Source organism: Arthrobacter sp. MYb23 (assembly GCF_002979775.1).
Classification (GTDB): Bacteria; Actinomycetota; Actinomycetes; order Actinomycetales; family Micrococcaceae; genus Arthrobacter.
Window position 1 is genome coordinate 1 of record NZ_PCPR01000033.1, and the last position, 42,461, is coordinate 42,461.

Consider the following 42,461-nt stretch of genomic DNA (forward strand, 5'->3'; position numbering starts at 1 on the left):
GGGCTAGCGGGTACGCGTAGGATCGTCCCATGGGGACCAAGGGCACGACCAAATCATTCGCTGTTCTAGCAGGGTTGTTGGTGGCAGCGTTTTCGCTTTTTGCCGCACTATGGGTGAACGGAAACATCCCTTGGCCAGCGGCCACGGCCACTTCATTTATTCTCGGTGTGGCAACGTTTATGGCAACCAACAAAGGCACCGCTAGGAAATCCAACTAGCAGGGATGTAACGCTCGGCCCGATCCACGCCGTGCCAGCACCAGAGACGTAGGCCTACCCTCGAGCCCAAGAACCAGAGCCGCCACTCGAATGAATCGCGCGTCCTGATTCAGGACGTGATCCCTTGCGAGGTGGCCGAAATCCTTGAAAATCTGCAAGGACCGGGGAAGAAGGTATGGAGCGAGTTGATGCTTCCCGTTCGAGTCCGGGATTTGTGGGAAAACAAGTTCCCGCAGCTGGCACAGCATTCCTAATATCAGGCCGCCAATACCAACGTCATGCCAGGCGCCTCGCGTTGGATGGTTTGGCCGCTCTCCCCAAAACCTGCGGAAAGTGCTCTCATGGAGAAACCGGGGACATGGACTTCGCGTAGGGGAGCAGCTGTGAGCAGTCATCATGAAGCACTGACACCAAGGCGGAGTTCGATGCGCTCCAATCTGCTGATACTCGCAGTGTTCACAGCAGCACTGAGCTGGTTCATCGCACTCCTCGGAATCGTGAACAGCCCTGCAGGTGCAATCTTCTTGACCATCCCAGCGCTGGCAGCCACCGGGATCGTTGTCGCCGCGGCGAAGCGACGCCGACGCGCGCACGCCCGGCACCTCGGCACGCCCACTCCTAATGGCATGAACGCCCTGAGGGCGCAGAGCAACTCCGTACTGATCTTGCTGAGCTTAACCGCGGCGCTCTGCTGGTGGATCGCAATTGTGGGTCTCAGTACAGGGGCTGGTGCGTTCTTCCTGTGGCTTCCGGTCCTGGTGACGGCCGGGACGGTGGTTATGTTTGCCTACATCAAGCCTTGGAAGGTCACCCCGATCTGAGTCATGCCGCCTGCAGATGTCCTGGTGCGACGACAAACGCGAGAGACCAGACTTGAAGCTGTCAGCGGTCTATGAAAGCGGAAGCGGTAAGACGTAGTACTCCTTGGCTTTCCTGTTGGTGAGGAACGTGTTGCACCGGGCTTGAGCTTCCTCCTCGGAGGTGAACCGCAACGCCTGGTTCTCCCTGGGGCTCCATTCGTCTCCTGGCCGGCTGGAGTGCAGGTAGTAATAGAGCGTCTCGCCCGTATCGAGGCGCACAACAATGCCCCATGCCTTTGGCCTGCTCTTCCCCATCACAGTCCTTTCATCTGGCCTCAATCTTCGCACTCAGTATCGAGCCCGCGGGATTGGCAGGGCGCATGCAGCAGCGGCTCTTAGTATTGACACATATCCTTACCTAGGTATGGTTTAGTGTATGCAGAACACGAACGGGATGACCGTCGCGGAGGTGGGCGTGAGGCTCGGTATCACCCGTGCGTCCGTTCATGACCTGCTCAAGTCTGGACAGTTGACGGCCAGTGGCAGGGCTGGCCGCATGTTGCTCATCGATCGTTCGTCGGTGGAGCGCCTGGCTCTGGCCGGCACCCGTCGTGGCCGCGCCTGGACGGCCAGGACTGCTTGGGCTGCATTGGCGCTGCTCTCTGGCCAGAACCCCACCTGGATCAGCGCTTCGGAGAAGTCCCGGTTGAAGAGGCGACTGCGTGAGCTGGACGCCGACGCCGTTCGTGTTCTTGCCCGGAACAAGGACATAACCCATCGATACAGGGCGACTTCGGACGGGCTGGCGGCACTAAACGACCACCTGATCCCAAGTGGCGCCTCGGCCATGCGCGAGGAGTCCATTGCAGGGATCTTCGGGATGGCCGGCGGGAGCGGGACTGCAGAGGGCTATGTCATGATCGGCGACGTATCCGCCCTCGCGGACGCTTTCGGCCTGGTTGAAGATCCCGACGGCAACGCCATCATCCATGAAGTCGATTTGGATGAACCCTTTGCCGACGGCCGGGTGCCGGTGGCAGCGATCGCCGTGGACCTCATGGACTCACTGGCAACCCGCGAACGCAGCGCCGGGCAACGCGTCATCAACGAACTGCTCCATGTCTGAACCTGAACTGGACGCAGTCGCCGAAGCGGAAGATGACCGCGAGACCTGGGACGTGCCCGTGCCTCCTGGAGGCTGGGGAACACCATGGCCACAGTGCGTGGAACTGGCCCGTGCCCTGCCGTCCACCCAATGGACGTTGGTCGGTGGGCTCATGGTGCAACTGCACGCTGCGGCCGCAGGCCTCCCCGTCTCCAGGCCAACGGCGGATGTCGACATTGTGCTGCACATCGAGACCGGTGCGGCGACGACGGCTACAGTCAGTGCTGTCCTGAACGGGCTCGGGTACACCCTGGAGAAATCCATCTCTCATCAAACCATTCCAGGTATCCGGCGGCACGCAGGCGCTGCAGCGGACGGTGAACTGCCGGATGACCGTCGACGACGACGAACCGGTACTCATCAGCATCCCGAATGCCCTCGGGGCATTGGTCTTGAAAGGCGCGGCCTACCGCGAGGACTCCCGGGACAGGGACCGGCACCTCGATGATGCCGTCGTCCTCTGCGCGACCATCAGAACACCCCTGGTCACGGCGGCCCAGATGAAGGGCAGCGATAGGTCACGAGTTCTTTCCCTGCACAAAGAACTGGCCGATCCGGGGCACCGATCGTGGCAGCTGCTGGACCCGGTCGACCGGACACCGGCGATGGACGCGCTGCGCATACTTGCCGCCAATCACAGCCTGCCCCCAGCCAACCGCCTCAGATCCGGCTGACAACGTCGAGGAACGGCTGTCTAATAACCATGGTCAGGAAATTCCGGCCATGGTTATTTGACACGACGGCCACCAATCGCTGAGTGCGCCTACGCTCGCTCAAGGGGTGAAGGGCGCTGGATGTGGCAGCATGCTGGCGGGGCGTTTACCTCGCCCGCTCGGAAAGGGACCCGTAGTGCCACCGCGTCAGACTCCGGCCCGGATGTTCCCGATGCGACCGCTGTCAGGAGCGGGAGATCCGTACGCCGTGCGCGGGAGCCTCGCTCATGATTCAAGCCTTGCTTGCCGTTCCCGAGGCAGTTGTGAGTTCAAGATGAACGAATGGATTGGCGTGGCCACCCCTACCTTGGTGGCCCGGGCAACAATCACTCCATTCTGATCTGCCAATTCCGAGGGCAACCCCGACGCCAGGTCGCGCTGCATCGACGACGTCGTCGAAGGGTCGAAGAGGTCAGTGTAGACAGAGAACACTTCCTCCACGTCCTCGTTCGTAAACGTGACGCCGTAGGCATGGGCTACCGAGGCGACCTCAACGATGCCATCACGGACCATTGACCGGGTCTCGGGATGCGTGCGGGTCACCCCGACTGGTACTCCTGAAACCGCGCCTACCCCGCCATAGGAAGCGATCAGGGCGATCTTCTTCCAGAGCGCGCGTTGGACATCCTGGGCAAGGGTCGCCGTGACGGAGCTTTCATTGATGGCATCGACCACCCTCTTGGCGATGCCGGTGTCTGCGCCGACCTCATCGAAGAGTCCGGCGCTGAGGGTGGCTTCGCCGCCGATGAGCTCAACAGCCAGCGGGGCCGTGCGCTTGACGATGACAACGCAGGTTGTGGCGATGACCGGGGAGGCGGGGAAGATGCGCCGGGCGACTTCGGGGGCCTCTATGCCGTTTTGCAGTGTGACCAGCGGGGTCGCGTTATTGATTTTGCCCTGCAGCTCGCGGAGGGCGTCCTCGACCTGCCAGGCTTTGGTGGCAATCAGGACAACGTCGACGTCCACCGGGTCAATCTCAGACACGACCCTTACCCGGGAAATGGTCTCTGTTCGACCTGCTGTGAACAGGCGCAGCTTGGCGTCCTGGGTGGATGACCGGGCCTTCAGCGCTACGCTGTGGCCGGCCTGGGCCAAGCGTGCGGAGAAGTACAAACCCATGCCTCCGGCGCCGTATACGAGGACGTTCACGGCCTCAACCTCCCCTGCTGGCCGGAGCGGACTTCAGTAGCTCCAAGCATCGCTTCCGCCGCCTTCCTCACGCATGGTTCATCTGAGATGGCCTTGAGCGGGAAGTCATTGTGTTGGGGTTGATGCGTGTTCGGAAACTGGAGCATGGGTCACCTATCGCTCGAAGGAGAAAAGGAGTGGCTTCGATGAAGACCGGCTATTTCGGAGCCCACGCCGATGCTTGCATGGCCACAGCTCCGATTCAAGCCGGACGGCCGGTTTTAGTTCTGCCATGGGCTTCCCGCGATTATTTTCGGTCACAATCGGTTGGCAGCGATAGGTGGGTAAGCCATGGAGAGGCTCTCATCAGATGTCAGGGCTGGATCGCGGACCAAACTGCGAAATCCAGTGAAGACCGTTGGTACAACTCCGAGGCCATCTGGGAGACAGCAAAAGTGCCGCCCGGAACCTTCGGCATCTCAGAATCAACCGCGTCTTGGTACCGAACGCATGTGGGCGCTGTGCAGGGGACAGGTAGGCAGGGCAGGATCCGGCGTTCGAACTCGATTGCGCAAGTAGGGTTGCCGGCGGACTACCACTGACCGGTGGTGTGCTCGGCCCAGTGCGTGGCCCTGCGGACGGCTTCGGTCCCGAGTAGCCAGCACAGAACGGTGGCGGCCAGGCAGATCACGACGACAACAGACCCGGTGACACCCCGGAGGACGCTACGGGGCCGGGCGAACACCGAGTAACCGGAGATCAGGGCTGCCAGCGCCGGGACGGTGACCGACACAACCAGGACCGTTTGTCGGAACGGGATCTGGTTCCTGTAGTACGCGGCCGAGTGCCGGTCGGGCCAAAGATCGAACCCTGCCCACCAAGCCCAGGAGGTCGTAAAAACCGTCAGAACCAGCAACCCGAAGCCGATTCCCAGCCATCCTCCGCCGGTGACCCGGCGCCGACGCGGGCTGACCTCAACGGCAGTCACAATGACACCCGTTCAGGGTCATCATGCTCTGAAGCCAGACGGGGCGACTGCGGGAATTGGTAGAAGAGCTCGGGGTCTCCTTCATCCAATCCGAAGACCATGCCCGAGGAGTGCCAGCCGCGGCGTGCAAGCAGGCGTTGCATGACCTGATTCGACAGATTGGTTGACGTGAACAGCTTCGTATCCCGCTCCCTGGCCTCGACGTCGCCCATCAGCAACTGACCAATGCCCGCATTTCGATGCTCCGCGCCGACCACGATGAGCACCAGGAAGTCATTGCCGAAGAAGGAGGGCTCAACCACTGTGTAACCGATGGGGGAACCGCCGCTCGTGGCGACTCTGATCGAACCGGATGCAAGCCATTTCCGGAGTTCTTCTCTCCGTGCAGGGTCGTGCTGCGCGATCTGGTCGACCGCTACTAAGGCGTCGAAATGTTCGGCGGTCCCGTCCCCAATGATTGCCATGCTCCTCATCCAACCACCTTTCGCTTACCCGGTCCGGATAGGGATGACTAGGCCCAGCCCGATGGCAACAATGCCGAACAGCAGGATGGTCGCTCCCAGAAGTACTACGAGCGATTTGCCGGGGATTCGAATGTCCGGGTGACGTTGTTGAGCTTTGACGTAGCGGTCGTGCACCAGCCGTTGGGCACCACGCCTGAAGATGAGAATGAGGGATCCTACGAGGACGAGAGGAGCCCCCATCAGCACTGCCGGGCAGAAATTGTCCAAGGGTGCCTTCCCTGGGTTCTAACGCCGAGTCAAGGCCAGGAAAATCATCGCAGCACCAATCAGGACGGATACGGTACCAACCAAGGCCGTCATTCCCGAGCTGGACTGTGCTGCGACTTTGTCTCCAACTTTGCCGAAGGTTGCTCGCTGGGCATCGGCCATGAACCTGCTCAAGGATGAGCGGTTGATGATCATCAAGACCCCCATAAGCACTGCGACGCCTCCGACTACAACAATGAGAATCTTCTCCACAGTCTTCATCCCCCAGTAAGTCGTTGCTTGGGTGCTTCCGGACCGCCCCAAAACATCATGAACCTCCGAGCCTACGCAAAGATTGAGGCTCTCTGCCCGGAATCCAATCCTCTTGGGTCACTTCGCTGGAACCGGGAACGCCAGCCGGTCGACGGCAAGCGGCCCCGTCGCAAAGATCGGGGCCGCGCGCGACGTGAACGAGCAGAGCGCCTCCGGGCGGGCGTTCTATGCCGCACGTGGATTTGTCGAAGTGGGCCGCTCCGAAGTTGACGACGAAGGCCGCCCGTTCCCGGTCCTGCGACTGCAGTTCGTGGCTCCGAAATCCCCTGCTCGCCCGGCCTGAAAAGTTCTTTCCTTTTTCGCGTCACGATACGGCCGGAGCCTCCACTGTTCCGTAAGGGGAGGTTCATCCTCGTCTGAGTGTGTCGTACGCTCCGATGGTGAAGTCGAGAATCGTTGACCGCGGTACGTGAACCGTGTTGACCGGGAACCGTCCTACCGGGTTGATTTCTGGTCGGCCGTCGGCGCCTCTGAAGAGTGGCAACTGACCGAAGTCGCAGATGTCACTGAGGTGCTGGCATGGGCTGAGGAGCGGGCCGACGGCAGGACGTTCGTGGTGTATGCGGAGTTCGTCCACGAGGGTGGCCACGGCATGATCCGGCTCTTGGGTGCCGAGCCTCCAGGTGTCTAACCCGGGGCGCCTACGGATTGACGGCGGGGTCGCATTCGAACACTGCAGGGTTGCGCTGCAGGCCGTCCAGCGAGCAACGGCTTCGCTGACCTTCGAAGAGAACGTCGACGTGGCCCCTCGAAGACCCGGAAGCAGCGCGGTACCCGTTGCCCCACCTGAGATCGAGGACCTGGCCACCTTTGGATTCGACCTTGGCGACGATCTCGGCCCTTTGCCTCGAATGGTCTAGCTGCAGGTTGATTCCGTAGGCGATGAACCCCAGCAGAATCACAGCCGAGAGTACGATCGGTAGCCGTCGCTCTAGAGTCTTCCTTCGCTGGGACCGGCGTTTCCTCGAGGGCTTCTGTGCCGCCTGTTCGTGTGGGTTCATCAACTTCCTTCGGCTCCTGCCGAAGCCCCGGTGGGGCAATACTTTGATGCGGACGATTTTGGAGTGCGAGGGCGCTGAGGGTTCAGCCAGTACCCGTAGAGTGGCTGATCTATCGTATTCCACACCTCATGTGCCTTCGGAGCGACGTGGCACTGTTTCGAGGTCAGGTGGCCACTAATGTCCGAGCCTGCGCCTTGCCTCATGCTGTACGGTTCGGCCTCTTCGGAACTCAGCTCCAGCCCCAGGCTGAACGGCTGGCCAGTGGCGTCCAACCTGTCAATCATCGAGGCTAGATGCGGCCAAACACCGGTCTGCTCTATCGGTGGCAACGTGTTCTGCAGAATGTCCTTCTCCCATGGGCTGAGCTGCGCGTCGCTCACGTTGTACACCTCGACGCTGACGGTCTGGTTGACTCTGCCTTGAGGGTCCCATGGCTTCGAGGTCACGGTGACATAGGTACCGTCCGGAGTGTCACCCTGCCAGGTCTTACTGGCCGCAACTCCCAGCGCAATCAATCCCTGATCCGGCACCTGGCCGTAGGTATCCAGGAGTAGTCGACCAGGACTGAAGTCATTCGCCTTCTCGGACACGGTCCCTCTAGTTGGCGTGGTGATCCTCCAGTGGGTGGTTTTTGAGTTCAGCTCCGTCGGAATGATGCTGGTAATTTTCTCCAGGTTCTCTGGAGTCATGTTGAGAGATACCGCCATCTGAAGCTCATACTCCCGGGTGTCCTCGCTGTATTCCCTTCGGGAGTCCAGCTGGCTCATTGGATCTAACTCATGGAGCGTCACCCAGCTTGAGGCAAGGTGTTGAATCTGCTCACGGGAGAGGCTGCCTTCTCCGCTAAGCCTGCCGATCTCCAGATCATCGGAGAAGGCACTGTACCGAGCTTCCTCAGTCTGAGCCACAAACAGGGTCCAGTCCTCCAGATAGGCTCCGGTGTCTCCCACTCCCTCACGCATGGTCCACAAGATGTTTTCCACCTCAGATGCGGTGCACCCCGGTGAGACGCCGATCCGGTATTTCACGAGAGGTCCACGCACTGCGATCTTCCCGCCACGGGGATCACTGTCTATCCAGGTGACGCAGGGTATTGAGGTGAGTTTGCGGTCCAGGCCGAATACATTCGGAGTCGCGAGTGGGGCGGCAACTCGGTACACACAGGATGCCAGTAGCACGATCACCACCAGTAGTATCCCGAAGCCTACGATCCGGCCAGCGGGTACGGGTCGCTTGTTGGGTCCAGTGGCTGCTGAAATTTGGTCCATCAGGCGATCTCTGCAGAGAGTAGGTGTCCAGCCGAGAGCGTCAGAGGCCGGGCAGCCATGCCGTCCAAAGCGATTCCCATGCCTGTCTCCTCGAAGCCGAACAATAAATCCAACGACTAGCATAACTCCTGTCTGCGTCCAGGGAGGGGCGAGGCAGGCGGAGACTTCGGCACAATGGGACGGTCCCAGAGAGACCAGGAGGCAGTTGCGACGGGGATCAGTTCGAGCGTCATTGGCCCGTACACCGGCTTGTAAACGAGGGAGTGGCATGGCTAAGCGTTAGGCCGGGCGGCGGTGGTGGAGGAAATTTCGTGCTGTATCTGATTCCACCTTCGCGGTCACATGGTTCATCGTTAGCTCATGCGCGAAGTCTGGCACATGTTCTAAAGCTCCCGCACCGAGGATTGCCCTGTGGTCAGGGACGCAATAAGCCTTTGAGGGTCGGCGGATTCCGGGCGCCGCCGAGAACTGACTGAAGTCCTGTGCCGAGCGCCAGCAGTTGATCGGCATCAAGATCAAGGCGCAGGTTCAACTCAGCCGAACCGAGTCCGAGTTCTTGAACAGGGTCTTTATGGAAGTCCAAGCGCAGGTTTCCGTCCCAGATCAGGACCGTCGCGAGACAGGCATATAGGCAGCCACCACTGGGTAGGGTCACGCAGTAAGAGTCCATCCCCAGCGCCTCATCCTGCTCATGCGGCTCCAGCGCGCGCTGGAATGCTAGGTGCCATGTCGGGGCGACGTCCTGATCAGCGAGTACGACAGTTTCGAAGCCCATTTCTTCGTCGCGAACGTAGCTAACGGCCTGGGCCACAGTCATGGTCGAGTCTCGCTCTCAGCTGTCCTGACTGAGATCGCCCTGTAGGCGTACCCGTCCTGCTCAACGGCTTCCCATTCCAACTCCACTTCTTCCCCGGGGGTGAGTGAGCGGTAGCCGGCGACTTCAACGACGCTGAAATGGGCCCAGCAGCCGCCGGAAGTCAGTGGTGAGTCGATGACGCCCTACCCATGTTCGTCGTTCCAGAAACGAACGACACCTTGAGATTTCATCGCACCAGTCTAGGTCCGCTAACTATAGGAGCCATGGCATGAAATCCACGTGACTCTGCCATCGTCAAGCACGGGGCCTTCTCGGGAAACGACGAGCCACCGCAGCGTCTCCACGTACGGTGGCAAACGCCGAACGGGCGGCTCTAGTTTGTAACCGAACCGATCTTGGTTGCGACAGCATCAGCCTGAAGGTACATCCGCATTAGAAGCACGACCAGGACTGCAGTGACGCCAAGGCCAGTGAAGAAGATCAACGGCACGCTGGCGTCATCCTTGGGCAGGGCGGCGAAGAGAACCCACAGGGCTGCCGTGCACACGAGCAAGAAGACGACTGTCCCTCTCAGAATCCTCAAAGAAGCCTCATGCGCAGCTATCCAGGCCTCATCGGAGGCCATGGTTGCCTTGGACCGTATGCCGAAAGTGGGATTCGGTTTGGACTGCCCCGCCTCGATCTGTGAAGCCAACATCTTCAGGAGCCCGGCAACGACCAGGAAAGCGATGCTGAACATGGCCGTGCTGAAAGCTGCCCCCAAAAAGCTACCCTTCCGTTGTGGCGTCACTTATCCGATGGCCAACGGTAACCCAGACGGTATGCAGTGGCACAAGTCAATGACCGGAGCCTCGACCCTGGCCCGGCCGTTTGTCAGTGGCGGAGCGCCAAGCAGAGTGGTGTCGCCGGTGGCGTCTCATGCACCCTGTCTCGCCAAGCGCTGGAAGGCGGTCTTCCTCCATAAACGGCATCCCCCAGAAAAACGTGCCACAACGGAATCGAGATTAGCGCCAGCGTACCGGGACGACTGGACGGACTTCATTCAACCGTCTGCACGGGCAACGCTGGCCTTCTGTCGTAGCTGCATCAGCCCGGCGACGGTCAGGCCGGCAGTGACCGCGAGGGCCCCTACCCAGAGTGTGAGGCCGGCAAGGTCGTGGATGGCCATCTGGGGGAGTCGCCTGTCAGGCACGGCCACGACGCCGATGAATGCTCCGACGAGGCCGAAGTAGCTGCCGGTCATGAACCGCTGATGGGCACGGATGTTGCCGCGGCGGACGGACCACAGGCCCATGGTCAGGGTGCAGAACGTCAGGACTGATAGCGCGTGGAGCCAGTTGAATCCTCCGTCGATGGTCCGGATCCCGAATGAGGTGAGGACGACGATGTACATGGCTACCGCCCAGATGCGGCCCAGGATCTTGTGCGCTGCGCTGCCTTTGTTGCGGCGAAGCAGGTTCACTGCGCCGAAGATCAGGGCGTAGCCCGCTGCGATGGCGTGCAGGGCGATCAGGAAAGTCCACGGCGAAGGCATGTGGCCAGCCTAGCGAGTCGGATGAGGCTTACCGGATCGTGTTGGCGGGGGCGGCTGAGGTCTTGCCGGGAACTGGTAGAAGAGCTCAGGGTCGTCTTCATCCAATCACGCGGCGCAGATCCGAATGATCCCGTCCCGGCGAGGTACTGAACAGGCCCACCGGGCCGAGTGCCGCCGTCGTGAATTCCTCGCCTCAGCGCACTGGGCAGATCTCCCCATGGCACTACTGCGGTCCCACGCCTACGATGACAGGGGACCGCTCGGTCCGCTCAGTCACTTTCTTGGGGAAAAGGACCTTACCCATGCCGTTGCCTCGACCTGCCACTCACCATCCGCTTCGAAGGACACGGCAAGGAGTGTGGGCCGCCCTGGTGACCGCCGTCCTGGTGGCTGCCGGCCTTTTCGCCGGCGCGGCACCCGCCTCGGCCGCAACTTACACCTTCAAGGGTGTGGTCAAAGGAAAACTGACAGCAACCGCAACGGCCACTGCGCTTGGCGACGTGTGGGTGGGGGCGTACACCAATGACGACCGCGCCTCCTTGGTAGCCGGCGCGTGGTCTTCAGCCGATGGCTCCTACAGCTTTAGCGTGCCGGCTGCTGGCAGCTACAAATTGTGGACCACGTGCAGTAGCGGACCCTGCTCCGCCACCTACGCCGGTGAGTGGAATGTGAACCAGTCAAGTTCCTACGGTTCGACGCCGGTTGCCGTCACCGATGCTGCCCCCACCACCACGTACAACCCCCAGCTGGAAGCGTTCGGCAGCATGAGCGGCAGGGTCACCAACAAGGCCGGCCAGCCGGTGACGGCAGTATCCGTCTCAGCTTCACCCAACAACGGCGGACAGGTGAGCAGCACCACGCCCGACGCCAACGGCTACTTCACCCTCACCAAGATTCCGCCCAACCAGGCATACATCAGCGTCCGGGACGAGTCGGGCCAGCGTCTCTACCTGGAACAGTATTGGAACGGCACCGGCACTGTGGATACCTACAGCACGGCTACCGTCCCGCCCGGTGTGCAGTGGACCAACGTGAACTTCGTCCTCAAGGATGAAACCATCATGGAAGCAACTGTCGTCGATCCGGCAGGCGCGCCGATTGCCGACGTCGGGTATGTCCCGTGGGTTTACAATGACGCAACGGGAGCCTGGGACGGACCCCAGATGGGTCCGCTGACCTCGGATGCGCAGGGCAAGATTTATTGGCGCATGGCAGTGGGCAAGAAATACAAGCTTTGCGTCTCGGACACTGTCTATGAGGGCGCGCCCCGCGAAAAGCGCTACAAGGCTGAGTGCTACGACAACACGGCCACCAGGGACACGGCCACAGTTCTGACGGCAACCGCTGCCGGTCAGCGTGTAAAGCTGACCATGCAGCTGGATGTTGAAGGGTTGTCGCTGGCACCTGGCAGGCCGTTCGTCTACGGTTCTGCCCAGGCAGGACAAAAACTGACCGTTGATCCCGGCGTCTGGGGACCGGCTCCGGTGACCGTTGCTTACCAGTGGCAGCGTTCCAAAGACGGCACAGTCCTCCAGGACATTGCCGGCGCCACCACCACCGCTTACGTGCCCACCGCCGCTGATGCCGGGTACGACATCTGGGCGAAAGTCACGGGGACCAAGGCAGGTTACGCCACATACACCACCTCGGTGCACGGCGGTAAATCCGGTGCCGAGGCTGTCACGGCTTCCAAGGCCTTCACTCTCCTGGGCACGCCCAGCGCCGGGAACACCCTGACCGTTGACCACGGCACCCTGAATCCCGCCCCCGATTTTGGCCCTTACTACGACTGGTTCGTCGACGGCGTGCAGGACTACAGGTCAAACGGGCCGACGTTCCTCCTCCAAGCCTCAGACGCCGGCAAGAAAGTCACTGCCCGGCTGAGTGTCCACGACTGGCCCCTGCAGCCCTATTACGGCCAAGCCACCGTCACCGTCTCTGCCGGGACCTTGACGGCTCCGGTGCCCACGATTTCCGGGACGGTGAAGGTCGGTTCGGTGTTGACGGCTGCTCCGGGGGTTTGGGGTCCTGCTCCTGTGACGTTGGCTTATCAGTGGTTCCGGAGTGGTGTTGCGGTGACGGGTGCAACGTCAGCTACTTATTCGTTGGTTGCGGCTGATCTTGGTAAGACCATGACGGTCCAGGTCACGGGTTCGAAGACCGGGTTTACGACGGCGGTGAAGACTTCCGCGGCCACTGCGGCTGTGGCGGTGGGAACCTTGAGCGCGCCGGTACCCACCGTATCCGGGACAGCCAAGGTCGGCGCGGTGCTGACTGCCGTTCCGGGGGCATGGGGTCCTGCTCCTGTGACGTTGGCGTATCAGTGGTTCCGGAGTGGTGTTGCGGTGACGGGTGCTACTTCTGCTACGTATTCGTTGGTTGCGGCTGATTTGGGTAAGGCGATGACGGTCCAGGTCACGGGTTCGAAGGCCGGGTTTACGACGGCGGCGAAGACTTCCGCTGCCACTGCTGCCGTGGCGGTGGGAACCTTGAGCGCGCCGGTACCCACCATATCCGGGACAGCCAAGGTCGGCTCGGTGTTGACGGCTGTTCCGGGGGCGTGGGGTCCTGCTCCTGTGACGTTGGCGTATCAGTGGTTCCGCTCAGGTGTTGCGGTGACGGGTGCTACTTCTGCTACGTATTCGTTGGTTGCGGCTGATCTGGGTAAGGCGATGACGGTCCAGGTCACGGGTTCGAAGACCGGGTTTACGACGGCGGCGAAGACTTCCGCTGCCACTGCGGCTGTGGCGGTGGGGACGTTGACTGCGCCGGTACCCACCATCTCGGGTACCCAGACGGTTGGTAGCACGCTCACCGCGACGCCCGGTACGTGGGGTCCTGCCACTGTGGCGCTGACCTACCAGTGGTTCCGGGGAAGCACTGCCATTTCGGGCGCCACCGCCCAGACGTACAAACTGGTCGCCGCGGACAAGGGAACTGCCATCAAAGTACGCGTAACAGGTACTAAGACTGCGTACGCCACGCTGGCCCGATACTCTGCGGCTACCGCCCTGATCAGCTGATCTGCCAACGCGGGATGACCGCCGTGCAGCCTTGAATGGAAACGCCGATCCCCCTGTCTGGAGTTCAGATGGGGGGATCGGCGTTTCCGGTGAACAGAAGTGTTGCCCCGCTCAACTGCGGTCGGCGGCGCGGATGATCCGCCGCCGTGCCGCAGCTATGAGAGGGCGTGCTGCCAGAGCGCCTGCCTTCAAAGAGCCAAGAACCTTGTTGACGCTGGCGTAGAAGCGGCCGCTGCTACGCCAGCCTTGCGTCAGTTCCCACGTTATTCGGATGGAATGGACGGCAAGGACGACGATGAAGAGTGAGATCACCAGACCAGCAATGGAGGCGGCCACGATCATCACACCTGTGAAGTGCACCAAGAGGACTGCAGAGATCACAACTGTGTGGGCGTCAAGAAGTTCCATATTCATTTCTCGTTGTGCGGGATGGTGAGTTGGTTGCGCCAGGGTGCGGGAGGCGGAAGCCCGCTGCCAGGTACGTGGGTTGCACCTGCAGTTTCGTCTTTATCCTAGCGATGAGCACCTAAAGGTTCGTTGGCAACGCGTCACGAACTTGTCAGAATTGCCAGAAGGGCAGGGTGTCCGTCAATGCTTTGCCCCAATAAGCGGCAGCGTCGACTTCGGCTCAGGGACAAGGACGAGAACATGGCAGAACCACAACCACTGGACATCACCTTTGTTGCCCTGCTCGGGAGAGTTCGACCAGGAGATACATGGACTTGTGTCCAGTTACCCGAGTCAGCGAGGATCTTTGGAACCCGTGGGCTGGTCAAAGTGACCGGCACCGTAGACGGGCACCCGTTCACGGGGGCCTTCATGGCGTTGGGAGACGGTACGCACAAATTGCCGGTGGCCGCTCCTGTCCGCAAAGCCATCGGTAAGGGCGACGGTGACGCCGTCGAAGTTCACCTCACTCAGCGCCTGAGCTGACGAGAGCCATCCCGCCATCCCGCTTCGGGGCCCGTTCAGGCCGAAGTCCGGCACCCTATTTGCTCGGCAAACGCGAGCATCGCCTCGCGGGCCATGTCGACGGTAACGAGCCTGTTTCCGGCCACAATGTGCAAGCTGTATGCGTCCTCGAGGGCCACCATATTCATGGTGGCCTGATCGAGATCCGCGGAAATAGCGAAGGCGCCGGACGCATTGCCTTCCTCGAAAATAGCGCGGTAAGTGGCGGTCTGGCGCAAGTACATCTGTTGGACCAGGGTGTCGTGAAGCTCCGACTGTCCGGCCATGAAATCGAACTCGTAAAGCAGTCGCATGAGGGCGTCGTCGGGTCCGCTGGGCAGCCCCGCGGCAATGGCTGCACGCAGCTTCTCAGCCGGTGATTCAAGTTCAGCCACCACGCTGTCCCGGTGGTCGCAGAAACGCTCCGTACCGGCGCGGTGGGCTTCCACCAGGAGAGCATCCAGATCGTCGAAGTAGTAGAGCAATGCCCCTCTGGTCAGCCCCGCCCTTTTGGCGACGTCGGTCAGGGACAGGGAGCGCAGCCCCTGTGTGGAGGCTTCCTTGAGTGCCGCCTCGACGAGCTCGGAGCGGCGTCGTTCCTGCGTGTTGGGTCTTGCCATGCCCTTGACACTATCCGATGTGAACTGCCACACTCCAATAGTTATTTGACGCTGACGTCAAAAAACTAAATCGACCTGAATGGACTCCCATGGAACAGCCCATCACCTCCGTTCCCGCGCAGCCTCCCAAACCTGTAAGCGGGACAGCAGGAAACTATGACGCCTCCTTGTCCCGCAGTCTGGGGCTTGGCGGCAATATCCTCATCACTTTGTCGTCGATTTCGCCTGCTTCCAGCGTCTTCATCCTCGGCGGCGCCGCCTTGACGGCTTTCGGCACCGGGGTGGTGTGGGGATTTCTCATAGCCGGCGTCGTCAGCATCCTTGTGGCCTTTTGCTATGCGGAACTCGCGTCCGCCTATCCCGTAGCGGGCGGCGACTATTCGCTGGTGTCCCGGGCGTTGGGACCGGCTTTTGGTGTCGCCACCTTTTTCATCAGTCTGGTGTCCCTGCCCCTGATTGTGGCGGTCTTCGCCCTGGGTGTGGCCGACTACCTCGGAGTGGCCATTGCAGGGCTGTCACCGCAGCAGACGGCACTGGTGGTGGTGGTTCTCACCACCGTCACCGCCTGCTTCAACATTCGGACCAACGCGTGGCTGACGGGCGTCTTCCTGTTCATCGAAATGGCCGCACTTGTCCTTCTGGCGGTCCTGGGCCTCGTCCACATTGAGCGCCCAGTGGAGTCTCTCTTCACTGCCCAGGCTCTGGACCCGGCCACGGGCTCCTTGGCCCCGCTCGCCATCTCCGGACTCATGATTGCCGTGACACAGGGCATCTTCTCCTTCAACGGTTACGGGGGAGCGGTCTACTTTGCCGAGGAAACCAAAAACCCCACAAAGACGTTGGCCCGGGCGGTGATCTGGAGTGCGGCCGTGACTATCGCCGCAGAAATAATCCCGCTGGGTGCGATCCTCCTCGGGGCTTCATCCCAAGAGGAATTGTTCGGCTCGGCGCTCCCCGTCGAGGCCTTCCTGAGCGAGCGTGCAGGGGAAGCCGTGACCATGTTGGTCCTCTTGTCCGTCGCGTTTGCCATAGTTAACGCCATCATTGCCATCACCCTCCAGGCAGGCCGCCTACTCTATGCGGCCGCACGTGATCAGGCGCTGCCGGCAGGTCTTTCCCGCGGCCTGCGGCAAGTGAGCAGCAAGGGCCAGGTGCCCGTCGTCGCCACAGCCGTCATGGGTGTGTTCGCCTTCGTGGCGTGCTTTGTCCCGATCGACGTTCTCCTGACCGCCACAGGGTCCACCCTCACTTTCAGCTATCTCTTCATCGCACTGGCCGCCATCAACCACCGCCGGACAAACCGGAATCGGACAGGCTACCGGATGCCGTGGTGGCCGTTGCCTCCCGCCCTGTGCATTGCGGCACTGGGCTTGGTATTCATCGTGGCCATCCTTGATCCAGCGCAATGGCTGAGCCTGGGCATTTCTTTGGTGTTCGTCTCTGCCGGCTTCATTTACCACTTCCTGTATCTCCGGCCGCGGAGCGGGACCCACCTGCTGTTACTTGACGCTGTTATTGACGAGGAGAACCACAATGCTTGACCTGTTGCTTCACAACGGAGCTGTCCGCACGTTTGCTGAGGCCGGGTGGGCGCAGGCTGTCGGTATTACCGGCGGCTTCATCACCTATGTGGGAACGGACAGTGACGCTCCAGCGGCCCGACGGCGGATCGACCTGAGTGGGCGGCTGCTGACACCCGGCGTCATCGACAGCCACAACCACTTGCTCCTCGGATTCGATCCCGACGCCGTCAGCCTGGAGGGTGCCCACTCTTTGGCGGAGGTCCGCCAGCGGATCGCCGATCACGCCAGCGAACGTCCGGACCTGGACTGGGTTTGCGCGGAGAATGCCGTGTATTCGGTAGTGGAAGGTCGGCGGCCCAATTCCGGCGACCTCCGGGGCCTGACTGACCGTCCGGTGTTCATCACCACCTACGACCAGCACTCAGTGTGGCTCAACGACGCCGCCTTGCACGTGCTCGGAATTGATCGCGGCACTTCCATCCCATGGGGTCGTCCGGAAGTCGATGCAGATGGCAGGCCGACCGGCTGGGTCACGGACTTCTACACCAGTGCGATGACCAGCGCGGGCTTGCGGGGACTCCAACGCGACATCCCCATGTATTCTCCTGACCGCCGCTATCGTCGGATCACCTCAAGTTTGGCGATGGCGGCAGCCAGTGGCATCACCACGGTGGTGGAACCCCAAGTTCCGCTCGCGGAGCTTGACCTGATGTACCGGGCGCGTCGGGAGGGGAAAATGCACTCCCGGGTGATCACCGCGCTCTTCCATCCTGTCGGTTCCGATGCGGAGTTCCGGAGAGATCTGCGCGAGGCAGTGGACAGTGCACCCGTGGACGACATGCTTCGGCTTGGGCCGGTCAAGCTCTACGCCGATGATGTGATCGAACCGCACACTGCGGCCATGCTTGCCGACTATGCCAACAGGCCGGGCCACCGAGGCGCCCCGAGCATGCCGCCCAACGAGTTCACGGCAATGCTTGGCGAGTTGGACCGCATGGGTTTCCAGACGCACACGCACGCAACTGGAGATCTGGGCGTACGAATGGCACTTGATGCGATCGAGCAAGCCCAGCATCACAACCGCACCATCGACCGCCGGCACGGGATTGTCCATGTGGAGTGTTTGGACGACGCCGACTTGCCCAGGTTCGCCCAATTGGGTGTTGTTCCGGCCATGCAGCCGCGGCACTGTTCCCCTGACCTGGTGGCCGGTACGTGGATGGACAACGTAGGCGAGGAGCGCTGGGACCGTGCCTGGCGGTTCAAATCCCTTGCCGAGTCGGGGGCCCGCCTGGCTTTCTCCAGCGATTGGCAAGTGGGAGAGATGGACCCGATCGTGGGCTTTTACTCGGCACTGACAAGGGCTGGACTCGATGGTGCCTCGTCCTGGACCCCCGGTGAGCGGCTTGACCTGGACACAACCATCCGCGCTTATACGCAAGGCGGCGCTTGGGCTTGGCACGCAGAAGATGAACTGGGCGTCATTCGCGTAGGCGCGAGGGCCGACGTCGTGGTCTGGTCGTCGAATCTCTACGCGCTTGGAGCGGACGAACTCCTGGGTGAGCGGGCCGACCTCACGATCGTTAATGGCGCAGTGGTCCACGATGCCCGGAAGGAATACGCCGAGGAGCCACCTGTGGAGGCCTCAGCGGCGTATGCGACCAAGGGCGTCCCGTCCTCCGCGCACTCAACGTGCTCACACTAAAGACGGCCGGCCAGTAGGCCTGGATGCTGTGTATGGGGAAGGTGAAGTAGGCCGCCCAAGAAAGTTTGTCAGGCTAGGTTGACAGCGAACGGATGTCAGCCTAGCCTGACAGATATGGAAGCTGATGATCTCTCCGAGCAGATCCATTCGACAAACCCCGCGGTGGGCCTACGCGCGGTGGGAGCTCTTCACCGCCTGGCCGAGCAGGTTGAAGCGGTGCACGTAAGGGCGGCCCGCGAGCAGGGGTGGACGTGGGAGCAGATCGGTGATGCCTTGGGCGTCTCCCGACAATCAGTACACGCAAAATACCGGGAATGAGTTGAGCCATGTTTGAACAATTTGCCCGCGATACCCGCAGGATTGTGGGGTATGCCATGGAAGAAGCCCGGGGCAGGGGCGATAAGCGGCTGGGAACGGAGCACCTGCTTTTGGGGGCGCTTCATGAAGCGGAACCCGCCGCGGTCCTCGGTATCACTCTGGACGATGCTCATGACGCGGCGTCCCGTTTGGATGCCGCTGCGCTGAAGGCTATCGGGCTCGAAACCAGGAATCTCAAGGGGACCACGATGCCAACAAAGGGGAGGAAACCGCCGTTCAGTTCGGGCGCCAAGGAAGTGATGGCAAACATGGTGAAACAGGCAATGGATCAGAAGTCCCGGCAGATCACTACATCAAACCTTCTTGTGGCGCTTCTGGACCGCGAAGAGCACGATCCTGTGTCAGCGCTGTTGGAAGAACTGAAGGTGGACAAGGCGACGGTCCGGGCGCGACTCCGGTGAAGGGGCTCAGCTACTGAGCGCTTTCCTTGCGTTTCTTGACCCTCCGGATGATGAGCCACACGACGAACGCGGCAAGCCCTGCATACACGGCGTAATTGAGGAAGCGCGAGTACTGGTCAACCAAGTGATATTGCTGGCCGAGAAGTGCTCCCGCACCAATGAGCAGGGCATTCCATACGCCCGTCCCCGCAACAGTAAAGATGCTGAACGTCACCAGGTTCATGCGTTCGGCACCTGCAGGGAGGGAAATGAGACTGCGCACGCCGGGAAGCAGCCGACCAAAGAAGATGGCGGACTTGCCATGGCGTTCGAACCACTCGGCGGCTTTCTCGAAATCTTCCCGATCAACCAGGGGCAATTTCGACAACAGCTTGATGGACCTTTCCAGCCCCACCTTGTAGCCCAGCCAGTAGAGAAGCATTGCTCCGGCATAGGCGCCCAGTGTGCTGGTGACAAACACCAGGATCAGGTTAATGCCGCCCTGCTGGGTGAGGAATCCGGCCAGTGGGAGGATCACCTCACTGGGTATGGGCGGAAAAACGGTCTCCAGAAGCGTTAGCAAGCCGACGCCCCATTCACCCAGGGCCTCGATGACCTGCGCAGCGATTCCCACAATCCCGGTTAACTCATCGGCTGCAGCAGTCGCCTTGAGCAAGCTGATCAGGTCGATCTCCGTTCATAAACGACGCTCCCGTAAACGACTGAAGCGCAGCAAAGCTGACGTATCCGTGGGGAAGCCCAGTGATGGGGGACCACTGGGCTTCCACCTCAACGCTATGCCCATCCACGTCCGCGAGCAACAAGCAATGCCAACAGGTTTTCAGGCTGGTGAGTGCACTGCCACAGAGGCGCGCTCAACTGCAGGGCAGGCAATCTTCACTGCAGAATCGAGAGGCGCCGCATCCAGGCCAAGCAGCATTCGAACACCCGCAGCTCCGAGCTCGTAATGGGGTAGTGACACCGTTGAAAGTGGAGGACGCAGGTGGGCTGCGATGACTTCCTGGTTGTCGAAACCCACCACGGCTATGTCATCTGGAATGGAGAGGCCGTTCTCCCTCAAGCCATCGTAAAGGCCCATCGCCATCCGGTCGTTGTAGCAATAAACGGCACTGACCTTGAGCTTGAGCAAGTCATCGGTGGCGCCGTAGCCACCTTCCTGATCCGGGTAGGCTTCGATCACCAAATTGGGGTCAAAAGGTATTCCAGCGCCCTCGAGTGCGGACTTGTAGCCTTGGAGGCGGCCGTCCTTGGCAGGTGCGGGGGTGGTGGTGTTGATGAAGGCAATTCGCCGGTGGCCTTCGCGAAGCAGGATTTCCGTGGCTGACTGTCCTCCCTGTGCCTCATCAGGTACTACGGCGCGGGCGGCACCGGCCTCGGGGGAGAAACAGTTGACCAGGACAAAGTCTGCCTCGCGAAGGGTCTCCGGGACATCAGTGGGGCGGTGGAACCACGTTGAGTACAGGATGCCGCGTACTTTGTATTCCAGCATCATGGCGATTGCGTCTTTTTCGAGGTCTTTGTTGCCTTCGGTGTTGGCGATCAGCAAGGCGTACCCATGTTTCCATGCTTCGTCCTGAGCCCCATGGATGATCTGGCCGGCGAAGGGCGTGGTGGCAACACCGTCGGCTACCAAACCGATGAATTTCGAGGTTCCGCTGACCAACGTTTTGGCCATGGCATTTGGGCGGTAGCCCAGCTTGGCTATGGCCTCCGTGACCCGTTGACGCGTCTCATCAGCGATGCGCGCGTTCTTCTTTTTGTTGATGACCAACGAGACTGTGGCAGTGGAAACACCAGCCAATTCAGCGACTTCGCGGAGGGTCACCGGATGAGCGCGGTCTGCTCTGGCATGAATGACCGGGCCGGCCCCGTTGCCTGAATTTTTCTCCTGCGAAATCATCTGTCCTCCGTCTGGAGTATATCCGTCCGCCGTGGTGGTCATCCCTTATTCGCCCCGCTTTCCAAGCCTTGAATCATGGCTTTGTTCAGGACGAGGAAGACCAGGAGCAAGGGAGTGATGGTCACGCACACTGCAGCAAACGTGGCGGTCCAATCCACCTTTCCCATGGCACCAATGTAATTTTGCAAGCCCAGTGGAATGGTCTTCAGGTCCTCGGACAGGACAAAGGTGTTGGCGAAGATGAAGTCGTTCCAAATGAAGATGCTGTTCACCAGGACAACAGTGACCACGGTGTTGAGTGACAGCGGCAGGGTGATCAGCCCAAAAATCCGGTAGGGTCCGGCGCCATCCAAGGACGCGGCCTCGTACGTTTCACGCGGAATGTATTCGAAGAAGGATGAGAACAGATAGATGGACATGGGCAGGGCGAAACCGGCCAGGGGGATGATCATGGACTGATAGGTGTCCAGCAGGTTCACGGCGGAGTAGTCGATGAACAGGGGGACCAACGCGATCTGAACCGGAACAATGATCCCGACCAGGAACAAGGCACGGACGAAGCGGCTCAGCCGGAATCCCAGGACCTGAATGGCGTAGGCGGCCATCATGCCGAACAACACAATGAGGATGTTGGCGCCCATGGTGACAATGAAACTGTTCAGGATGTTCCGGCCCAAGTCGCCCGTTTCGAAGGCCCTCGCGTAGTTTTCCCACGTCAACGAACTGGGTAGTGCAAACGGATCGCCGGTTGCAAAGTCATGTTCTGTCCGCAGGCTGGTAAGGAACAGCCAGGCGAGCGGGTAGACCTGAACGATCACGATGAGCATGATCAGCACCCGCGAGAGTGTCCGGTACAGGCTGGGTTTGCGCCGGCGTCGTTGAGGAACCGGCGAGGATGGAGCTGACGCGCGCGGGGTAGACGGGGCTGTCTGGGTGATCATGAATCTGCTTTCCGCTTGAGCATGAACAAGATGAGGCCGACGGCGACGAGGCACTCGATCACGATGAACACGGAGATGGTACTTGCGTAGCCGAAGTCCGTACTGGTGAAGGCTGTCTTGTACATGTAGGTGGTGAGCAGCTCGGAGGACTGCCCGGGGCCACCGTTGGTCATGAGGTACGGGATATCGAAACCGCGCAGGCCGTAGGTGGTGGCCATGATGGTGGTGGTGATCCACACGGGACGTATATAGGGGAACCGGATCTTGGTGAAGAGTGTCCACTTCGAGGCGCCGTCCAGCACTGCCGCCTCTTCCAGCTCCTTGGGCACGGCGATCAGTGCAGCGTAGATGATGAGCATGTAAAGCCCTGTGAACCGCCAGCCTTCAGGGGCGGACACGGCTGCCAGCACGGTGTTCACATCCGAGAGCCACGCCCGCTCAAGGGACCCCAAACCCACCCAATGCAGCAGCTGGTTCAACAGGCCAACCGGATCAATGGAATAGATGCGGACAAAGAGGAACGCGATTGCGACGGTAGAGATCACCGCTGGCAGCAGATACAGGGTTTTGATGAGTTCCCGGCCTCGGCGCAAGGATGTGAGCAAACTGGCTACAAGCAGTGCTCCGCCAAGTTGCAGCACCAGGCAGATGGCCAGGTAGAGGAGTGCGTTGAAGAAGGACCTCCAGAAAATATCGTCCGCTGTGAGCATCCGGACGTAGTTTTCGAGCCCAACGAACTCCATCTCGCTGATGCCGTTCCAAGAGAAGAAGCTCAGGAACAGCGATTGAAGAATCGGGAACAGTACTGCTGCGCAGTAGAGCAGCAGGGGTGGAAGCAGGAAGACCAGGACTGAGGTCCTTGACCTGTTGGGAAGCATGGTGGGCCTTTCGTGCGGGGGCCTTGGGAGCCCCCGCCGCTTCGGTTTACTTGAAGAACTTGGGGGCGTTCTGCTTGATGGCGTCGTCCATGGTCTTGGTGAACTGTTCGGGCGTGATGTTGCCCTGGACCAGGAGAACGAGTTCCTGCTGCAGCCGGCCGTTGGTGGTGGGGTCAAGCTGGGTATCCCACGGCATGGCTTGCTTGTCCCCAAGGGTGTTGGCCGTTTCGAGCGCCTTCTTGTACAGCGGAGTCGCGTTGGCCGGGATGGCTGTTTGCACGTTGGTGGTGGGGGAGAGGGCGCCGGTGGCGGCATACTCGGCCGGGTACTTCTCCAAGGCGAACTTCAGGAAGTCGCTCACCAGCGGATCGTAGGTCTTGGAGTTCACTGCCATGCCAATGCCGGAGGGGGAGACGAACTCGTTGGCGGAGGTCACCGAACCTTCGGTGGTGGGCAACGTGAAGAAATCGATGTCGTTCCGGACCTCGGAGTTGAGCTTGTCGGTGGCGAGGCTCGGGAGTTCCCAGGTGCCGATGTTGTACATGGCGGCTTGCCCCGAGGTGAATTGGTTCTGCGCATCCGAGTAACCCTGTGCGGAGAAGCCCTCCTGGAAGCATTGCGCCTTGCCGAGGTCGGCCATCCAGTTCACGGTCTTCTGACCGGCGTCGTCGGCAAACGATGCCTCGCCTTTCTTCAGCTTCTGGACGAAGTCCGGTCCCGCTTCACGGAACGGCTGGTACGCAACGTAGCGTTCCAGCGGCCACTGGTCCTGCCCGTCGATGGCGATCGGTGTGATCCCTGCATTCCGCAGGGCAGTGCACATGGCGGGAACGTCATCGAGGGACTTCGGCACGGAAACGCCGGCCTTTTCAAACAATGCCTTGTTGTACCAGATGAATTCGAGCTCGAACTGGAACGGAATCATGTACAGGGAGCCGTCGTCGAAACGCTGGTAGTCCAGTGCGCCGGGGCGGTAGTCGTCATAGACGTCCAGTGATTTCAGGAGCTTGTCCGCCTCCACCATTTTTCCTTGCTTGGCAAGTTCCTGAGCGAAGGGGGTGGCATCGGTGTCGAACAATTCCGGCAGCTTGTTGGCTGCGGCCAGGGTTTCGAGTTTTTGAATGTAGGAGGGCCGGTCCGGGGTGGTGATGAGGTTCAGTGCAAAGCCCGGATGGTCTTTGGCGTAGTCGTCCGCGAGCTTTTTCATGATGTTGATGACAGCTCCGTCGGCGGGCCTGGAGAGCAGCCATGATATTTCGCGGGGTTTGATCTCCCCGGTGGGGCTGACGTTGGAGGGGTCAGTGGCAGCACCTCCGCCGCCACAAGCTGTCAAAGCCAAAGCGGCGGCGGCTGCGACGGCGGCAGCACGGAGTAGTTTCTTCATTGCGGCAATCTCCCTTGATTGGAACAGAGGTTGGGGTGAGGAGTATTCAGTTGTCGGTTCGCTGGCGTATCTCGAGTTCGGTGAGGGTCACGGTTCCTTCTCCGGCGAAGACGCCGATCCGGCCGGTAGTGAGGTCGTAAATCCTGGCGCTAAGCGCCACTTGACGGTCGACGACGGCGACGCAAGTGTCGCCGTCGACGATGACCTCAAGGGTGTGCTCGCCAGGGGCGAGTTTGCAGGGTCGCTCAAGTTCGACGTCGAACGGGACGTCCCCGGAGACGTGCCACTGAGCATCGCCGGTGATGGCGCGGGGCCAGCGGTCCAAGACGAGCCGGCCACGCTTGGGTTCCAGGCGCAGGACGTAGGAATGGTCCCCGTCATGGCTCGAGCGGAGCAGCAAACCGCACTCGGTGGTGTTGGGAGTGATATCCAGTACTGCCTTGGCGTAAAACTGTTGCGGCATTTCCTCGTCGGACACCATGGCCGTGTACCCGTCCGGCACCTCGAGCCGCGCCGGCAACGCGCCGGTCAGGGAAACCGGGACGTCTTCCCAGAAGCTCTCCACGAGTTCATCTGCGAACGAAAATCCCAGGGTCCCGTCAGGGTTTTGGAGGGCTTCCAGCACGGACATGGTTCCTGCCCACTGCCATGGACCGTGATCGGTGTTGCCTTCCTTGCTGGCAATCCATCCGAAGAAGAAGCGCCTCCCGTCGCGTTCCGCCGTCTTTGACGCGTAGAAGGCACGGCCGTCAATGCTGTCCAAAGCAGGCACCATCCACGGGCCGTCGGGGCTCTTGGCCATGCGGTAGCGGGTGGTGAACGATTCCGAGAACTCGGAGTAGACCATGTACCACCAGTCACCCCAGGCGAAGACGTCCGGGCATTCGTGCGTGATGTAGCGGCGCGGATCCCAGAACGGTTCGGTGTGTTGCCACGTCATCAGGTCTGGGGATACGCACTGTGCGATGACGCCGCGGCGGCGTTCGGGCCCGGTTGAGTGCCTTGCCGCGAGAAGCATCCTCCACAGGTTCTTGTTGTCGTCCCAAAACACGAAGGGATCGCGCCAATCACCGGATTCGTAGCCGGCTGGGGCGCCGAAGGTGTGCTCGGGGTGCTTGTGCCAGGTCCGCATGCCATCAGTACTCGTGGCATGCATGACCATCTGCAGGGGCGCCCCATCGGGACCGAGGTTGCGGGGGTTCTGGCCGGTGTAGAACAGGTGATGGACGCCGGACTTGTCCGTGACGATGCTGCCTGTGTAGGCGTTGAAGTCCAGGTCTGTTTCGCTGCCGTGGTGCAGCGATACGCCGTGGTCCTCAAACTGGGTGAGGTCTTTGGTGGTGACCAGGTTCCATGAGGTACCGGGTTTTGGGTCTGAGCGGTCTTCGTGAAGGTAGAAGAGCCAGAACTCCCCGTCCTTTTCGAAGGGGATGAGGTCTCCAACCCAGCCGTCGGCTGGTTGGAAGAAGACTGAGCGTTTCATCTGCGCTGATGTCCATTCTGCTAAAGCGTTTGATCACTCGTAAGTTAGCGCGGATTTCCAGACTGTTCAAGCGTTTTAGCAAAATTCTTTTTCCCTTGCTAAAACGCTTGACCAGCCTCACTTGCTGCCGCTAATGTCCTGCATAGCTTCGGCTTCCCCCACCCCGCTGGATGACGTTTGGCGCACTGTTGCCCCAAACGCCGAGAGGAACGAATCAATGACGAATCACATTTCTCGACGCACGGCCCTGCAGGGCGCCGGAGTTGGCGCCATGGCGCTGTTCCTGAGCAATGCTGTACCTGCAGCCGCGCACGCCCAAGCATCGCTAAGGGCCATTTACCACATGACTCCGCCCTCGGGCTGGCTATGTGATCCGCAGCGTCCGGTCCACACCAATGGCGCCTACCAGCTCTACTATCTCCATTCCGGTCAGAACAATGGTCCGGGCGGCTGGGACCACGCAACCACAAGCGACGGCGTCTCCTTCACCCACAACGGTGTGGCTATTCCCCTGCAGACCGACTTCCCGGTGTGGTCGGGATCGGCCGTGGTGGACTCGGCGAACACGGCTGGTTTCGGTGCCGGAGCGGTAGTTGCGCTGGCAACTCAGCCGACCGGCGGGGTTCGAAAGTTCCAGGAGCAATATCTCTATTGGTCTACCGACGGCGGCTACACGTTCTCCGCACTTCCTGATCCGGTGATCGTTAATACTGACGGGCGAACTGCAACCACCCAATCTGAGATTGACAACGCAGAGTGGTTCCGCGACCCGAAGATCCACTGGGACGTTGTACGCAATGAGTGGGTGTGCGTGATCGGACGTGCGCGGTATGCGGCGTTTTACACCTCAACGAACCTGCGGGATTGGAGTTGGAAATCGAACTTCGACTACCCGAACCATGCCCTGGGCGGAATCGAGTGCCCTGATCTGTTCGAAATGACGGCCGGCGATGGCACCCGGCATTGGGTGTTCGGTGCGAGCATGGACGCTTACAGCATTGATCTGCCAATGACCTTTGCCTATTGGACGGGTGCCTGGAACGGCACGGCCTTCATTGCTGATGACCTCACGCCGCAGTGGCTCGACTGGGGATGGGACTGGTATGCCGCCGTGACGTGGCCGTCTGTTGAAGCACCCGAAACCAAACGCCTGGCCACCGCCTGGATGAACAACTGGAAGTATGCTGCCCGCGACGTACCCACTGATGCTTCTGATGGCTACAACGGTCAGAACTCCATCACGCGTGAACTACGGTTGGAGCGCCAATCGGGAGGCTGGTACAGCTTGATCAGCTCCCCGGTTGAGGCGCTGCAGGGTTACGTCACCGCCACCACCACCCTGCCTGACCGCACGGTTAACGGCAGCGTCGTGCTCCCATGGAGCGGCCGCGCCTACGAGCTTGAGCTCGATATTTCATGGAACGTGGCCACGAACGTCGGGGTATCTGTTGGCCGCTCCCCGGACGGCTCCCGCCATACCAATATTGGCAAGTACGGTGACGAGTTATACGTGGACCGAGCGCCGTCAGACCAAGGAGGGTACGCGCTGGTGCCCTACACGCGGGCCGCTGCGCCTATAGATGCCAACGCGCAGTCAGTCCATCTGCGCATCTTCGTGGACAAGCAGAGCGTGGAGGTGTTTGTGAACTCCGGGCACACTGTGATTTCGCAGCAGGTTCACTTCGTCGACGGCGACACCGGGGTCTCACTCTATGCGGACGGGGGCGCCGCGAACTTCACCGGAATCACCATCCGCGAGTTTGGCAGTCCTCTTTAGCCGGCCGGGCCCGCGCTAGGCGCCGTGTGGCCGAATGCGGGCGTGGTGCCCAGAGCGGACTTTCAGGGTGGATGGCCGGAACCGGTGGACGGCACGTGGCTCCCCCTTTGGGTGGCGGGGGAAGTGCGCCTTGGGCCTGTGCTCCTCTTCTGCGCGCGAGGAGGGGAGCAGGGCCAGCGGCAGGATGGTGCCTGCGAGCCAGACAACCACGCCGATAAGCACTAGAAGGATGGCTGAAGTGGGCTCCATGAGATCAGCATAGACACATTGAACGCCGTTGATAAGTAGCCTGATTACCACTTTTTCCGGGCGGTGTCCTTGACAAGCCCGGCGGTGCCACCACACTGATTTCATGTACCGGAACAGCCGCGTGTCAGCCCAGTTTTCCATGTCACTTGACGGATACATCGCTCGGGATGATGACGGAATCGGCCCGCTCTTCGACTGGTATGAGGCCGGATCAGTTGAAACCTGGATGCCAGGTCACCCTGTGCCGTTTCATCTCAGCGAAGCCGATGCCGCCTACTGGAAGTCACTCCCACGGGAGGGGGCGTTCATCTGCGGCAGGCGGATCTTCGATATGACAAAGGGGTGGGGCGGTCATCCGCCCAACGAGTCACCAACGGTTGTCCTGACGCACCGCGCACCCCCGTCGGATTGGCCACCGGTCCGGCGGGATGCTCAGCCGGTCCCGTTCGAATTCGTAGGGGATCTGGATTCGGCCCTGGAGCGTGCCGTCCAGCTCGCGGCCGGTAGGGAGATCGGCGTTGCCGGCGCGGACGTGGCACAGCAGTGCATGCGCCTGGGGGTGGTGGACGAGCTCCGGGTTGATTTGGTGCCTGTATTGTTCGGACGCGGTATTCGCTGGTTCGCGGACCTTGAGACGGACATCATGCTCGACGATCCCGTGATCGTTCCAGGAACCCGCGTCACCCATCTCATCTATCAGGTGCGCCGCCTGGACCCGCGCTAACGTCACCCATCCGGGGTTATCCACAACCGCGCAAACAGCGTACGACGGCGGGGACCCGCCCGCGCTAGGCTGGTCACCTCGGCTGAAGCAAGTGGCCGCAGGAACCACAACGCGGAGCCACATCTTAATGTCCGATGACCTTGCCTTGACCGCTTTGGCGGCCACTTCCTTTTCCCTGCCTAAGCTGCGCGAAGGCCAACTCGCCGGCATGGCTGCCCTCGTCCAGGGGCGTGATGTCCTCGCTGTCATGCCCACCGGGTACGGAAAATCCGCTACCTATCAGGTCGCAGCGCTGCACCTACACAACACGACGGGGCGGCCCGCCGTCGTCGTTTCTCCCCTCATTGCCTTGCAAGAAGACCAAATGGACGGGCTGACTGAGGACTTGGGTGAGGGCACGGCCGTCGTCATCAATTCTTCCCGCAGCGATTCAGAGGTGGAGGCCGCCTGGCTGGCAGTCGAATCCGGAAAAGCGATCTTCCTGTTCCTCGCTCCTGAGCAATTGGCCAAAAAGGAAACAGTGGAGCGGATCGACAAGCTGAACATCACCATGTTCGTGGTGGACGAGGCACATTGCGTCTCCTCCTGGGGCCACGACTTCCGCCCGGACTACCTCGAATTAGGCAGCGTCCGCGAGCGCCTGGGCAACCCGCCCGCTATAGCCCTCACCGCAACTGCGTCCCCACCCGTGCGTGAGGAAATCGTCAAGTCGTTGGGCATGACGGAACCGCTGGTCCTGGTCCGTGGCTTCGATCGCCCCAACATCAGCCACGACGTTGTCCGGCACCAAGACGCTAAAGGCAAGCGGAGAGCCGTTGTGGAGCAGGTTGTCGCGCTTGCCAAAGCGGAGGGCCTGGGGCTGCTTTATGCCGCTACCCGCAAAGACACCGAGAAGTACGCGGCCGCGCTGACGGAGCAAGGTCTGCGTTCCGAGGCTTATCACGCTGGCCGGGCGGACGCGGACCGGGAAAGCATCCATGAGCGGTTCCTGGATGACCAACTGGATGTAGTCGTCGCCACAACAGCTTTTGGCATGGGGATCGACAAACCCAATGTCCGGTTCGTGGTGCACGCAGATATTCCGGAGTCCTTGGACGCTTACTACCAGGAAATTGGCCGTGCGGGTCGCGACGGTAAACCGGCAGCGGCCATACTGCATTACCGTGCCGAGGACCTTGGGTTGCGTAAGTTCTTCGCCACCCATGCCCCGGATGCGGAGGAGCTCATGGCCGTGCTGAAAGTCATCAAGAACGCCGGCGCACCTGCTCCTCTGACCGCCTTGGCAGAGCTCGCCGGCTTCCCTGCCCGCCGCGTCACAGCGCTGGTGAACCAGTTGGAAGAAGCGGGTGCCGTGAGTACCGGAAAGCGCGGCGCTCGGCTCAGTTCCAAAGCCAAACTGAGCGCACTGGTGGACCGGGCTGTTCAGTTGGCTGAGGCGCGTCAACGCGTTGAACAGTCACGGCTCACCATGATGCGTGGCTACGCGGAGACGGACGGCTGCCGTCGCCAGTTCCTTTTGGGCTACTTCGGGGAGGATCTGCCGCGGCCCTGCGGCAACTGCGATGCGTGCGCCGAAATGCCCGACGCCGCCGGGCCGGGTGACGCCGGCCAGTGCGCCTCAGCCGCCGGGAAGGTGTTCCCCTTGCAGTCCACCGTGATCCACAAAGAGTGGGGGCCGGGGTTGGTGATGCGGCACGAGGACGACGTCATGACAGTTCTGTTCGAAAAGGAAGGCTACAAGACCCTGTCCCGAACCGCCGTCGTCGAGCATGACTTGCTGAAGCCGGCTTAGGTGCGGGCCGTGCGCATCCCGGGCTTTCCACGAAAGATCATCACCATCAGCGTGCCGATCAGTGCCGCCGCGCTGACCAGGCCCAGCAGACCACCCCATGGAGTGTAGTCACCACCGGATATGAAGAAGGCGTCTGCCAAGGCCATGCCGACGGAGAAAGATGCAAAGAAATACATGGGTGCGCCGAGCACCAGGATCAAGAGTTGGAGAATCACCACCGTCCTTAGCCGTGAGATAACCCGGGTTGCCGTCAGCAGGACCACAACCAGAGCTAAAAGCGTTCCGATGCTTGTCCACGTCAAAACTGCCACCCAGGAGATTGACTCGTTGCGTCGGGCCAATCCGTCGTGGATTTCGTCCAGCGTGGCGCCCGGAACAGCGGCGAGCGGATTCCACACGAGGATCTGCAACGCTGCGGTGAGCCCGTAGGCCGCTATTGCGATCAGCCCAACGATGCTGACGATGACGCGCGATGTTTGTGTGCTGCTTCCCTTGGTCCCCATGCAGGCAGCCTAGGGGAATCAGGTGTTGAGCTCCAGCATGAGGGCGGGCAGTTCGTCGGCGAGCTCGCGGGCCAGGAAACCCAGGGGCCCGAGCTTGCTGGCCAGACGGTCGGCGGCGGCCGCGTGAAGATGGGTGCCCCAACAGGCGGCTTGAGCATCGCTGGTGCCCCGCGCGCGGAGCCCGGCGATTGCCCCTGCCAAAACATCGCCACTGCCTGAGGTGCCCAGGCCGCCGTAGCCGGTAGTGATCTTCCACAGAGTGGAGTCTTCGTTTGCTGCAGCAGCCTCGCCGGGCGGTCCGGCGATGTAACCTTGGCAGCTCACCACCGCATCAAACTTCCGGGCGACCTCAGCAACGTCTGTTTCCAAGTCCTCCACGTCCCTGCCCAGAAGAAATCCGGTTTCGGTCGGATTCGGTGTAAGGATCAGCCGGCCGCGCCACGGCCCCAAATCATCCTCAATCTTCACCAAGCTGCCCAAGGCGAAGGCATCAAGAACGATGGCGGGAGCGCCGCCGTCGTTGGTTGCAGTGCGGGACTTTTCCCGCTCCAGCAGCGCTCGCAGCAGCGATTCGGCCAGTTCCGGATCGTCCAGGCCCGGTCCGATCAGCACAGCATCAGCCCGATCCAGATAGGAGGAGATCCTGTCGAGTCCTTCCCCGGTGACGGACCCTTTCAGGTTCTCGGGCATGCCCACGGAACCGCATTCCGGGAGCGCAACTCCCACTGGGACCGCTACGGATTCGGCCACTGCCAAAGTGATCTTTCCTGCGCCGGCCCGAAGGGCTGAGGTGCCGGCCAGCAATGCCGCGCCGGGAGTTGCGCGAGCTCCACCGATCACCAGGACTGCGCCGCGCGAGTACTTGTCCTCTCCGGGGGCCGGCAGCGGCCAGTCGCGCAGAAGCGACGGCGTCACCAGCGTGGGTGCCTGGGAATTACTGTGGATGGACACTGGCATCTCCAGAATGCTCGGTGACCGTAACGCCCTGTTCGGTGAGGTGGTCAGCTACATTGAAGCTCTCCAGCTCCCACGGCCCAGCGCCGGAAGGGCGGACGTACCGGGTGATCGATGCATTCAGCACCGATGTGGTGGCCGCAAGGTCAAGGACTTCCTGCTCAGACATGCCCTCCAGAACATACCGGACCAGCAGGATGACGGCGTCGTGGCAGACCAGCATCACCCGTTGCCCTGTTCCCACGGTATTGAGCTCATCCAGGATTGAACGCAGACGGAGTGCGACGTCAGCCCACGATTCACCACCAGGCGGCCGGTAGTACAGCTTGCCCAGCCACAGCCGCCTCTCGGCTTCGTCGGGATATCGGGTCTCCACACCCAGCCGCGTCAGCCGGTCCAGGATGCCCAGCTCCCGGTCGCGGAGGCGCTCATCAGTGAGTACCTTCACGGGCCAGCCGGTGGTTTCAACGGCGATTTCCGCGGTCTGCCGGGCCCTTGCATAGGGGGAGGAGACAATGGCATCCGGGCGAAGTTCTTCGGCGATCCTTGCAAGCGCTGTTCCGAGTGCTTTGGCCTGGTCCCGCCCGGTGCTCGACAGATTCACATCAGCATCCCTGGCTGGAACGTCAATGACTTCAGCTCCAGACAGGCGGGCCTCCGTTGCGGCCACGTTGCCTTCGCTCTCGCCGTGCCGGATCAGGAGCAACTCCACGGCGCCCGCCTCCTGCACAGCATCCGTCAGCCCGTCCTCGTTCACAAAGATCACCCTTCCGTGTGCGTTGCCGAATGCAGAACACTACCCACTGCGTACCCACAGGAACAGAGGATAAACGCTCGACGCTGATCGCGGACCTCTGTTGCGGGAACTGGGAGTGCAGTAAGTTGCTCGCATGGAGGACTCATACCCAGTCATCATTGTCGGTGCCGGATTCGCGGGCGTTGCAGCTGCAAAAGAGCTGGGCCGCAAGGGCATCCGTGTCTTGCTGATCGACTCAAATAACTATCACCAGTTTCAGCCGCTCCTCTATCAAGTGGCTACCTCGCAAATTGGGGTTTCGGCCATTGCCCGGCCACTGCGTGCCGTTTTCCGACGCTACAAAACTGTCAAGGTTCTGACCTCGAAGGTGGACTCCGTTAACGCTGCTGAGCGGGTGATCACAACTGCTGACGGCCGTTCGTTGCAGGCGGATGTCCTGGTCATTGCAGTTGGGGCGGTCCCGAACTTCTTCAATACACCTGGAGCAGAAGAGCATGCCTTCCCGCTGTATTCCGTCACGGATGCAACGAAGCTGGGGAGCGGCCTAACCCGTTTGTTGGACCAAGCCGATAGGAACCCGGACGGGTCCGTGGACGTAGTGGTGGTGGGAGGCGGGCCTACCGGTGTTGAAACGGCCGGAGCAATGGCCGAAAACGTCAAATACGTTGTGAGCAAGTACTTCTCGCCGGAACTCGCGGCACGCTGCCGGGTCCATTTGGTAGACATGGTTCCCACTGTCCTGAATATGTTCTCAGCCAAGTCCCAGAGCTATGCCACTGATCATTTGAAGAAGGTGGGCGTTCAACTCCACATGGGACAGGGTGTCACCGAGGTAAGGAATGACGGAGTGACCCTGGCTGACGGAAGCTCCGTGCCCGGGCAAATTGTGGTGTGGGCCGGTGGCTTGAAAGCAGGGGACCTCATTGGCGGTTCGGGCTTGACCCAGGGGAGGGGAGGTCGCGTTGACGTCAAGACGGACCTGACTGCCCCTGGCGTTGAGGGCGTGTATGTCATTGGGGATTGCGCCAACATCACCGATTCAACGGGGGCAAAATTGCCCCAGCTGGGTTCGGTGGCTCAGCAGGCCGGAAAATGGGCCGCGTCGAACATTCTCGCGGATCTCAAGGGCGAGAGCCGTGCTCCGTTCCGGTACGTCGACAAAGGCTATATGGCGATGGTGGGGCGTGGCGCTGCAGTGGCAGAGCTGGGCCGCAAGCGAATCCAACTCCAAGGCATCCTGGCCTTCTTGTCTTGGCTGTTGGTGCACCTCGCCCTGTTGTCCGGGCTCCAGCAGAAAATCCGGGCTCTGTTCTCCTGGCTTAACGGATACATCCTTCACAGCCCTGCACAGGTGGTAGTCAGCGGGCCCATCGAGAAGGAAACGCCCGAACAAGAGCCTCCCGGCCCTTGAGCCCCGCACGAAGTTTTACTCGTAATGCCTGGTCTATTGCGATGCCCGGTTGGCAGAAGCCGCCAGCCGACTTTGCTTGTACGCCGAAGATGCCCAGTGCAGGTGAATACATGCTCCGATGATCAGCAGCACGGCCGCCACGGCCGCTGGCCACGGAGTCCAGCTACTACCGGCGTGCCCCACAACCCGTAGGTGCTGGCGTGGGTCGTCCGGATAGACGCTGAGTGTTACGAGGGAGCCAGGTCTCGGAACCGCTATGCACGTTGAATTGGTATCGAACGTTTCGTTGTATTGCCGTCCTTGGAATTCGAAGCCCAATCCCAACACACAGTGTTCACCACGATGTCTGAATCCTTCTTGAGATGTAACAATTCCCTGAACGTGGACACTGCTGGCGGCGACCTGGATCTGGGTTGCTACCAGGATGATGGAACCGGCCACGGAGGCAACGAGCACTAGTGCGGCGAGGACGCGCCACAGGAACATCCGAACCACGCGCGGCTTGGCTCCGCGAAACATCCCCCATGCACTCATTCTGGGAAGATAACAGGAGGAACCCAAACAAGGAGCATCATGACACTCAAAGAACGCCTCAAAGCGGACGTCGTCGACCATATGAAGGCGGGCAACAAGCTTGCGTTGACCACTGTACGCAACGTGCTGGGTGAGATCACCACCCGTGAGAAGTCAGGCAAGACGCCGGTGGAGCTCGACGACGCGCAGGTCACCTCGCTGCTTCAGAAGGAAGCCGCAAAGCGTCGGGATACGGCTCGGATCTACACCGAGGCGGGCGAGGCAGATCGGGCCGCAGCCGAGGTGGCGGAGGCCGAAATCATCGAGGCCTACCTGCCGAAGGCCCTCACTCGGGAAGAAGTGGAAGCAATCGTTGACGATGCCGTGGAGGCTCTGAAGGCTGATGGCCAGGAGTTGTCCATGCGTTCCATCGGAGCCGTCATGAAGCCCGTCACCGCCAAGGTTGCTGGCCGTTTTGATGGCAAGACTGTCAGCGAGATCGTGCGGGGTCGCCTGGCGTAACTGCTCCGGCCATCTTGGCTTGGGGTCGGCGAGCTCAGCTGACCCCAAGCAGCCACCGCAAAGTGTCAGCATTCCGCACGGCGTTACCACCGCCGTCGTTGTTGAAGTACACGTACACGTCCTTGCCGGAACTGGCCCACTCCCGAATGCGGTCCGCCCACCATTGGAGATCCTCATCGGAGTACGAGCCCCCGTAGAGGTGCTCATGGTCCGGGCCGTGGAGACGAACGTACACGAAGGGTGCGGTGGCCCGGAGGATGCACGGCAAGTGGGCGCCACTCATGATGCAGTACGCTGCGCCTCGGCGCTCCAGCAGGGCGTAGACGTCCGGGTGGTCCCAACTGTCATGGCGGAACTCGACGGCGATGCGAACCCACTGCGGAAGCGTGGACAGGAAGTAGTCGAGCCGGGCGTCGTCGCGTTGAAAATCAGGTGGAAGCTGGACCAGGAGTACAGCCCTTTTGTCGCCGAGTTCGTGCCAGCAGCGGACGATCCGTTCCACCCAAACTTCAGGACTGTAAAGCTTTTTGCCGTGCGTAAGACCGCGTGGCGCTTTCACCGACATGGCAAAACCGCTAGGGAGCCGCTCCCTCCAACTCGCGAAGGACGTATCGCGCGGCCACCGGTAAAAGCTTGCGTTTAGCTCAACCGTGCTAAATCGCGCCGTGTAGTGGGCCAGACGCTTGGCCGCGGGAAGACCCGGTGGATACAGCACGTTCTCCCAATGGTCGTAGCTCCAGCCCGAGGTGCCAATGTGGATGCCCATGGTGTGGATGGTAGCGGGTTACTCACGTAAGCGATGGCTTGTTTGGGGGGCAATCCGGCGCTGGCTAGACTCGAAGGGCCAATTCCAGTTGATGGGGGAACCAGGTCAATTCTGCTGCGCAGGAGACAGATGACGATCAGCCCGACCGCAGGGCGCTGGGCCCTGTTCCACCGGAATGGCTGGGGCCGCTCCTTGCCCTCGCTGCATTCGCCTCGATGATCATTGGCTCGATCATCCAGGGAGGGATCCTTCTGGGAGTTATCGGATCGCCACTTGTCCTTACCTTTCTTCTTTATGTCTTCTTGAGGAGATGGGCGAGGCGCACCAAGGGGTATATCGGCCTTGCCGTCGTGCTTCTCGCCATGGTGGGCAGTTTTGGTTCCGCCACGGGGACCCCACTTCACGCCGTTCTTTATCAAACCATCGGTCCAGCCTTGGCCGTAGCGGCTGCCTGGTGTTTCCGCCAGCGCGCTCCTCTGGCCCCCGCAGCCGTTGCGCGGTCCGGACCATCCTCCGCCGGGGCGCCGGGTGGGCTGCACAGCTCCATCGTCGCCATGCAGAACATCACCGCGGTTCTTGTTGAACTGTTCCCCACCCTCCCGCCGACGTGGTCTTCGGCATGGCTGCAATTCAGGGAAATCGGCTCTCATCGCGAGTGCGTCTTCAACGTGGAAACGGGAGGGGCACGGTTCACCACGGAAGTTCCAGCACATTTGGCTGACCGGATGTCTGAGGCCAGGAGCATCATGCGTGGACCCGATGGCAATACGTGGTTCGCGGTCACGGTCACACTCAGCCCAGCGGATCCCGGGAGTTACCAAACCGAGTTCAACTATGACAAGGAACCGGAGTGGCTCACCGAGCCGACTAAGACCGAGTGCCTAAGGGAAACTCTAAGTGTCCGAAAGCTTGGCACTCTCCCTGAATGGGAACATCAGCGGATGGGCTCCGTCAAATAATCCGCCAGGCGCTAGGCTAAGGACCCCGCGAAACACTGTTTTTGGGTGACCCGGCTGACAACGACCCACGATGACGGACTCCGAGACCCCTATGCAGCCTCACCGCGTATTTTCCCCATTGACATTTCGACGACGGCGCCATTGCTGGGTGGGTAGCGGCTCCACATGATCGGTCGTCCTTTTTCGCAGGTCTGGATCACGGCTGGCTTTGCTTGGCGAGGCCAGTGCCGTTCGCCGGGTTGGGGTTAGCTGCCGAAGAGTTTCTTGCCGATCTTCGCGAAGATACCCGGTTCTTTGGATGGGTCTATGATTTCAGGTTGGACGGAGAAGTCGGTGCCATTTTCGGTGACGGGGAGGCGTTTGTTGGCCCGCTCGACTGTTTTGAGTTGTGGGTTGTAGACAGGGGGTGTGACGCCTTCCGCGCGGAACACCGTCCACATCCACTGCGGTATGTTGTCCAGCGTTCGCGGGAACGCTTTGAGGTCCTGTAACAGCGTCAGTGCGTCGGCTGGACGGTCAGGGATGGTTGTTTCATGGGCGGGTCTGAGGAGCTCGGTGTCGAAGGCCTCGAGTCTGCCAGCCGAATCTGGATAGAGATATACCTTGCAGCTTGTCCACGTTCCAAAGCCTGGGGCGTAGGACTCGCGGCGTATTTCCTCTAGCCAATCAATCATGGACTCGCGGGAAAAATCTTGGGAGAAGCATCGTGGTCCCCAGACGCCTTCCCGCAGAATCATTTCTGTTCGGGTTGACCAGGCCAGATGTATGACAGAAGTGCTTACCACTTCCTGGGCGCCGAAACCGAGACCGCCGTCCCTGAAGGTTTCAGCCTGCAACCGGTGAAGTCCTGCCTCCACGGATGGGCTCCATATAACTTTGCCGGCACTCATGATGACTCCTGGATGTTCTAGGGCAGCGTCGAAAACTGCATCGCGGCTGCTCTGGGTGACCGTGCTGGTGACGGCGGACGTTGTCCATTGGTGGTGCTGCCTAACCGCCGAAGAGTTTCTTGCCGATTTTCGCGAACACACTTGGTTCTTTGGATGGGTCTATGAATTCAGGCTGGGCTGAGAAGTCGGTGCCTTTTTCGTTGACGGGGAGTCGTTTGTTGGCCCACTCGACTGTTTGCAGTTGAGGGTTGTAGACAGGGGGTGTGACGCCTTCGGCGCGGAACACCCTCCACATCCACTGCGGTATGTTGTCCAGCGTTCTCGGGAACGCTTTGAGGTCCTGGAACAGAGTCAGTGCGTCCGCCGGACGATCAGAGATTCCGGAATCGCTGTCTGACCGAAAGAGCTCGAAATCGAAGGTTTCGAGTCTGCCATCGGAGTCGGGGAAGAGATAGACCTTGCAACTCGTCCATGTTCCAATGCCTGGGACATACGAGCTACGACGAATATCTTTGAGCCAGTAGTCCATGGATTCTACCGAGAAATCTTGGAAACTATGGTTGAACCCCCAGACACCGTTCCGGAGAATATCCTCTGTTCGTCGACTCCAGGCTTGATGCATGATGATATGGCTGATGATTGCTTCTGCTCCGAACCCCAGACCGCCTTGGGCGAAGGCCTCAGTCCGCAGCCTTTGGAGACCGTTATTCACTTCGACCCCAGAAATCCGCGTTCCTGTCATCATTCGATTGCCTCCTCAGAAAATGGAAAGTTGGAGAAATATTCTGAACTATTCTCTCCGGAGTCGAGCCAGTGAGTGACTTTCAATTCATCCGGCAGACCGGGTTTTGGTCTTGGGACGGCTTCTACCTTTAGGTGTAAGCCTCGGGGTTGTCCGGTGTCGACGGGGTGGAGGACCTTTGTCATCAGCTCTCGTTTGAGTTGGATGAATTCCAAGGTGTTGACGGGTACGTTGGTGGCTCCGTCGCAATAGCTCCAGAACTGGCACCTCGACCCCCGCTGCATTTCGCACTACCACCGGAGGGTCTCATAACTGGCGACCAAAAGCCGGCGCAGTTTTCTAATCGGGCTATCGTAGATGTATTTCCGGTCCCCGGGCTACCTACTGAAGCGGGGGTTTGGCATGCCCTCGTAGAGATCCCTGGATAACTCTTCGTAGGCTAAGACGGATTCCAGCGTCCAATCTTTCAGGATGGCAAGAGTGCCGCCGTTCAACGGGTGTACGTCAACTAGGGGGCTCGCTGGGAGGGTGTAGGTGGCGTTCTCTGCGAAGTAGGTGATGACGCCAATAGGCGGGTACAAAACGCGATCGTTTCTGTGTCGCTTGGCTAATTCCAATCCGTCGATGGCTCCACGCGTAGGCCCCCAGATCTTCACAAGCGAAGCGAAACTCGCAACAATGCTGTCGCGGTCCGGAACCAGTGCGTCGTCAAAACTCAGTCGGAAGGAGTTACCTGACCGTGGGTCTTGATCGCCATCAACTACCGAGAGATCAAAGGGCGCCACACGACGATCGCCCCCGGCCAAGAATCCGAGCTTGTTGTCGCTACCCATTCTCTGTTCGGAGTAATTTACGTGGAGCCACTCCATCGGGCGGGTGTCTAAAGTTTCAAGAAGGTCCAAAGTCGTAAGGACCTTTTCGGCGATGTCGGATGGATTTGCAGCCCGGCCTCCCAGCTGCATGTGGAGCTCGATAGATCGGAGGGCTGGGTCGAATAGATCGGCAGCAGTCACCTTTACCACTTGGTCCTCCTTACCTGCAATCATGGTTGGTGTTTCATCGGAACGTATCTAACGAAAATTTCGATTGCACCAACCGCTGAATTGAGCCTTATGGCATTGGGCTCGCCTTGGAGAGAGTATGCTCCTGAGGCGAGGTACCTAGGCTACCTTCGACGCGAAAGCAGCTTGAAGAAGCCCGCCTTGAATTGTGTCCATGAGTCTTGCATTCGCATGGTAGCTGAAGGCCAGAGGATGTCCATGATTTTCAGCGGCATGGGCCCTGGTTTGCTGTGCAAGGCCTGCATTACCTCAGGCGTTAGCTTCTTATATCTATTGCTCATATTGTACTTTCATAGTCTCATTTAGTAATTACTTTAATAATCACAGGCTTATCGTCGCAATTAGCGGACTAAAGAAGTTCTCAAAGACTGCCAAGTGCTTCGCATATATCAAGCTCTCCGAATCGGACAATAGCGAGTGATAGACCTAATGATTCAATGGCCGGAAAATGGAATTTTCGGCGTGATTCATGGACGTCCAGAGTTCGTAGGGACTCATGTCTGCATAGTGGGAAAACTCAATAAGCGTGATCTGTCGTCCAGTCCGTCGCGGGCCATCGGGTGATTGCAGCAGCCATGTGCCGTTAAAGTCCTTGGAGACTGTGTAACCGGGGGCGGCTTTGCTCGCCGTTACGGGCACCGATGTTGGCATGAGAAACGGCCGGCGTTCACGGCGGCGAAAGAGATTCGTGAATCGGTAGAGGAGCGCCAGCTCGATATCGACCAGTTGTGGTGAAGTGAAAAGTATGTGTTCATCGCGCGCGCGCTCAGTGGTGCTCAATACGTAAAGGTCATCCACCTGCCGAAGGTAGATCTTGATTTCACCACCCAGGTTATACAGGCACCATGAGCCATCCTGCGATGTAACGATCGAATATCCGGCTGCATGGATCGTTTCCAGCAAGCGATCAATCATCGGCTCTATTTCACTGCTCATAGGCCAGGACTCCCGACTTTATTAGTTCCTCAACGGTCAGAAGCGAGTGTTGTTCGTCGAAGAACAGTACTTGGGTTGCCCCGCCTCTCCGTCCGAAGTCGGGCGCCGCAACGGATGACTCGACGAGCCACCCACGAGCGCCCGCGGGCCACCCATTCGCTAGGCGATAGCGGGCGTATGGCAGCTCAAGATCACTGACAGGGAGCGAGCGAGCTTCGAAACTTTCCGGCTCGCCGTCCTTGAATGCGTAGAGATACGAACCGTCTTCGAATCCAACACGGTCGACTATTTCACCGAACTGGCTTCTGAACTTGAATAGGTCATGGGTCTGACGGCTTTCGATGACGGCGCCATCGTTAGCGGGGTAGCGGTTCCACATGGTTGGAGATTCCTTCAAGGCTCGGACTCGTAGGGCCTACGGTCGCGGAGAAAATGGCAACTTACCGTTCGGCTGAATACATGCCGCCCGCAATAGGGAGTCGCCTCCCACGGTGACCGGAGCGGCTCGGGTGTCAGAGATCCATTCCATAGGCCTAGGATCGAGCCGCTCCAGGATCGAAACGCTTGCAAGGATGGTCGCAGCACTCTCATGCGCCTTATCGGTCCTTGTGCCCAATTGGAGCCTGAGACTCAGCGTACCCAAAGCGGAATCAAAGGTTGTGTGTCCGTCTTCGTTCACAGTGTGGCCCTTCTTTGACCAGACTCCCTGCCGGAAACATAGTTCTATCCGGTCCCGGCAGCTCTGCGGGGGATACCATCGTTGACAGCCCTGAAAGCCTCGCCGTACGCGAGAACGGCATCCAAGGACCACTCCTTGAGCACGGCCAGCACCCCATGAGGCAAGGGACGCAGATCAACGAGTTCGTCATCGGGTAGCATGTAGCCGCTGCCTGCCGCAGCGTACGTCAGGGCGCCGACTGGCGGGTACCAGATTTGTTCCCCGCGTCTTCGTCGGCTGATTTCGTAGCCGAAGATGCCGCCGTGTGCTGGTCTCCAGACCTCAACCAATGACGCAAAGGTGCTGACGATGGCGTCTTTGCCCTGCACCTGCGCTTTCTCAAAGGTCAGTGAGAACGAATCGCTGGAAGGTCCGTCGTGTGCTCCATCGCTAACGGCAGCGCGAAAGGGGCTTGTCCCTCGTTCCGTCCCCTTGACGTATGAGATGAGTTGCACGAAATAGCCCCAACTTGGGTGAAAGCTCCCGGCATCGTCCTTTCGGGCACCGGCTACAACAAGTTCGACGAGCTCCTCGACGGTGCGTCCTAAAGTGTCGGATCTCGCGATCTGCCCAGCAGTTTGGGGAATTCCAACCCACTCCATCGGGCGTGTATCCAGATTTTCAAGAATCGGAAGCGTCGCCAGAATCCTCGCCGCCACATCCCGAGGTGCCGCTTCCCGCCCGCCCAACTGCAAGTCGAGATCTATATCGTCCAACGCGGAATCGAAGAGATCCCCTGAAGTGACGCCTGTCACGTCGGACCCCCTGTCGTGAATCAAACTAGCCCTCCTTCGGTGCGAACTTTACGTCCACTGTGACACTACCGGGGTTGCGTTCCAGATATCTTGTGACGGCTTTGTCCATCAACTTGGCAAGTTCCTCGTTGTGGGTGAAGATCCATTCAAGGTGGGCGCCCGGTGCCTTCGACTCCAGTGCTTGGATTTGACGCCGGGCCGTGGACTGGACCCAGTCATCGATTGCAATTGGAACGGCTTGGTCGCGAAGATAGCGACCATCATAGACGCCTCTGAAAAGCAGGTCGTAGTTGCCCTTAACCTCTTGGAATACTTCTATTGGCGGGTGCCCGCGCCACAAGTGTCCGTCGAACTCGACCTTCCCCATGGAGCCGTCCGCTTTGACGTGGTCCACCATGTATTCCAGAAGGTAGCCCTGAGGGCCTGTCGCAGTGATACCAGTTCCGAAGATTTGGTCGGCGACGCCTTTGTCGTTTCGTCCTCCGGGTTCTTGCCAGCTTCCGGGTCCTCCGTCGGTGTCGCCGACCAAATCTTCGGAACTGGTATCACTGCGACAGGCCCTCAGGGCTA

General features: G+C 60.3%; 48 protein-coding genes. 17 read left to right on the forward strand and 31 right to left on the reverse strand.

The genetic code is table 11. The features are described from left to right. Nucleotides 1-643: 643 nt before the first annotated feature. Entirely contained in the window at nucleotides 644-1,039 is a 396-nt protein-coding gene (locus CQ020_RS22030) for a hypothetical protein (protein WP_258142158.1), read from the forward strand. Nucleotides 1,040-1,108: 69 nt separating this feature from the next. On the opposite strand, the gene CQ020_RS22035 is transcribed toward CQ020_RS22030, so the two are convergent. After that, nucleotides 1,109-1,333: a hypothetical protein gene (locus CQ020_RS22035; RefSeq protein ID WP_105694003.1), complete on the reverse strand. Its 225-nt coding sequence runs from the start codon at nucleotides 1,331-1,333 to the stop codon at nucleotides 1,109-1,111. Between the two features lie 121 nt (nucleotides 1,334-1,454). Between CQ020_RS22035 and CQ020_RS22040 the strand changes: the two genes are divergently transcribed. Then, nucleotides 1,455-2,144 carry a helix-turn-helix domain-containing protein gene (locus tag CQ020_RS22040; RefSeq protein ID WP_105694004.1) on the forward strand — a complete coding sequence of 230 codons (690 nt, stop codon included), beginning with the start codon at nucleotides 1,455-1,457 and terminating at the stop codon, nucleotides 2,142-2,144. Beyond that, nucleotides 2,137-2,631, forward strand: coding sequence for a hypothetical protein (locus tag CQ020_RS22045; protein WP_258142159.1), 495 nt, complete (start codon nucleotides 2,137-2,139; stop codon nucleotides 2,629-2,631). Before CQ020_RS22040 ends, CQ020_RS22045 begins: the two co-directional genes overlap by 8 nt. A 490-nt stretch (nucleotides 2,632-3,121) precedes the next feature. Here the strand turns inward: CQ020_RS22045 and CQ020_RS22050 are convergent, their stop codons facing one another. From CQ020_RS22050 to CQ020_RS22070, 5 genes are all read right to left on the reverse strand, one after another. After that, nucleotides 3,122-4,045: a ketopantoate reductase family protein gene (locus CQ020_RS22050; RefSeq protein WP_105694005.1), complete on the reverse strand. Its 924-nt coding sequence runs from the start codon at nucleotides 4,043-4,045 to the stop codon at nucleotides 3,122-3,124. A 571-nt stretch (nucleotides 4,046-4,616) separates the two neighbouring features. Then, nucleotides 4,617-5,012 carry a hypothetical protein gene (locus CQ020_RS24600; RefSeq protein WP_258142160.1) on the reverse strand — a complete coding sequence of 132 codons (396 nt, stop codon included), beginning with the start codon at nucleotides 5,010-5,012 and terminating at the stop codon, nucleotides 4,617-4,619. Continuing rightward, the gene (locus CQ020_RS22060; protein ID WP_181151994.1) at nucleotides 5,009-5,476 is read right to left on the reverse strand and encodes a GNAT family N-acetyltransferase; all 468 of its coding nucleotides are present in this window, start codon (nucleotides 5,474-5,476) and stop codon (nucleotides 5,009-5,011) included. Before CQ020_RS22060 ends, CQ020_RS24600 begins: the two co-directional genes overlap by 4 nt. 24 nt (nucleotides 5,477-5,500) lie before the next feature. Next, on the reverse strand, nucleotides 5,501-5,716 hold the full coding sequence (locus CQ020_RS22065) for a hypothetical protein (protein WP_146116691.1): 216 nt from the start codon (nucleotides 5,714-5,716) through the stop codon (nucleotides 5,501-5,503). A gap of 45 nt (nucleotides 5,717-5,761) precedes the next feature. Further along, nucleotides 5,762-5,995, reverse strand: a complete 234-nt coding sequence (locus CQ020_RS22070) for a hypothetical protein (protein WP_146116690.1) — start codon at nucleotides 5,993-5,995, stop codon at nucleotides 5,762-5,764. A 112-nt stretch (nucleotides 5,996-6,107) separates the two neighbouring features. Here CQ020_RS22070 and CQ020_RS22075 point away from each other — a divergent pair, with 112 nt between their 5' ends. Together CQ020_RS22075 and CQ020_RS22080 are read left to right on the forward strand one after the other, a co-directional pair. After that, on the forward strand, nucleotides 6,108-6,338 hold the full coding sequence (locus tag CQ020_RS22075; RefSeq protein WP_105694009.1) for a hypothetical protein: 231 nt from the start codon (nucleotides 6,108-6,110) through the stop codon (nucleotides 6,336-6,338). A gap of 126 nt (nucleotides 6,339-6,464) precedes the next feature. Beyond that, nucleotides 6,465-6,686 carry a hypothetical protein gene (locus tag CQ020_RS22080; protein ID WP_105694010.1) on the forward strand — a complete coding sequence of 74 codons (222 nt, stop codon included), beginning with the start codon at nucleotides 6,465-6,467 and terminating at the stop codon, nucleotides 6,684-6,686. Between the two features lie 10 nt (nucleotides 6,687-6,696). Here the strand turns inward: CQ020_RS22080 and CQ020_RS22085 are convergent, their stop codons facing one another. From CQ020_RS22085 to CQ020_RS22110, 5 genes are all read right to left on the reverse strand, one after another. Then, a complete protein-coding gene (locus CQ020_RS22085; protein ID WP_105694011.1) occupies nucleotides 6,697-7,056 on the reverse strand; it encodes a hypothetical protein in 360 nt (119 codons plus the stop codon). Beyond that, nucleotides 7,056-8,324 (reverse strand): hypothetical protein, encoded by a 1,269-nt coding sequence (locus CQ020_RS22090; protein ID WP_105694012.1) that lies wholly within the window; start codon nucleotides 8,322-8,324, stop codon nucleotides 7,056-7,058. Before CQ020_RS22090 ends, CQ020_RS22085 begins: the two co-directional genes overlap by 1 nt. A 415-nt stretch (nucleotides 8,325-8,739) precedes the next feature. Next, nucleotides 8,740-9,141 (reverse strand): Imm10 family immunity protein, encoded by a 402-nt coding sequence (locus tag CQ020_RS22095; RefSeq protein WP_105694013.1) that lies wholly within the window; start codon nucleotides 9,139-9,141, stop codon nucleotides 8,740-8,742. A 373-nt stretch (nucleotides 9,142-9,514) separates the two neighbouring features. Continuing rightward, nucleotides 9,515-9,904: an SdpI family protein gene (locus CQ020_RS22105; RefSeq protein WP_105694014.1), complete on the reverse strand. Its 390-nt coding sequence runs from the start codon at nucleotides 9,902-9,904 to the stop codon at nucleotides 9,515-9,517. Nucleotides 9,905-10,183: 279 nt separating this feature from the next. Next, nucleotides 10,184-10,675: a DUF2306 domain-containing protein gene (locus tag CQ020_RS22110; protein WP_105694015.1), complete on the reverse strand. Its 492-nt coding sequence runs from the start codon at nucleotides 10,673-10,675 to the stop codon at nucleotides 10,184-10,186. A gap of 302 nt (nucleotides 10,676-10,977) precedes the next feature. Here CQ020_RS22110 and CQ020_RS22115 point away from each other — a divergent pair, with 302 nt between their 5' ends. Continuing rightward, a complete protein-coding gene (locus tag CQ020_RS22115; protein WP_181151995.1) occupies nucleotides 10,978-13,698 on the forward strand; it encodes a carboxypeptidase regulatory-like domain-containing protein in 2,721 nt (906 codons plus the stop codon). A gap of 111 nt (nucleotides 13,699-13,809) precedes the next feature. On the opposite strand, the gene CQ020_RS22120 is transcribed toward CQ020_RS22115, so the two are convergent. Further along, complete coding sequence (locus CQ020_RS22120; RefSeq protein ID WP_105694017.1) at nucleotides 13,810-14,106, reverse strand: hypothetical protein; 297 nt, start codon at nucleotides 14,104-14,106, stop codon at nucleotides 13,810-13,812. Between the two features lie 240 nt (nucleotides 14,107-14,346). Here CQ020_RS22120 and CQ020_RS22125 point away from each other — a divergent pair, with 240 nt between their 5' ends. After that, on the forward strand, nucleotides 14,347-14,631 hold the full coding sequence (locus CQ020_RS22125; RefSeq protein ID WP_105694042.1) for a DUF1905 domain-containing protein: 285 nt from the start codon (nucleotides 14,347-14,349) through the stop codon (nucleotides 14,629-14,631). Between the two features lie 35 nt (nucleotides 14,632-14,666). On the opposite strand, the gene CQ020_RS22130 is transcribed toward CQ020_RS22125, so the two are convergent. Then, entirely contained in the window at nucleotides 14,667-15,269 is a 603-nt protein-coding gene (locus CQ020_RS22130; protein ID WP_105694018.1) for a TetR/AcrR family transcriptional regulator, read from the reverse strand. A gap of 89 nt (nucleotides 15,270-15,358) precedes the next feature. On the opposite strand from CQ020_RS22130, the gene CQ020_RS22135 reads away from it, so the two are divergent. The 4 genes from CQ020_RS22135 (at nucleotide 15,359) to CQ020_RS22150 (ending at nucleotide 19,276) form a co-directional block, all read left to right on the forward strand. Continuing rightward, nucleotides 15,359-16,810: an APC family permease gene (locus CQ020_RS22135; protein WP_105694019.1), complete on the forward strand. Its 1,452-nt coding sequence runs from the start codon at nucleotides 15,359-15,361 to the stop codon at nucleotides 16,808-16,810. Then, entirely contained in the window at nucleotides 16,803-18,497 is a 1,695-nt protein-coding gene (locus tag CQ020_RS22140; protein ID WP_105694020.1) for an amidohydrolase, read from the forward strand. Before CQ020_RS22135 ends, CQ020_RS22140 begins: the two co-directional genes overlap by 8 nt. Before the next feature lie 114 nt (nucleotides 18,498-18,611). Beyond that, nucleotides 18,612-18,815 (forward strand): helix-turn-helix domain-containing protein, encoded by a 204-nt coding sequence (locus CQ020_RS22145; protein WP_024819718.1) that lies wholly within the window; start codon nucleotides 18,612-18,614, stop codon nucleotides 18,813-18,815. Between the two features lie 8 nt (nucleotides 18,816-18,823). Further along, entirely contained in the window at nucleotides 18,824-19,276 is a 453-nt protein-coding gene (locus tag CQ020_RS22150) for a Clp protease N-terminal domain-containing protein (protein ID WP_105694021.1), read from the forward strand. 10 nt (nucleotides 19,277-19,286) lie between these two features. On the opposite strand, the gene CQ020_RS22155 is transcribed toward CQ020_RS22150, so the two are convergent. From CQ020_RS22155 to CQ020_RS22180, 6 genes are all read right to left on the reverse strand, one after another. Then, the gene (locus CQ020_RS22155; RefSeq protein WP_374955209.1) at nucleotides 19,287-19,931 is read right to left on the reverse strand and encodes a DedA family protein; all 645 of its coding nucleotides are present in this window, start codon (nucleotides 19,929-19,931) and stop codon (nucleotides 19,287-19,289) included. A 165-nt stretch (nucleotides 19,932-20,096) separates the two neighbouring features. Beyond that, nucleotides 20,097-21,176 carry a LacI family DNA-binding transcriptional regulator gene (locus tag CQ020_RS22160; protein ID WP_181151996.1) on the reverse strand — a complete coding sequence of 360 codons (1,080 nt, stop codon included), beginning with the start codon at nucleotides 21,174-21,176 and terminating at the stop codon, nucleotides 20,097-20,099. 38 nt (nucleotides 21,177-21,214) lie between these two features. After that, on the reverse strand, nucleotides 21,215-22,117 hold the full coding sequence (locus CQ020_RS22165; RefSeq protein WP_105694023.1) for a carbohydrate ABC transporter permease: 903 nt from the start codon (nucleotides 22,115-22,117) through the stop codon (nucleotides 21,215-21,217). Further along, a complete protein-coding gene (locus CQ020_RS22170; protein ID WP_024819723.1) occupies nucleotides 22,114-22,995 on the reverse strand; it encodes a carbohydrate ABC transporter permease in 882 nt (293 codons plus the stop codon). Before CQ020_RS22170 ends, CQ020_RS22165 begins: the two co-directional genes overlap by 4 nt. A 46-nt stretch (nucleotides 22,996-23,041) precedes the next feature. After that, nucleotides 23,042-24,379 carry an ABC transporter substrate-binding protein gene (locus CQ020_RS22175; RefSeq protein WP_105694024.1) on the reverse strand — a complete coding sequence of 446 codons (1,338 nt, stop codon included), beginning with the start codon at nucleotides 24,377-24,379 and terminating at the stop codon, nucleotides 23,042-23,044. A 46-nt stretch (nucleotides 24,380-24,425) separates the two neighbouring features. Next, entirely contained in the window at nucleotides 24,426-25,862 is a 1,437-nt protein-coding gene (locus CQ020_RS22180; protein ID WP_105694025.1) for a family 43 glycosylhydrolase, read from the reverse strand. Between the two features lie 217 nt (nucleotides 25,863-26,079). Here CQ020_RS22180 and CQ020_RS22185 point away from each other — a divergent pair, with 217 nt between their 5' ends. Then, a complete protein-coding gene (locus CQ020_RS22185; protein WP_105694026.1) occupies nucleotides 26,080-27,639 on the forward strand; it encodes a glycoside hydrolase family 32 protein in 1,560 nt (519 codons plus the stop codon). Nucleotides 27,640-27,654: 15 nt separating this feature from the next. Here the strand turns inward: CQ020_RS22185 and CQ020_RS22190 are convergent, their stop codons facing one another. Next, entirely contained in the window at nucleotides 27,655-27,888 is a 234-nt protein-coding gene (locus tag CQ020_RS22190) for a hypothetical protein (protein ID WP_146116689.1), read from the reverse strand. 103 nt (nucleotides 27,889-27,991) lie between these two features. On the opposite strand from CQ020_RS22190, the gene CQ020_RS22195 reads away from it, so the two are divergent. Further along, nucleotides 27,992-28,612 (forward strand): dihydrofolate reductase family protein, encoded by a 621-nt coding sequence (locus CQ020_RS22195; protein ID WP_105694028.1) that lies wholly within the window; start codon nucleotides 27,992-27,994, stop codon nucleotides 28,610-28,612. 127 nt (nucleotides 28,613-28,739) lie between these two features. Beyond that, nucleotides 28,740-30,404: an ATP-dependent DNA helicase RecQ gene (locus CQ020_RS22200; RefSeq protein WP_105694029.1), complete on the forward strand. Its 1,665-nt coding sequence runs from the start codon at nucleotides 28,740-28,742 to the stop codon at nucleotides 30,402-30,404. Here CQ020_RS22200 and CQ020_RS22205 read toward each other — a convergent pair. Genes CQ020_RS22205 through CQ020_RS22215 form a run of 3 tightly spaced genes read right to left on the reverse strand, consistent with a single transcriptional unit; the run spans nucleotide 30,401 to nucleotide 32,627 of the window. Further along, a complete protein-coding gene (locus CQ020_RS22205; RefSeq protein ID WP_258142161.1) occupies nucleotides 30,401-30,907 on the reverse strand; it encodes a hypothetical protein in 507 nt (168 codons plus the stop codon). The genes CQ020_RS22200 and CQ020_RS22205 overlap by 4 nt on opposite strands. 18 nt (nucleotides 30,908-30,925) lie before the next feature. After that, complete coding sequence (locus CQ020_RS22210; RefSeq protein ID WP_181151997.1) at nucleotides 30,926-31,864, reverse strand: NAD(P)H-hydrate dehydratase; 939 nt, start codon at nucleotides 31,862-31,864, stop codon at nucleotides 30,926-30,928. Beyond that, nucleotides 31,842-32,627: a histidine phosphatase family protein gene (locus tag CQ020_RS22215; protein ID WP_105694030.1), complete on the reverse strand. Its 786-nt coding sequence runs from the start codon at nucleotides 32,625-32,627 to the stop codon at nucleotides 31,842-31,844. Before CQ020_RS22215 ends, CQ020_RS22210 begins: the two co-directional genes overlap by 23 nt. A 124-nt stretch (nucleotides 32,628-32,751) precedes the next feature. Between CQ020_RS22215 and CQ020_RS22220 the strand changes: the two genes are divergently transcribed. Beyond that, complete coding sequence (locus CQ020_RS22220) at nucleotides 32,752-34,029, forward strand: NAD(P)/FAD-dependent oxidoreductase (protein WP_105694031.1); 1,278 nt, start codon at nucleotides 32,752-32,754, stop codon at nucleotides 34,027-34,029. Nucleotides 34,030-34,602: 573 nt separating this feature from the next. Beyond that, complete coding sequence (locus CQ020_RS22230) at nucleotides 34,603-35,064, forward strand: GatB/YqeY domain-containing protein (RefSeq protein WP_105694033.1); 462 nt, start codon at nucleotides 34,603-34,605, stop codon at nucleotides 35,062-35,064. Between the two features lie 34 nt (nucleotides 35,065-35,098). On the opposite strand, the gene CQ020_RS22235 is transcribed toward CQ020_RS22230, so the two are convergent. Further along, the gene (locus tag CQ020_RS22235) at nucleotides 35,099-35,830 is read right to left on the reverse strand and encodes a DUF72 domain-containing protein (protein ID WP_105694034.1); all 732 of its coding nucleotides are present in this window, start codon (nucleotides 35,828-35,830) and stop codon (nucleotides 35,099-35,101) included. A gap of 215 nt (nucleotides 35,831-36,045) precedes the next feature. Between CQ020_RS22235 and CQ020_RS22240 the strand changes: the two genes are divergently transcribed. Further along, nucleotides 36,046-36,789: a hypothetical protein gene (locus CQ020_RS22240; protein WP_105694035.1), complete on the forward strand. Its 744-nt coding sequence runs from the start codon at nucleotides 36,046-36,048 to the stop codon at nucleotides 36,787-36,789. Between the two features lie 245 nt (nucleotides 36,790-37,034). On the opposite strand, the gene CQ020_RS22245 is transcribed toward CQ020_RS22240, so the two are convergent. The 7 genes from CQ020_RS22245 to CQ020_RS22285 form a co-directional block, all read right to left on the reverse strand. Then, the gene (locus CQ020_RS22245; protein WP_258142162.1) at nucleotides 37,035-37,646 is read right to left on the reverse strand and encodes a hypothetical protein; all 612 of its coding nucleotides are present in this window, start codon (nucleotides 37,644-37,646) and stop codon (nucleotides 37,035-37,037) included. A 133-nt stretch (nucleotides 37,647-37,779) separates the two neighbouring features. Further along, nucleotides 37,780-38,424: a hypothetical protein gene (locus tag CQ020_RS22250; protein ID WP_105568122.1), complete on the reverse strand. Its 645-nt coding sequence runs from the start codon at nucleotides 38,422-38,424 to the stop codon at nucleotides 37,780-37,782. A gap of 374 nt (nucleotides 38,425-38,798) precedes the next feature. Beyond that, nucleotides 38,799-39,467: a hypothetical protein gene (locus CQ020_RS22260; RefSeq protein ID WP_105694038.1), complete on the reverse strand. Its 669-nt coding sequence runs from the start codon at nucleotides 39,465-39,467 to the stop codon at nucleotides 38,799-38,801. Between the two features lie 441 nt (nucleotides 39,468-39,908). Then, complete coding sequence (locus tag CQ020_RS22270; protein ID WP_081765979.1) at nucleotides 39,909-40,418, reverse strand: Imm61 family immunity protein; 510 nt, start codon at nucleotides 40,416-40,418, stop codon at nucleotides 39,909-39,911. Continuing rightward, nucleotides 40,408-40,797 carry a TNT domain-containing protein gene (locus tag CQ020_RS22275; protein WP_105694039.1) on the reverse strand — a complete coding sequence of 130 codons (390 nt, stop codon included), beginning with the start codon at nucleotides 40,795-40,797 and terminating at the stop codon, nucleotides 40,408-40,410. The genes CQ020_RS22270 and CQ020_RS22275 overlap by 11 nt, the downstream gene beginning before the upstream one ends. Nucleotides 40,798-41,141: 344 nt before the next feature. Continuing rightward, on the reverse strand, nucleotides 41,142-41,891 hold the full coding sequence (locus CQ020_RS22280; RefSeq protein WP_146116688.1) for a hypothetical protein: 750 nt from the start codon (nucleotides 41,889-41,891) through the stop codon (nucleotides 41,142-41,144). Nucleotides 41,892-41,916: 25 nt separating this feature from the next. Continuing rightward, on the reverse strand, nucleotides 41,917-42,461 hold a 545-nt coding region (locus tag CQ020_RS22285), incomplete at its 5' end, for a hypothetical protein (protein ID WP_146117224.1).

Bases quoted from the DNA above. Each gene is read 5' to 3' on its own strand.
- CQ020_RS22030 (WP_258142158.1), top strand. From the start codon at position 644: ATGCGCTCCAATCTGCTGATACTCGCAGTGTTCACAGCAGCACTGAGC.
- CQ020_RS22035 (WP_105694003.1), bottom strand. From the start codon at position 1,333: ATGGGGAAGAGCAGGCCAAAGGCATGGGGCATTGTTGTGCGCCTCGAT.
- CQ020_RS22040 (WP_105694004.1), top strand. From the start codon at position 1,455: ATGCAGAACACGAACGGGATGACCGTCGCGGAGGTGGGCGTGAGGCTC.
- CQ020_RS22045 (WP_258142159.1), top strand. From the start codon at position 2,137: ATGTCTGAACCTGAACTGGACGCAGTCGCCGAAGCGGAAGATGACCGC.
- CQ020_RS22060 (WP_181151994.1), bottom strand. From the start codon at position 5,476: ATGGCAATCATTGGGGACGGGACCGCCGAACATTTCGACGCCTTAGTA.
- CQ020_RS22065 (WP_146116691.1), bottom strand. From the start codon at position 5,716: ATGGGGGCTCCTCTCGTCCTCGTAGGATCCCTCATTCTCATCTTCAGG.
- CQ020_RS22085 (WP_105694011.1), bottom strand. From the start codon at position 7,056: ATGAACCCACACGAACAGGCGGCACAGAAGCCCTCGAGGAAACGCCGG.
- CQ020_RS22090 (WP_105694012.1), bottom strand. From the start codon at position 8,324: ATGGACCAAATTTCAGCAGCCACTGGACCCAACAAGCGACCCGTACCC.
- CQ020_RS22095 (WP_105694013.1), bottom strand. From the start codon at position 9,141: ATGACTGTGGCCCAGGCCGTTAGCTACGTTCGCGACGAAGAAATGGGC.
- CQ020_RS22110 (WP_105694015.1), bottom strand. From the start codon at position 10,675: ATGCCTTCGCCGTGGACTTTCCTGATCGCCCTGCACGCCATCGCAGCG.
- CQ020_RS22115 (WP_181151995.1), top strand. From the start codon at position 10,978: ATGCCGTTGCCTCGACCTGCCACTCACCATCCGCTTCGAAGGACACGG.
- CQ020_RS22120 (WP_105694017.1), bottom strand. From the start codon at position 14,106: ATGGAACTTCTTGACGCCCACACAGTTGTGATCTCTGCAGTCCTCTTG.
- CQ020_RS22125 (WP_105694042.1), top strand. From the start codon at position 14,347: ATGGCAGAACCACAACCACTGGACATCACCTTTGTTGCCCTGCTCGGG.
- CQ020_RS22130 (WP_105694018.1), bottom strand. From the start codon at position 15,269: ATGGCAAGACCCAACACGCAGGAACGACGCCGCTCCGAGCTCGTCGAG.
- CQ020_RS22135 (WP_105694019.1), top strand. From the start codon at position 15,359: ATGGAACAGCCCATCACCTCCGTTCCCGCGCAGCCTCCCAAACCTGTA.
- CQ020_RS22140 (WP_105694020.1), top strand. From the start codon at position 16,803: ATGCTTGACCTGTTGCTTCACAACGGAGCTGTCCGCACGTTTGCTGAG.
- CQ020_RS22145 (WP_024819718.1), top strand. From the start codon at position 18,612: ATGGAAGCTGATGATCTCTCCGAGCAGATCCATTCGACAAACCCCGCG.
- CQ020_RS22150 (WP_105694021.1), top strand. From the start codon at position 18,824: ATGTTTGAACAATTTGCCCGCGATACCCGCAGGATTGTGGGGTATGCC.
- CQ020_RS22160 (WP_181151996.1), bottom strand. From the start codon at position 21,176: ATGATTTCGCAGGAGAAAAATTCAGGCAACGGGGCCGGCCCGGTCATT.
- CQ020_RS22165 (WP_105694023.1), bottom strand. From the start codon at position 22,117: ATGATCACCCAGACAGCCCCGTCTACCCCGCGCGCGTCAGCTCCATCC.
- CQ020_RS22170 (WP_024819723.1), bottom strand. From the start codon at position 22,995: ATGCTTCCCAACAGGTCAAGGACCTCAGTCCTGGTCTTCCTGCTTCCA.
- CQ020_RS22175 (WP_105694024.1), bottom strand. From the start codon at position 24,379: ATGAAGAAACTACTCCGTGCTGCCGCCGTCGCAGCCGCCGCCGCTTTG.
- CQ020_RS22180 (WP_105694025.1), bottom strand. From the start codon at position 25,862: ATGAAACGCTCAGTCTTCTTCCAACCAGCCGACGGCTGGGTTGGAGAC.
- CQ020_RS22185 (WP_105694026.1), top strand. From the start codon at position 26,080: ATGACGAATCACATTTCTCGACGCACGGCCCTGCAGGGCGCCGGAGTT.
- CQ020_RS22190 (WP_146116689.1), bottom strand. From the start codon at position 27,888: ATGGAGCCCACTTCAGCCATCCTTCTAGTGCTTATCGGCGTGGTTGTC.
- CQ020_RS22195 (WP_105694028.1), top strand. From the start codon at position 27,992: ATGTACCGGAACAGCCGCGTGTCAGCCCAGTTTTCCATGTCACTTGAC.
- CQ020_RS22200 (WP_105694029.1), top strand. From the start codon at position 28,740: ATGTCCGATGACCTTGCCTTGACCGCTTTGGCGGCCACTTCCTTTTCC.
- CQ020_RS22205 (WP_258142161.1), bottom strand. From the start codon at position 30,907: ATGGGGACCAAGGGAAGCAGCACACAAACATCGCGCGTCATCGTCAGC.
- CQ020_RS22210 (WP_181151997.1), bottom strand. From the start codon at position 31,864: ATGCCAGTGTCCATCCACAGTAATTCCCAGGCACCCACGCTGGTGACG.
- CQ020_RS22220 (WP_105694031.1), top strand. From the start codon at position 32,752: ATGGAGGACTCATACCCAGTCATCATTGTCGGTGCCGGATTCGCGGGC.
- CQ020_RS22230 (WP_105694033.1), top strand. From the start codon at position 34,603: ATGACACTCAAAGAACGCCTCAAAGCGGACGTCGTCGACCATATGAAG.
- CQ020_RS22235 (WP_105694034.1), bottom strand. From the start codon at position 35,830: ATGGGCATCCACATTGGCACCTCGGGCTGGAGCTACGACCATTGGGAG.
- CQ020_RS22240 (WP_105694035.1), top strand. From the start codon at position 36,046: ATGATCATTGGCTCGATCATCCAGGGAGGGATCCTTCTGGGAGTTATC.
- CQ020_RS22250 (WP_105568122.1), bottom strand. From the start codon at position 38,424: ATGATGACAGGAACGCGGATTTCTGGGGTCGAAGTGAATAACGGTCTC.
- CQ020_RS22260 (WP_105694038.1), bottom strand. From the start codon at position 39,467: ATGATTGCAGGTAAGGAGGACCAAGTGGTAAAGGTGACTGCTGCCGAT.
- CQ020_RS22270 (WP_081765979.1), bottom strand. From the start codon at position 40,418: ATGAGCAGTGAAATAGAGCCGATGATTGATCGCTTGCTGGAAACGATC.
- CQ020_RS22275 (WP_105694039.1), bottom strand. From the start codon at position 40,797: ATGTGGAACCGCTACCCCGCTAACGATGGCGCCGTCATCGAAAGCCGT.